This is a genomic window from Cupriavidus sp. JZ107, assembly GCF_053903255.1.
In genome coordinates this window covers 574436-632106 of sequence record NZ_CP096480.1, presented here as the reverse complement: position 1 = coordinate 632106, position 57671 = coordinate 574436, and the positions used below count along the sequence as shown (strand labels likewise).

Genomic DNA, 57671 nt, shown 5'->3' with positions numbered 1-57671 from the left:
AGCGCGATGTCACCAGCATTGTTGGCCACCGCGTTCGGACCGATCGCGACCGAGTCCGTGCCGATGGCCTGGCTGTCCGGCAGCGTCGAGTTGGCGTGGAAGTACTTGATGCCACCACCGTTGTTGATATCGCCAATCACGTTGTTCAGATTGGTGATATCGGTGGTGTTCTGGTTCACCTTCGAGTTTGTCGCGAACAGCTGCGAACCGTTCACCGCGTCGGTCGACGTGTCGCTGAGGCGGCCGGCCGCGACGTTGGTGATGGTCCGCTCCGCGCCCGGCGCGCCCACGCTGACCGTCGAGGTCGGCGTGGCACCCGCGAAGGTGTAGGCCGTTCCACCGATCGTCTCACCCGGCGTGCCCACTGCGGCGGCCGTCACCGAGCCGGCGCCCAGTGCGATGTCGCCCGCGTTGTTGGCCACCGCGTTCGGACCGATCGCGACCGAGTCGGTGCCGATCGCCTGGCTGTCCGGCAGCGTCGAGTTGGCGTGGAAGTACTTGATGCCGCCACCGTTATTGATATTGGAGATAGCGGTGGTGTTCTGCGTCACCTGGGTGTTGGTCGCGTACAGCTGCGAGCCATTCACCGCGTCGGTCGACGTATCGCTGAGGCGACCGGCGGCGACGTTGGTGATCGTGCGCTCCGCGCCCGGGGCGCCCACGCTGACGGTCGACGTCGGCGCAGTGCCGGCGAAGGTGTACGTGTTGCCACCGATCACGGCGTCCGGCGTACCTACGGCCGCAGCCGTCACCGAACCCGAGCCCAGCGCGACATCGCCGGCGTTGTTGGCGACTGCGGCGTTACCCAGCGCTACGGTCGATGCCGACAAGGCCTGCGACCCATCGCCGAACGCAGCGCTGCTTGCGCCCGTTGCGTCGGAGTTCGCGCCAATCGCTGCGGCACCGATGCCCGAGGCATTCGCCATATAACCAATGGCGCTTGCCTGGTCTGCACTCGCAATTGCCGAGCGACCCACTGCCGTCGAACCGAGCGAGCCCGTCGCATTCGCGCTCAAACCGATCGCGACAGCGGCATTGCCGCTCGTATTCGACGAGTTGCCGATCGACACCGAGTTGATGTTCGACGCCCTCGCGTTGTAACCGATGGCAAGCGAAGCTTCCCCAGTGACGCTCGAATTCAAGCCCACGGCGATGGTGTTCACCGCGGCTGCCGTCGCGTTATGGCCGATCGCCGTCCCGTCCGCAGCGCTGGCGATAGCGCCAACGCCAGCAGCGAGAGAGTTCGTGCCGGTTGCACCGTTGTTGTTGTAGTTGCCCCCAATGGTGCCGCCATCGTTGACGCTGTAGTAGTGCGTTGCTGCGCCTGCGATGGCCGACTGGATGGCCTGATTGCTGGCGTACAGCTGCGAACCGTTGATGGCGTCGGTCGACGACTGGGTAATCCGGCCAGCCGCAACATTGGTGATGGTCCGTTCGGCGCCAGGAGCACCGACGCTGACCGTGCTGGACGGAGAACCGCCGGCAAAGTTGTACGTCGTTCCGGCAATGGTGCCGGTCGGCGTGCCGACCGCGGCTGCCGTCACGGAACCCGAGCCGAGTGCGACAGCACGGGCATTATTGGCCGTTGCCCCATCACCAAAGGCCAGCGCGCCAGCCGCACCAGCACGCGAGGCATTACCCAGCGCGACGGAGCCTTGGCCAATCGCGGTATTGGCATTACCGATCGCCACCGCGCCATTGGCCGCGTTGGCCGCCGTTGCGGTTGCCGTGCCGTCCGCATTGGCGATGTTGTTGGCACCGCCAACGAACGCGCCGGTACCGCTGGCGTAGCTGGGATCGCCGATCGCGACCGCGCCATCGCCGTAGGCCACGTTGTTCGCGCCAATGGAGACCGCCTTGCCGCCGGTCGCGCGAGCGTTGGTGCCCATGGCCACGGCGTCTTCGGCATCGGCTACCGCACCGGTACCGACCGCGACGGTATTGATCGCGCTTGCTGCGGAGCTGCTACCCATCGCGATGGCGCCATCCGCCGACGCGTTGGACAGCACACCGGCTGCAACCGCCCCCGTACCCGTCGCCCTACTCGAGCGGCCTAACGCCGTCGAGTTGGTACCTGTAGCAACACTGACACCGCCGATCGCCGTACCGCCCAAGTCCGCCTGGCTGTCCGGGCCCATTGCGACGCTTTGGAACTGATGAGCTTGCGCGCCACGGCCGATCGCAACGGTGCTGTTGCCGTCAGACACCGTGTCCAGGCCCATCGCGATCGTCGCGTAGTTCGACGCGTTGGCGTTCTGGCCAATGGCCATGGTGGTGTTGCCTGCGGCGCTGCTGGCGCTGCCCAGTGCGAGGGCATTGTTGCCTACCGCCGAGGCGTTGTAGCCGAATGCCGAAGACTCCGGACCGGTAACGGTCGCGTTTTGACCGACGGCGAGCGTCTGCACGTTGCTGGCAACCGCGCCGGAGCCGATTGCCATTGCACCCGCATTGCTTGCCGCCGCATTGGCGCCCATGGCGATGCCGCCGGGGGAATTCGCCACCTTCGCAGCAAAACCAACCGCGATACCGTTGGTCGAGGCCGCATCCACGGCAACGCCCATGTTGGCCCCGATGCCAATGCCGCCATCTCCTGCGACATCAACCTGGTTACCCACGGCAGTGGCATTCACTCCAGCGCCGATCGCCCCATAGCCAAGCGCGGTACTCTCCAGGCCACTGGCACTGGCGAGGAAGCCAACGCTGGTACCTTGAATGCCGGTCGCAGAGGCACCGTAGCCGGCGGCCAGCGCGTAACGACCGGTAGCGCCGTCGTTGTTGTAGTTGGCGCCGTCGGTGCCGTTGTTGTTGACGCTGTAGTAGTGAGAGGCCGAACCCGTTACCGCCGATTGCAGCGACTGCTGCACCGCATACAGCTGCGAACCGTTGACCGCGTCGGTCGAGGACTGCAGGATGCGGCCTGCCGCGACGTTCTGGATCTGGCGTTCTGCACCCGCCGCACCGACGGAAACGACGCTCGCCGGATTAGCACCCGCGAAGTTGTACGTCGTGCCGCGAATGACGGTGCTGGCGGTCGGCACAGGAGCCGCGACCGTCGAGGCATTGCCCAGCACGACCGAACCGTCGCGGCCGGTCGGGATCGTCACGCCATTGCCCACCACAAACGCATTGTTCGCGTTGATGGTGTTGTTGTTACCCAGCGAGTAGGAACCCGTACCGGTAATGGTGCTCGGGTCGCCAAAGGCACCAGAATTCGCGCCGCTGACGACGTTGCCCGTACCGATGCTGATGCTGTTCGCGCCGGTCGCCTGCGCACCCGTACCCATCGCGATCGCGTTGAGGCCGTTCGCTTTCGCATTGAGGCCGATCGACGTCGTCGCGTTGGCGCTGACGCCGATACCGGCGTTCGTACCGATCGCGACGTTGTCGTTGCCCGACACCAGGTTACCCGCGGAAGCGTCCAGCGTGGCGTCGTAGTCGACGGTGCCGTCGCCCGTGCCCATTGCCACGTTGCGCGCACCGGTGACGCCCGAACCTGCGCCTCGCATGGCGCTGGGACCGCCGCCGCCAATGGCCGTATTCTGCGCGCCGCTCACCAGCGTGCCGGCTGCGACACCCATCGCGACCGAGCTGGTATTGGCAGTGGTTGAGCCTGCGCCGGCGCCTTGGCCTACGGCGACCGTACTCCCGCCCACTGCCAGCGCTTGCGCGCCGAGCGCAAGCGAACTGTTGCCTAGCGCTCTGGCACCATTGCCTACCGCGGTCGCAGCGGCGCTCGATGCCTCCGAAACGCGGCCCACAGCGGTAGCGGTATCCGCCGTCGCCTGGCTGCTCGTGCCGATTGCCAGTGCGCCGGCCCCGGTCGCTTGCGAGCTGAAACCAAACGCAGATGATGTCAACCCGCTGGCGGTGGAATACGCGCCGATGGCGGTCGCGTTATCCGCGGTTGCATTGGCCACACGACCAAACGCGGTGGTCTGATAGCCAGTCGCCCGCGAGTTGATACCGACCACCACGGCGGACTCGCCAGTTGCCTGGCTTAGCGCGCCCATGGAAATCGCCGACACGCCATTGGCCGTTGTCATCGTGCCGATTGCGATGGCGTTTTGCTGCGTGCTTGCGGCACGATCACCGATTGCGATCGTCGACAGACTGTTCGCGGCAACGGTGCGCCCCATCGCGACGGAGTTCATACCTGCCGCCGTCGCATCGGAGCCGACCGCCGTGCCGTAGTTGGCGGTGGCTCTTGTGCCAGCGCCTGCTGCCAGCGAGCCCGCGGCGGTCGCACCATCGTTGTTGTAGTTGACGCCCTGTACGCCGTTGTCATTGACGCTCCAGTAATGCGGCGTCGCGCCCGTGATGCTGGTGGCCAGCGTATTGAGCGCCTGGTTCGTGGCGTACAGTTGCGAGCCGTTGATAGCGTCGGTCGAGTCGTTCGCGATCCGTCCGGCAGCAACGTTCTGGATCTGACGCTCTGCACCCGAAGCACCGACCGAGACAACGCTCGTCGGCGTGGCACCCGCGAAGGTGTACGTGGTGCCGCGGATAACAGTGCTACCCGTCTGAACAGGCGCTGCAGTGACCGAACCCGAGCCGAGCGCAACATCACCAGCGTTGTTGGCGATAGCGGTATCACCGAAGGCGAGCGAGCCCGCGGCACGCGCCTGGCTGGTGTTACCGATTGCCACACTGCCCTGGCCGACCACGGTGTTCTGATAGCCGATACCAACCGCGCCCTGTGCGGCGGTGCCCGGCGTGCTGACGCCTTGCCCGCCGCCGCCCACCATATTGGTGTTACCCATCGCGACCGAGCCATTGCCGGTCGCGGTGTTGTCCATACCTTGTGCGACCGCGCCGTCGCCGGTGGCGGTGTTCGGGTCGCCGATGGCGACCGCGCCGTTGCCGCTGGCGGTATTGCCCGAGCCGATGGATACGGCCTTGCCGCCGGTTGCCTGTGATCCATTACCGATAGCAACAGCATCCGCAGAGTCGGCGATTGCACCGGTACCCATTGCGATTGCATCCAGCGCGGAGGCCTGCGCTCCAGAACCGATCGCCGTGGCGCGGTCTGCATTGGCCTGGGCGCCGTTGCCTACGGCCGTAGCGGCTACGTTCACTGCTCGTGCACTGCGTCCCACCGCGGCAGCGCTATCTGCAGTGGCTTGAGCATCAAAGCCCAGCGCTGTACCTGCCATGCCAGTTGCCACTGAGCCGACACCGACTGCCGACGAGCCTTGGCCCTCAGCACGGGCCCCCACACCAAGCGCCGATGCATTGGTGTTGCTGGCAACAGAATTCGCTCCGATCGCCACCGCTCCGGTGCTTCCGGAAGTGGCAGCCATATAACCAAGCGCAATACTTTGGCCCGCGCCTGCGCTGGCGCTCACGCCAATGGCCAGCGAGTTGACGGCGGCGGCGCTGGAAAGCCCACCGAATGCGATGGCACTATCGGCCGAGGATGCGCTGTTGGTCCCGATCGCGATGGACTGATTGCCGCTCGCATTGGCATTGACCATCAATCCCAGCGAGTTGGTTCCGGCTGCAGTGGACTGAAAACCGATGGCAACGCCGTTCGTGCCGGTTGCCTGGGCCAGGTTCCCCAGAGCTGTAGTACCGGAGAGGGTCGCTTGCGCGCCCATACCAATTGCGGTTCCGCCCGTCTGCGCAGCAACGGCCCCTTGGCCGACGACCGTGGAGTTGTTGCCCGTCGCTTGCGCTCCATTGCCGACCGCGACCGAGTTCCCCCCAGTCGCCTGGCTCAGACTGCCAAGCGCCGTGGCGCCGACGGTGGTCGCGCTCGAGTCGACACCGATCGCGAGAGCGTTGTTCGCTGTCACCGACGCACGGTTACCCAACGCAATGGCGTTGACGGTTCCCATGGCCGTCGTCGCTTCCGTGCCGATGGCAATGGTGTCGTGCCCGTAAGCTGCGGCGCGCGCACCCAGTGCGACTTGCCGGTTTCCGGTATTGGTACCGGTAGTAGCGCCATTACCGATGGCAATGCCGCCATTGGCGGCTGCGGTTGCTGCATCGGTGTCGTTCGCTGAATCCGCAAATGCACCAGCACCAATAGCGATCGAGCCCGCCCATGCGCGGGCCGGATTGAAACCGGCAACGTTGGACGACACCGCGATGGCTCCGCCGACGCCAGTGTTCACGCCGCTGTCCCCGCCTTGCGGGCCAGCCAGCGCCTGGGACACACCGCCCAGCAGCATCGCCCCAACGGCCAGAGCCACCGCGCTCTTGTTGGGCTTGCCGCGCGCCTTGGTCAGCTCCGAGGCTGCAACCCACGCGCCAAGAGACTCGTTCCAGATCGTGCGATAGGACTTGTTCATGCCGAAGCCCTCCGCCCGACTGCGTTATTGCCAAGGCTGGGCCAAGCACAGGCCAGCCATACCGTAGTGGTTTGATGCATGGCGACTACCCCCAGAAAGTTCGCCAAACTGACATGGGCCATTTGCGAAGACAAAAAGCCCCCCTTCCCCGGCGCCAGCCGGGTTTCGATCCCCAAATCGAATAAGAAAAGACGCCCGGCCTGAACCGGCCGGTGCGTTAGAGAAGCGGTGCGCCCGCTACGTGGATCGCTTCATCGGCGGTCCATGGCGTTTGCTACCGTTACGACGACACAGCTGTTGCCGCTGGGAACCAGCAGCGCTTGCCCCTGGTTGCCGCCGAGGTTGTACAGCGGCGTGCCAGAAAGCGTGGTTGCCAAGGAGCTGCCTTGCGGCAGCTGCTTGACGACATCGGGGCACGATTGCGGGAACGGTGCGACGCGCACCAGTCCGCCTTCGCAACCGGTCCTGGTCGGCGACGTGAAGATGACGCCGGCCGATTGGCCCTTGTAGTTCGGCGTGTCATAGCGCATGCCGACGACGGCCTGCGCGGCGTGATCGTTCGGTGCGTCCTTTTGCGTCGACGCATTGGACGCGTAGGTGGTGCCGCGGGTCAGGCTGTCGCCCAGCGTGGCAAACAAATTCGCGCAGGACTTGATGCCCAGGTCGGCTGCCTGCTTCTGGAACGTTGCGGCGGCACCCTGCGGCGCGTTCGCCGGCGCGGATTGGGCGGCGGCGTTGGACGCGTAAGCGCCAAGGCCGAGCGACGCGGCGACCGCCAGGGCGGCGATAGGCGCACGGACGCAGCTGTGGCCAGCGCCAATGACGTTCTTCAGGGTCGTGTCACAGCCCTGGGACAGGGCTGCGGTGCTTGGCTCGAACATCGCGATTTCTCCATACCAAATTGCCAGGTTCCGTCCCGATTCCGCCGCTGCAGCCCCGTCCGAGTTCCGGTCCGCTACGGGCGGAATTCGGTGGTGGCCTTGTTGTTCTGGTGGCGCAAGCCGTTGTCAAACCGGAACCAATGCACTTCAAATGTATTATTTGTCTTAAAGTAAATACATCGAAGGACTCGTTGCCGATGATAGCGACGGACCGTGAACCCGATTTAAAACGAATGTGAACTGTGGAAAATTTGTCGCACGAATCAAACGGTCGTGCCGAGGCCGCGATCAGGGCAAGGCGCCGGTGGCGGAGCGCAGCAGGAATCGGCGAACGTCGACCGCGATCGCAACGGGACGAAAGGCTCGTCCTCGCGGTCCGATGGACTGCAAAGTGATATGGGCGCAACTTGGCAACATACCCTCGCCGCGACGCGAACGCATGCTGGTCGGGAGCGGGCGTCTGGGTTGACGGCACCGCACCCTATTCGGCTCGTGCATAGCTACTACTCCTACCCGATTCGCCGGTTGTCCCGGTCTAACCGCCCCTTCTTGCTCTACCCGTAGCAGGAAGCATCCCGAAAACCGCACGGGTGCTGCCTTGCCTCGTTCCGACCGCGCGAGCCGAGCGCGTACCGGGAACGATGTCTATTTGTAATTGATGTATCAATGATGTTACATCGACGCACACGGGATCATAGCGACGAATGTTGAACACTGCCTTGAGAAATTTTTACATCAGGTTTAAGTAAATATCTGTTTACAACGTTCCCCATTTCGGTGCAGCCCAAGCCGCTCAAGGTTTGAAGCGCCCAAGCCGTTAATGGTGCGTACCACGAGCGGCCTGGAGCCCTTCCCGGCTTCCACCTCGTGTGACATCGACAAGACACAGCGCCACCGCTCGTGCGGGCGTCGCGAGGAGCAAGAGGAAGTCATGAGCGGCTTGATGAAGGAAATCGACGAGCGGACCAACCTGACCAACAATAACCAGTTCGAATTGTTGTTGTTTCGGTTGGGAAATGCGGAGCGGTCCGGCCAGAACGAGATTTTCGGGATCAATGTATTCAAAGTTCGCGAAATTCTGGTAATGCCGAAAATCACCACCGTCGTCGGCGGCGCCCCGGCGATGCTGGGCATGGCAGACATCCGCGGCCAGGTAATTCCGGTGATCGATCTGGCCAAGATCGTTGGCTGCACGCCACAGGGCGGCAGCTGCGGCATCTTGCTGGTGACCGAGTACGCGCGCTCGACCCAGGGCTTCGCCGTCGAGGGCGTCGAAGAGATCGTGCGGCTGGAGTGGAATGAGGTGGTGTCGGCCGAAGCCAGCACCAAGGGCGGACTGGTGACCAGCATCGCTAAGCTCAATGCCGACACCCCCGATGCTCGGCTGGTGCAGGTGCTCGACGTCGAGCAGATCCTGCGCGACGTGCTGCCGACCAGCCAGCCCGATGTCGATCCGTCGACCGTGGGGCCGAAGCTGGCGCTGCGTCCGGGCACGAAGATCCTCGCGGCCGACGATTCCGCCCTCGCCCGCAGCCTGATCGAGCAAGGTCTCGACGCGATGGGCGTGTCCGTGGTGATGACCAAGACCGGCCAGGAAGCGTGGGACGAACTCAATGACATCGCGGCCCATGCGGCAAAAGCCGGACGCACGGTGCGCGACGAGATTGCCTGCGTGCTGACCGATCTGGAGATGCCGGAGATGGATGGCTTTACGCTGACCCGCAAGATCAAGGCGGACAAGCGCTTCCAGGGCATTCCGGTGGTCATCCACTCGTCGCTGTCGGGCAATGCCAGCGAGGATCATGTGCGCAAGGTCGGTGCGGATGCCTATGTGTCGAAGTTCCTGGCGAAGGACCTGGCGGAGACGATTCGGGGCGTGCTGCATATTTGACGTGCCGGCCCTGGGAGCGGCGCGTTTTCAGGCGTTTCTCGCATAACCAGCGCTGCTGCCGTCTCCCCCGCCCCTCTCCCGCGAGCGGGAGAGGGGAGAACACAGTCGTTACGACAAGGCTCTGGAGAACAGTGGCCCCGACTGCCGTCACACCAATGACTGCGACAGCCGCCGCACCCGCGATAAGCGGCTCCCTCTCCTGCTTGCTCGAGAACGGAAACCCTCGCTACGACAAGGCTTCCGAAAACAGACCGCGACAGCCGTCACACTCGCGGTAAGCGGCTCCCTCTCCCGCTTGCGGGAGAGGGTTGGGGAGAGGGCAACGGGCACCGGCAAACCACGACGGCCATCGAGCAACCCCCTGCCTCCTCCTTGCAGCCAAGAGCGAGCGCAAACCACTGCCCCGCGCTCCATAGGTAACCGTGCTATAGTGTGCTCCTTCGCCCCAAGAGGCGAAAACCCGGACAGATTATTAAGACAAGACACTGTCCGGCTGGCCCCGAGGGCCCCGCCGCCCGACCTGACGTCCGGCATTCACCACCCAAGCGTTCCCAATCAGTCATCGCATCGCGGATGTTCCGCTCACTCCGAGCCGGCATCACGCGCAGTGACCATCGCCGTTTTCGGTAAGTCGCAAGTCGCGCGTGTCACCACGCGCCACGGCGCCCGAAGTCCGCCTGCACGCGTCCTTTCTCACGCTGACGCATTCGCGCGGATCCACCGGACAGGGCAAGGGACCGCCCCATTCCCATCACATGAATCCAAACAATCAATACACCGTCGCCGTCCATCCGATCCAGCAAAGCCCCGGCCAGTGGTTCGCCACTTACATCGTCAGCCGCTATGAAAGCGGCCGCGAGCGGGTGCTCGAGAACGTCGCGGTACGCGACACGCTGCATCGCACGGAAGCGCAGGCCAAGCAGGTCGCCCGGCAAGCGGGCGAACGCGCGATTGCGCGCTTGCGCCGCCATTGAGCGCGCGCATTACCAAGGAGTCCACCATGTACGCCAACCACGCCGTCTACAAGGGCTATCGCCTCTCGGCCCACGTCCATCACACCGCCGAACAGGCCGGCAAGTCGGGCACCGCGCGCGACAGCTTCGAGGCGACGATCAATATCATTGCCTTGGGCGGAGCGCCGTCGACCGGACTGCCCGCGCTGCGTTCGCATCGCGCCGGTAGCCCGCGCGAGGCGATCGAAGCGGCCGTCGCCTACGGGCGCGATGTGATCGACGGCCTGTCGAGCTTCACCAAGGGCAAGCGCAAGGCCGCCGCGACGAAAGCTCGCGCGTCGGAGCTGGACGCGACAGTCTGAGCGTCACCCCGTAGGCGCGTAGGCCCGCGCACCATCGTGACCCGACAGTGGCGGCAAGCCCCGAGCTAGCTCGTCTTGCGCGCCGGCACGTATTGCGCGGGCAATGCGCCCAGCTCGACCATCATCGCCCGCGCGATCGTCAAGCGCTTCGGCGCGAGCTCCTCGCGCTGCAGATCCATATTCAGTGCGAAGGTGAATACGCCGCCGTTGCGCTCGACCCAACCCACCCACCAGCCGTGGTTCAGCCCGGCGTCCATCGCCCAGCCGGTCTTCGCGAATAGCGCGTAGTCGCCGCCCGATTCGACTTTCAGGATCTCCCGCACCCATTGCTGGCTGAGCCGCGAGGCCGGCAGCTGCTGCTGCGCCAGCCGCGCGAGAAAACGGGTCTGCTCCACGGCCGAAATGGCCAGCGGCCCGCGCAGCCAGAACTGATCCACCTGCTTGCCCAATTCGCGATTGCCATAGTCGAGGCGGTCGACCCACGTCTGCATTCGTTGCATGCCGATGCGGCGCGCGACACCCTGGTACACCGGCACATTCGACATCGCGATCGCCTCACGCAGGTTCATGTCGCGCTGCCACTGCGGAAATCGCGTCTTGCCGCCGCCGTACGGCTGAATCTGGTCGGGATCGGCCACGACGCCCGTTTCGAAGGCGATCAGGCTGTTCGGAATCTTGTAGGTCGAGGCCGGCACCATGCGCGTCTTCGCGCGCGGCGCGTTCACCAGCGACAGCCGGTTCGCCTTGACGTCGAGCATGGCGAAGCAGCCGTCGACATCGAGCTCGCGGAAGTGGGACATCAGATCCTCGCGGACGGCTTCGGCTGGCGCCGCGGTCTCGGCCCGCTGCACCACCCGGGCGATGTCGTCGGCCTGCACCAGCCGGGCGGCCGGCAGCAACGCCGCGCCTCCGGCCAATTGCAGCAGACGGCGGCGATACAGACGTTGCCCATGCAGAGGCTGCTCGTTCGTTCGGGACTTCATGGTCTCTCCTTGTACTTGGGAATGGCGCGCCGGTCCGGGCGGCGTGGCGCGACACCGACCGGACAGCCCGCATCGTAGCCACAGGCATGCGCCAGTCCAACGCGGTGCGTGCGACAATCTGCATCCGCTGTCACGGCTGTCACGTCCCTGTGCCCGATTCCGCATCTCTGTGCCCGCCTCCATGCCCGAACCCCTGCTAATCGAGCTGTGCGCCCCGCAAACCGTCAATGGCCTCCGGGCGCCCTACCAGTCGGTATGGCTGCTGGTCCGGCTGCACTACGCGGCCCAACAGGCGCCGCACCGGCCGCTGGTCTACGCCGACGACCTGCGCGAGCGCATGAGCAATGCGCGCACCCTGCGCATGGCGATCACGCGGGCCTTCCAGGACTTCGCGCGCTGGGAGCTGGCGGTCGGATGGGGCGACGACGCCAGCCGCGATCCGCGCTTTCTGAATCTGGAGGGACGCAGCCAGGGGCCGTTCTGGCTTGCCGCGCATGAACGCCAGCGCATCGTCTGCGTGGTCGACGGGGCTCCGGCTGGCGCGGCGGAGATTGCGGCGTTTCTTGGCCTCGATCGCGACGGGCCCGGCCAAGGCAAGGCGCTCATCCCGCAGCGGATGGTCACGCAGACCGACCTGTCGTTCTGGCGCCATTTTGTCGACGGCAAGCAGGCGCTGCGTGAGGGGCGGCTGTTGACGCCGCTGTCGCGCGAGGATGCGGCCAAGACCGGCGGGACAGGTGGAAATGGCGGGCATGACGCCCCCGCTGCGCTGACCGCATTCCGTGCCGCGCGGCGGCTGGCCGCCAGCGAGTTCGAACACGCGTTCGTCGCGCTGAACGAGGCGCTGCTGTGGCGCCGCCTGGGCGATCGCGCACAGACCCGCAAGATGCTGCGCGCACTGAAGCGGCGCCGGCGCGGTCATGCCATCGCCGGCAACGACTATCTCGACGCCATGGAAGGCATCGTCGCCGCCTGGTGCGCCTACGACGAGCGCGACCTGCCCGGCGCGCTGGCCGTGCTGCAGGCGCTGGCGCAGAACCAGCCCAGTGCGACACTGGTGCAGGCCCACCCGCATGTCCGCTTCGAATGGCACAACCTCGCCGCGCTGATCCAGCGGTCCAATGCGCTGGTCGCTGCCCCGCACGACGCCGCGACCGCTGGCGCACTGGCCGAACAGGCCGCCACCCATTTCGATCAGGCGTTGGCCGCGGCGTTCGAATCGAACGTCTCCGATGCCGCGCAGCATGTGGCCGCCAATATCGGCATGGCACTATGGCTGTTCGGCGAGGCCGGCATCGGATGGTCCGGCGCCTTGCGTGATGGAGAAGCGGAGCGCGCGATCCAGTGGATCGGCCTGTCCGAATGGCTGGGCCGCGGCGCCGGCAACCGCCATCCGTCCGCATGGAACGCCATCTACCTGATGCGCATCGCGCGCGGCGCCTGCCATACCGCGCCACGGCCCACACTGGCCGAATTCCAGGCGACCGCACCGATCGGCGTGACGGCCTTGCGCCAATTGGCCGGGCCGTTCGCCGACGCCTTCACCGGCCCCGCCTGGCCGGACAGCTGGCACGAGGTCGCCGCCTGGCGCCTGGCGGAATCGCAGCGCGGCGAGCGCAAGTATCCGCTGCTGCAGCAGAGCAGCCTGTGGTTCGAACTGGCGTGGTATTCCGCGCATGCCGGGCAACTGGAGCCGGCGGCAAAGGCGCTGCGGCTGCTGCGGGAAGGGCTGAAGCAGCTGGCGGTCAGCGATCGCCAGTATTTCGGCAAGCCGCTGCTCGATGCACTGCCGGAGCCGGTGCATCGGCTGGCGCAGGACGACTGACTGAACGCCGGGCAATAAAAAAGGGCCCCCGCCTTCGCGGGGACCCCAACGCACCACCATGGCGCCGGCACGGCGCCGGCGCCCGGCCTTCGGTTACACCGGCTCGTCCGTCGCCGGATTCGGCTTGCGGTCGTCGAACCAGCGATACAGCGTCGGCACCATCACCAGCGTCAGCAGCGTGGACGTGATCAGGCCGCCGATCACCACCACCGCCAGCGGGCGTTGCACCTCGGAGCCCGGGCCCGTCGAGAACAGGAACGGCACCAGGCCCAGCAGCGCGATGGTTGCCGTCATCATCACCGGACGGAACCGCATGGTGGCGCCGTGGATCACCGCCTCGTCGAGGTCCATGCCGTTGTTGCGCAGATTGCGGATGTAGGACACCAGCACCACGCCGTTCAGCACCGCGATACCCCACAGCGCGATAAAGCCCACCGACGCCGGCACCGACAGGTATTCGCCGGTGATGAACAGGCCGATGATGCCGCCGATGGACGCGAACGGCAGCACTGTGATGATCAGCGTGGCGAAGCGCAGCGAGTTGAACAGCAGGAACAGCAGGAAGAAGATCGCGGCGATCGTGATCGGCACGATGATCTTCAGGTGGCCCATCGCGCGTTCCATGTTCTGGAACTGGCCGCCCCACTCGAAGTAATAGCCTTCGGGCAGCTTGACCTTGCTGTCGGCCGCCTGCTGCAGCTCGGCGACGAAGCCGCCGAGGTCGCGGTCCTTGACGTTGATCATCACCACGACGCGGCGCTTGGCCATTTCGCGGCTGATCTGCGCCGGGCCGTCGCTGACCTCGATCTTCGCCACGCTTTGCAGCGGCACCTGGATGCCGTCGGGCGTGGTCACCAGCAGCTGGCGGATCGACTGGACATCGTGGCGGAAGCGCTCCGGCAGACGGACCGCGGCGCTGAAGCGGCGCTCACCCTCGAAGATGTCGGTGGCGCGCTTGCCGCCGATCGAGATCTCGATGATGTCGTGGATGTCCGAGACATTGAGCCCGTAGCGCGCGATCGCCTGGCGGTCGATGTCGATCGACAGGTACTGCTGACCGGTGATGCGCTCGATGCGGATGTCCTGCGAGCCCTGGATGCCGCCCGCCACGCGCGCGACCTCGCCGGCCAGCTCGCGCAGCTTGCCGAGGTCGTCGCCGAAGATCTTGACCGCGATGTCCGAACGCACGCCGCTGACCATCTCGTCGATCCGGTCGGAAATCGGCTGCGCCATCACGATCTGCACGCCCGGAATGGCGCGCAGCTTCTGGCGGATCTGCTCTGCGATGTCATCCTGCGTCCAGCCGTCGGGCCACTCGTCGCGGTCCTTCAGGCTGGCGATCGGGGTCGACTCGTTCTGGCTCTGCGGGTCCGCCGGGCTTTCGCCGCGGCCGACGCCGGAGACCACCGACTTGACGCCCGGTACGCTGAGTACCAGCTTGTTGGCCTCCTTCTCCAGCTTGATCGATTCCTCCAGCGAGATGTTCGGCACGCGGTCGATCGCCGGAACGATCGAGCCTTCCTTCATCTCCGGCATGAACGACGAACCGAGCAGCGGCACGATCGCCAGCGTGCCCAGGAACGCGACGACGGCAGCGACCACGGTCTTGCGGCTGTTTGCCATCGCCACCTTCAGCATCCGCAGATAGTGGCGCTTCAGGAAGGCGATCACGCGGGTATCGTGCTCGGCCCCGCCCTTCAGGATGTAGGACGACAGTACCGGCGACAGCGTCAGCGACAGCACCAGCGAGATGGCCAGCGCGATCGCGATGGTGAAGGCCAGCGGCGCGAACATCTTGCCCTCGGTGCCGGTCAGCGTCATCAGCGGCAGGAACACCAGGATGATGATGCCGACGCCGACGATCACCGGCGTCGCCACTTCCTGCACCGCCTTGACCAGCACCTCGGTCTTCGACAGCCTCAGCTCATCCTTGCGCCCCAATCGCTCGAAGGCGTTCTCGACCACCACCACGGAGCCGTCAACCATCAGGCCGATCGCGATCGCCAGCCCTCCCAGCGACATCAGGTTGGCCGACAGCCCCACCTGGTTCATCACCATGAAGGTCAGCAGCGGCGTCAGCACCAGCGTGGCCAGCACGATCACCGACGAGCGCAGGTCGCCCAGGAACAGGAACAGCACGATCACCACCAGCACCACGCCTTCGAGCAGCACCTTGGTCACCGTCCACAACGCGGCGTCGACCAGTTCGCTGCGGTCGTAGTACGGCACGATCTGCAGCTTGCCGGGCAGCATGCCGCGCTCGTTGATCTCGGCGACGCGCTGCTTGACGCGGCTGACGACTTCCTTGGCGTTGCCGCCGCGCATCATCATCACGATGCCGCCGACCGCCTCGGTCTGGCCGTTCTTGATCAGCGCGCCCTGCCGCACCTCATGCCCGATGGTGACCTCGGCGACGTCGCGCAGGTAGACCGGCGTGCCGTTGATCTCCTTCAGCACGATGCTCTTCAGGTCCTCGACGCCTTGCGCCAGACCCACGCCGCGGATCAGGTACTGCTCGGCGTAGTGCGGCAGCACCCCACCGCCCGAGTTGGCGTTGTTGTTGGCGAGTGCCTGGTAGACCTGCTGCACCGAGATGCCGTAGTGCCGCATGCGGTCCGGATTGATCAGCGCCTGATACTGCTTGACGTAGCCGCCCTGCGAGTTGATTTCGGCGACGCCCGGGATCGAACGCAGCAGCGGGCGCACGACCCAGTCCTGCACGATGCGGCGCTCGGACAGTTCCTGTTGCGTCAGCTCGCGGTCGCCGTCATCGGCGCGGTCCAGCGTGTACTGGTAGACCTCGCCCAGACCGGTCGACACCGGACCGAGCACCGGCGTCACGCCTTCCGGCATGCGGCCGCCGACCTCGATCAGCCGCTCCATCACCAGCTGGCGCGCGAAATAGACATCGGTGGCATCGGTGAACACCAGCGTGATCAGCGACAGTCCCGCCTTGTTCAGCGAGCGCATCTCGACCAGGCCGGGCAGGCCGGTCATCGCGATCTCGATCGGCACCGTGACGAAGCGTTCGACCTCCTCGGGCGAGCGGCCGGCCGCCTCGGTGGCGATCTGCACCTGCACGTTGGTGACATCGGGGAACGCGTCGACCGACAGCTTGCCGGCGGCGCGCAGCCCGAAGAAGAACAGCACGACCGCGATCACGCAGACCACGAGCCGCTGTTTGATGGCAGCTTGGACTAGGGATTCGATCATCGTGGTCAACCTTGCTCGAGGCGCTTGCGCTCGTTATCGAGATGGAAAGCGCCATTGACCACGATGCGGTCGCCAGCCTTGACGCCGCTCTGCACCACGCGCATGCCGTCGCTCTCCGCGCCGAGCTTGACCGGCACGGCGCGATACAGGCCCTCGCCCTGCTCGACGTAGACCTGCTCCTCGTTGCCATCGCGGACCACGGCCGAGCCCGGCACCACCAGCCGCTCGGTCGGCCGGCTGGCGATCACCATGCTGGCCAGCATCGCCGGCTTCAGGCGTCCCTCGCGGTTCTCGAGTTCGGTACGAACGAGCACCGTGCGCGATTCGGGATTGACGGTGCGGCCCACATAGATCAGCTTGCCGGCGATCCGGCTGCGGCCCGTGCCGGCGCCCAGCGACGGCACGTCGATCTCGACCGTCTGCCCTTCGGCGACCAGCGCGGCCTGCTGCTCGGGCACTTCGGCCACGACCCAGACGCGCGACAGGTCGGCCACCGTATAGAGCGAATCGGCGGGCTGTACCACCTGGCCCTGCGCGACCTTGCGCTCGACCACGGTGCCGCTGATGCTCGAATACACCGGCGAATACGAGTTGATGCTGCCGCCCTTGGACAGCTCGGCGATCGCGGCCTTCGACATGCCCAGCACGCGCAGCTGGTCGCGATAAGCGTGCATCTCGGCCTGGGCGATCGCGTATTCGCTCTCCCGGCGCTGCAGCTCGCCACGGCCGATCACGTCGGCGGCGAACAGCTGGCGCGCGCGCTCGGCGTTCTGCGCCTGCAGCTGCGATTGCGCCAATGCCTTCAGGTAGGACATCTGCGCGGCGCCCAGCTCGCTGCTGTGCAGGCGCGCCAGCACCTGGCCGGCCTTCACTTCCTGGCCGGGCATCGCGTAGAGATCGGTCACGCGGCCGGTCACCGAGGCGCCGATGCGGGCCACGCGCTGCTCGTCGAAATCGATGCGGCCGGCCACGTGCAGCATCTCGCTGAACGGGCTGGTGGCCACCGGCGCGACCTTCAGCTGCTGCTGCAGCGATGGCTCGGGCTTGACCACGCCGGGCGGCAGCTTGGGCGCCTCGGCTGCGGGCGGCGGCTCCTCGGAACAGGCCGCGAGCGTCAACATCATGGCGGCAGCCACCGCCAGGGTACGGAGAGAAATGGGGCGCATGGTCAGTCTTTGTTCGATTCGGTGGAGAGGGTCGCGGCGGTCGGGGTCATGGCCGGGGTCGTGGCGGAGGTCACGGCCGGGGTCATAGCCGGGCTGACATCCGGAGTCACGTCCGAGGTCCTGCCCGGGGTCACGCCGGGCGTGGACATGCCGGGCGCCATCGACAGCAGGCGTTCGATCTGGATCACGGCCATCTGCTGGTCGTATTGGGCGGCGATCAGTTCGTTGCGAGCGTTGCGCAGCGTGCGCTGGGCATCGATCACTTCGAGGATGCCGCGCTCGCCGTAGCGGTAGGCCGCCTGCGCGACCTGCAGCGCGTTCTCGGCCTCACGGACGATGCCGGACTCCAGCGCGGTGACCTGGGCCTGCGTGATTTCGAGCTGGCGGTACGCCGACTCGAGTTCCTGCGCCAGTTCGAATTCGCGCAGCTCATAGGCGCTGCGTGCCTGCGTGGCTTGCGCGACCGCCTCGCCCACCGGGCCCTTGCGGCGGTCCCACAACGGGATGGTCAGCACCAGGCCGACCTGGGACACGCTGTTGTCCGGCTCGCGCGTGGTGCTGGCGCGCACCGCCAGCTCGGGCAACCGCAGCGAGCGCTGGTAGTCGACGGCCAGATTGGCGCGCTCCAGCTCCATGCGGCGCTGGACCAGTTCGGCATTGGCCGTGCTCAGGCGCTCCCGCATCACCGCCAGATCGGGCACGTTCGGGATCTGGCCGAGGCTGCCGGCCAGCGCGAACTTCGGCGGCAGCGCGCCGCCGACCTGCTGGCGCAGCGCCGCCTTGGCCTGGTCGACGCGGTATTCGGCGCTCTGCAGCGATTTCTGCGCGGCCAGCAGTTCGGTCTCGGCCCGGATCAGCTCATAGCGCGGCGCCTCGCCGACCTCGACGCGCAGGCGCGCCCGCGAATGGACCTGCTTCATCATCGCCAGGTCTTCCCGCGCCGCCGCCAGTTCGCTCTCCCGGCGCAGCACGCCGAAGTAGCCGGTCTTGACGCGGCCGGCGAGGTCCGCATAGAAGGCCTGCAGACCCGCCTCAGTCGCGTCGAGATTGCGTTCGGCGATCGAGCGGCGCAGGCTGCGCTGCTGGGGGTAGTCGAGGCGCTGCGTGATCGAGAAGCTGGGCGTGTTGCCCTCGGCGACGCCGGCCTGCCGGCCGCGCAGGCGGCCGTACATCATTTCGACCTGCGGATTCGGATAGGCGCCCGCGCTGGTGACGGCGGCGCTGGCGGCGTCCACGCCGGCATGCGCGGCGGCCACGCCCTTGTTCGAGTTCTGGGACAGGGAAAGCAGTTGCTCCAGCGAGAAGGCATCGGCGGCAAAGGCCGACGACACCCCAAGCGAAAGCGACGCTATCAGGGTAAGCGTAGAGATCTTCATGGCAACGAGAAAAAGCCGGACCACTGCATGCCGGCTACGCGCGGACGGCGTTACCGCGACAAGCACACGGCCCACGGCAGCGAACGCCGCGAGCAAGACACGCAGATAGGGGGCGCGACTGGTCCGACGCGGAGCCGGACCGGCGCGTCAGCAATCAGGCGGAGAAGATGGGGGGCTTGAACAGCGCCGCAGGCAGTGGCGGCGCGCGGCCGTGGCGAGGCGGAGAGACATCGCCGGAAGGCAGTTCGAGCGGCGCCGCCGGCAAGGCGAACAGCGCGCTCGATTCCTCGATTTCGTCGAGCACGTCGGGCGGATCGAGCAGGTCCGCCGACCAGATATTGCAGTAGCCCGGGTGGGAGGCGGCTTCGGCGACGTCGTCGTCGGCGTGGATGCCGTCGTCGCCCGGGGCGACGATGCGGCTGCCGTCGTCATCGCTGGAAACCGCCCGAGCAGCCACCGCGGCGACCGCGGCCATGCTGCAGACCAGCGGCCCCACGCGCATCTGTCCTTGCCCGAGCCCCGCCGCCGCGTCCAGACGCGTGCTCGCCTGCGCTCCGAAGGAGAGCAGGAACAGGCAGGCCGCGATCAGAAACGGTAGAAAGGCTCGCATCAAGGGGAAGTTGGCGTCGGTATGCGGGCAGAGGCACTACGCCAAAAATATGACGGTTAGTGCTCTGCGTAATAAGACGCAAGTGCGGCATTGTAACCGAATGCAATCGCATGGACAGGGTTAGCCCTAGGTTGTTCCCGAAAACGTGACGATCTGGATATCGGGCGGGGCACGGCTCCCCTGCCCGTTCGGCGCGATTTGCGACCGAGTTGCGCCCGATTTGTCGCCGCTTTGCGCGATCTGCGCGGGCTCGGCCGGGTCAGGCCACGGTGCCGCCGACGCCCGGCGCCGGCGCCAGCCCGACCTTGCCGGGCGCCGTTTCGTCCCGGTCGGCCTCGTCGCCGCCGGCCTTGTCCAGATCCATGCCGGTGGTCTCCGGCAGCATCAGCGCGGCGAACACGACCAGCGCATAGCCGGCCCCGGCGACGATGGCGATGGCCAGCGGCAACGAGGTCCGGCCCGAGCTGAGCCAGCCGACCGACAGCGGGAAGAACGAGCCGATCACCCGGCCGAGGTTGTACGAGACGCCGTAGCCGGTCGCGCGGATATCGTTCGGATACGACTCCGAGATGGTCGCGCCGATGCCGGAGAACACCCCCTGCATCAGCACGCCTAGCGGAAAGCCGAGGAACAGCATCGACAGGTTGGAGACCGGGATCACCATATAGATCAGCGCCATCACGAAGGCGCCGGCGGCGAACAGCACATAGGTCGGCCGCCGTCCCAGCCGGTCGGTCGCGTAGGCGCCAGCCACATAGCCGACCAGCGAGCCGAGGATGGTCACCGCCAGATAGGAGCTGGTGCCGAACACCGACAGGCCGCGCTCGGTCTTCAGGAAGGTCGGCAGCCAGGTCGCGATCGCGTAGTAGGCGCCCAGCATGCCGCCGGACAGCAGGCTGCACAGCACGGTCTTGCGCAGCAGCGGCCGCCGCACCAGCCGGCCCAGCTCCTGCCAGGCGGAGCCCTGCGAGGCGGCCCGTTCGGCGCGCGTCTTGACGAAGACCTCGGGCTCGTCGAGGTTGCGGCGCAGATAGAAGACCACCAGCGCCGGCACGATGCCGAGGAAGAAGCAGACCCGCCAGGCCGTCTCGGCCGGGAACAGGCTGAAGGTCAGGCCATAGGCCAGCGCCGCCGTGCCCCAGCCGAACGAATAGCTGCTCGCCGTGAAGCCCGAGTATTTGCCGCGGTGCGCCGGATTGCGAATCATCTCGGTCACCAGCACCATGCACAGCGACGATTCGCCGCCGAAGCCGATGCCCTGGATCATGCGGAACAGCATCAGCTGCTCGGGCGAATTGGCCAGCCCGCACAGGAAGCAGGCGACGGTGAAGACCACGATGGTCCAGCGCAGCACGCGCACGCGGCCATAGCGGTCGGCCAGCATGCCGGCGCCGATCGCGCCGACCAGCGACGACACCAGCGTCCACGTGACGATCGCGCCCGCGGTCGATTTGCTCATCTGCCACTGCGTCAGCAGCGTCGAGATCAGGAACGAATAGATCATGAAGTCGAACACGTCGACCGCATGGCCGAGGAAAGCGCCGTAGAACCCCTTGCGCTCCATCCGCGATAGCTCTTTGAACCAGTCCAGCATGATCGTCGCTCCTTGTCAGTGTGGGCATCGCGGCGGCGTGGTGGGCCGCGCGGCGTGCGAATTCGGTGGGGTGTTTGCCTGGTGTTTGCGTGGTGTCAGCGAGGCGTGCTCAGCCCGGCGGCGGCCGGAAGGCGAAGCCCGCCGCTTCGAGCAGATTCGCGAAACGCAGCGCGGTCAGGTCGCGGTAGCGCCCGGCGACGATCTGCACGCCGACCGGCAGACCGTTGCTGGCGGGGCCGATCGGCGCGACGGTCGAGGGCAGTCCGCACAGTCCGGAATGGCCGGCCCAGAACAGCTGGGTCGTCATCGCTTGCGGCTTGCCGTTGACGTCCAGATGGCGCTGCCAGGGCTCGCCGGATTCGTTCAGCGAGAAGGCGGTCGTCGTCGCCGCCGGGCACAGCAGCACGTCGTAGTCGTCGAAGAAGCGCTGCCAGGCCTGCGCGAAGCGCTCGCGCGCGTGTTGCAACAGCAGCCAGTCGCGGTGGTGCAGCGTGGCGCCGACATGCTGGAGGGTCGCGTAGCGGGTATCGTCCGGCGTGGCGGCCGCGGCCTGTTGGATGGCGTCGGCGAACGCGCCGTCCGGCATATGGACCGAGGTGGTCGCGCGCAGCAGCAGCACGTAGACACGCCACAGTTCTTCGGCGTCGAACGACGGGCGTACATGCCAGGCAACGCTGGCGCCCTGCCCTTCGAGCCAGCGGCCCAGCCCTTGGATGCAGTCGCTGACCTCGCGGTCGGCCTCGGCCTGCGGGTGCGAGGGCAGCACCGCGACGCGGAATTGCGCCAGCGAATCCAGTCGGCACGGCGGCAACGCCAGTCGAAAAGCCTGCGCGTCGGCGCCTTCCGGACCAGCGATCGCTTGCAGCACCAGTTCGAGATCGCGCGCGCTGCGGGCGATCGGGCCCGCGACGTTGATGTCCTGGATGCCGAACGACGCCGCGCCGGTGCCATGACCGCTGAGCGGCACGATGCCGTGGCTGCTCTTGTGCGAGAACACGCCGCAGTAGTGCGCGGGATTGCGCAGGGACGAGCCAATGTCCGAGCCGATGTCGAACAGGCTCATGCCGGCGCAGACGGCCGCCGCGCTGCCGCCCGACGAACCGCCCGGCGTGCGCGACGGATCGTGCGGATTGCGCGTGGTGCCGTAGACCGCGTTATAGCTTTGCCAGTCGCGCAGGCCGAGCGGCACATTGGTCTTGCCGACCAGCACCGCACCGGCCTCGCGCAGCCGCTGGACCGCGGTGGCGTCGCGCTGCGCGACGTGCTCGCGCAGCGCCGGATTGCCGCAGGTGGTCGGCCAGCCGGCCACGTCGAACGATTCCTTGACGGAGAACGGCACGCCATCGAGCGGCCCCAGCGCCCTGCCCTGGCGGCGGCGCGCATCGCTGGCGCGCGCCTGCTCCCGGGCGGCATCGAAGTCGGCGAGCACGATGGCGTTCAGCAGCGGATTGCGTTCGGCCCAGGCGGCGTGACAGAGATCGAGCAGTTGCTCGGCGCTGGTGCGGCCCTCGGCGAGATCGTCGACAGCCTGCCATAGCGGGCGATAGCGCGCGCCGGGCGGGGCGGCGGCTGTTTGCTGGCGCAGGGAAGCACCGGCGCGGGCCGGGATGGACGGGGACGTTGGCAGGCTCACGTCGGCTCCTGTTCTTGTTGTTGCCTGTTGTTCTATGCCGCGACCCTGACGGCAGCACGCCTGCCCCTCTGGCGGAGGCGAGGCTAAGTGCTGCGTCGGTATACTATATGCAATAGTTTAGGGCGGACCAAGGCTCGTCGGCATTGGCGGAAACCCTCGCACCGCTGGCGGGCTGTCGGTACGTGGCTGGCGCTGGACGCAAGAATCGGTCCGGGAAGATCGCGGCACGATGCGGTGCCGCGCATTCGAAGCAGTGCCGCACACGAGAGCGGCCGGAAAAGAAAAAACCGCCCCGAAGGGCGGTTCAGATTGCTTGCGCCGTCGTCGTCCCCGCGTAGGCGGGAACCCCGAGGCTTCTGAAGACACTGGATTCCCGCCTGCGCGGGAACGACGTGAGCGCTGTATCGGTCTTCGCCGTTATGCCGGGCGATGCCCGCAGCCGGCGCGGCCGAACAGGCATTGCACGAAGCGCAGCACGTCGGCGATCCGCAGCGGGATCAGCGGCGTCGCGTGGCGGACCGCGTCGCGGGCCGCGTAGTGGCGCAGCAGTTGCTGGCCGACCGGGGTCTTCAGATACGACGCCCGGGCATTGGTGTCGCGGTAAGTCATGGTCTTTCTCTATTGCGTTTACAACAGTCGACAGTATACACATTTTTGTGCATTGCGCCATGACGGTGCGCCGGACGCCCCGGACCCGTGCGCGGCCGATGCCGGGGCACGGCGGCAAGGCGCACCGCGCCCATGGTGCATCGCGACAGAGGAATCGCGACAGAGGAATCGCGAAAGAGGAATCGCGAAAGAGGAATCGGGAAAGAGGAATCGCGAAAGGGAAAAGAGAAAAGGCAGAGAGACCGGAGGACCTGCCGCCGGCGTCAGTCAACAGGCGTCAGGCCGCAACAGCCCTCGGCGGCAACAGGCCTCAGACAACATGCGTCAGGCAACAGGCGTCAGGCGGCGTGCTGCTCGCCGACCGGCAGCTCGGCCGCCTTGGCCGCGCTGTAGACATGCCGCGCGGCCAGCAGGGCCGCAAGATCGGCATCGCCGGCGATCACCGCCTGCAGGATCTGCGCGTGTTCGTCCCAGTTCTGGCGGGCGCGCACCGTGTTGGCCGGCCCGAACAGCACCGCGGTACGCTCACGCAGCGAGCGCATCATTTCCTGCAGCACGCTGTTGGCGGCGATATTGCCGAGCACCTCGTGAAAACGCGAATTCAGCGTCAGCAGTTCGTCGGCCTTGCCCTGGGCCGCCGCTTCCATGCCCTGCTGCAACACCGCCTCGAGCTCCGCGATCAGCGCAGGATCGCGCCGCTGCGCGGCGAGCTTGGCGTTCAGCCCCTCCAGCGTGGCGCGCACCTCCACCATCTCGCGGACGATATCGGGCGACAGCTTGGCCACCGAGGCGCCGCGGCGCGGTTCGATCAGCACCAGCCCTTCGCTGGCTAGCGCCCGCAGCGCCTCGCGCACCGGGATGCGCGACACACCCAGTTCCGCCGACAGCTTGTTCTCGACCAGGCGTTCGCCGGGCTCGTAGTCGCCCTTCAGGATGCGCTCGCGCAGCTTGTCGGTGACCAGCGCGAACAGCGGCGAATGGCTGGCGCCCAGGCTCACGACTTCCTGATCGGGCGCGGCGGAAACGGACGGGCGGAGGGACATGGCGGATGGCGAGGCGATCGGATTGGACAGCGCGCGAATTGGCGGGGACCCAGGCGCTGCGGCGAGGCACCGGGTCGGTGCGAGCCCGCGCCAAAGGCTGGCGTCATTGTATACCAGCTACCGAACGAAGCGGCGCGGTCGCCGCCCCTCCACGGCCGCCGGGCCTCAGTCCCGCTGGAACGTGAAACTGTCGGCGTAGATATGTTCGGTGCTGGCGCCGCGATCGAGGAAGGCCTGCCGCGCGTCGCGGATCATGTCCGGCGAGCCGCACAGGTAGATCGCGTGCTCGGACAGGTCGCCGAGATCGTCGACCGCGGCGTGGTGCACATAACCGCGGCGGCCCTGCCAGCCGGCTGCGCCGCGCGACAGCACCGGGACATAGCGGAAGTCGTACAGGCGCTCGGCCCAGCCCTCGATCTGCTGGTGCAGATACAGATCGCCCTCCTCCCGCATGCCCCAGTACAGCGATACCGGCGGGCAATCGGGATCGTCCATCAGCGATTCGAGAATCGCCTTGATCGGCGCGATGCCGGTGCCTGTCGCCACCATCAGCAGCGGGCGGTAGTCCCGCGCGCGATAGAAGAAGTTGCCGTGCGGCAGCTCGACTTCGACCGCATCGCCGGGCGCCAGGCCCGGCAGGATGCGGTCGGTGACCGCGCCGCCCGGAATGCGGCGCACATGCAGTTCGATGCTGCCGCCCTGCGGCACCGACGCCATCGAGAAACTGCGCGCCTGCCCCTCTGCCGCGATCAGCTTGAGGTACTGGCCCGGCCGATAGTCCAGCGCCGCGTCGAGATCCGGCACCTCCAGCCGGACCTGCAGCACGGTCGGCGTCAGCGGAAGAACCTGCTCGATCCGCGCGCGATGCCGCATCGGCTCGGCGCAGGCTTCGTCCTCGCGCGCGGTGCTGATCACCAGATCCCCAACCGGCTGCGCCTGGCAGGCCAGCGCATAGCCCGCCGCCGCCTCGTCGGGCGCCAGCCCCATCGGCTCCTCCTCGTAGCGGACCTCGCCTTCGACGAGCTTCAGCCTGCAGGTGCCGCAGCCGCCCAGCTGGCAATCGTGCGGCAGCGCGATGCCGGCCTTCAGCGCTGCCTGCAGCAGCGTTTCGCCGCGTTCGACGAAGAAGGCCTGCTGCGTTTCGAGGATCTGGATACGGTGAGACATGATGGCGTTCCGAATAGCCGGTTGAAAGATGCAAGATGCGGCGGGTTTCAGCGCGCCGTTCAGCGCTTGGCTCAGCGCTTGGCTCAGCGCTTCGTTCAGCGCTTCGTTCAGCGCTTGATATCGGCCTGCACCACCACCTTCAGGTCCTGCGGTACGAGCAGTTCCTGCAGCGCCTGCAGCGCGGCGAGGCCCGCCTGCGTGTCCTGTTCGCCGTTGCCGCCACTCAGGCCGATGCCGCCGATCACCTGCTCGTTGACGACGATCGGAAAGCCGCCGACAAAGGCGGCGAACTTGCCCTCGAAGCTCCACTGGATGCCGAAGGCCTCGTTGCCCGGCAGCGCCGGTCCGTTCGGCGGCGTGGTGAACAGATGAGTCGAGCGCTTGTGGCCGGCCGCGGTAAAGGCCTTGTTCCAGGCGATCTGCGGCCCGGTGATGCGGGCGCCGTCCATCCGCTCGAGCACCAGCGGATAGCCGCCCTCGTCCACCACGCAGATGGATTCGAGCACGCCGATCTCCTCGGACTTGGCGATGGCCGCGGCGACCATATGGCGCGCTTCGCGCAGTTCGAGCTTGATGGCTTGTTTCATGCGATGTTCTCCTGGTCGATACGGTGTAGCAATGCTGCGATGCTGCGATGCGTAGTGCTTACAGGCCGCGGTAGACGGTCTTGATCTGGGTATAGAACTCGAGGCCGGTGCGGCCGGACTCGCGGAAGGTCGAGGTGCTGGAGCGCTTCAGCCCGCCGAACGGCGCGTTGACGAGATTGCCGGTGGTGGTGCGGTTGATCTTGACGGTGCCGGCCTCGATGTCGGCGGCGAAGCGATGCATGTAGCGCGGATTGCGCGTGACGATCGCCGCGGCCAGGCCGTACTCGGTGTCGTTGGCCTTGGCGATCGCGTCGGCGTAGTCGCTGAACGCGATGATCGCGATCACCGGCCCGAAGATCTCCTCTTGCGCAATGCGCATGTCCTGCGTGACATCGGTGAAAATGGCGGGCGACACGTAGAAGCCGTTGTCGAACTCGGGGCCGCCGAGCCGCTCGCCGCCGCACAGCAGCGTCGCCTCGGACTTGCCGATGTCGATGTAGCGCAGCACGTTGTCGAGCTGGTTGCGCGTGGCCAGCGGGCCCAGGTCCATGCCGGGCGTCAGCCCGCTGCCGATCTTCAGCGTCTTGACGCGGGCCAGCAGCTTCTCGGTGTAGGCCTCGCGCACGGCCTCGGCGACCAGCACGCGGCTGGTGCCGGTGCAGGCCTGGCCGCTGAGCGAGAAACCGCCCTTGATCGTCAGTTCGACGGCCTGGTCGAGATCCGCGTCCTCCATCACCAGCAGCGGATTCTTGCCGCCCAGCTCCATCTGCGTGCGCGTGGTCAGCGGCACCGAGCGATGGATCTGCTCGCCGGCGCGCGTCGAGCCAGTGAACGAGATCGCACGCACGGCCGGGGCTTGCGTGATCGCGGCTCCCACGTCGGCGGCGCTGCCGGTGATGAAGTTCAGCACGCCCTTGGGCAGGCCCGCGTCGATCAGCGCCTCGGCCAAGCGATAGCCGCTCAGCGGCGCATCGGACGACGGCTTGAACACCACGGTATTGCCGGTGATCAACGCCGGCGCGATCTTGCGCGCCGGGATCGAGATCGGGAAATTCCACGGCGAGATCACCGTCGCCACGCCCAGCGGCTCGCGCTGCGTGTAGACCAGCATGTCGCCGTCGTCGTTGGGGAACGATTCGCCGGTGAAGGTCTGGCCTTCGACGGCATAGAAGCGCAGCGTCTGCGCCGAGCGCAGGACCTCGTCGCGCGCCAGGCTCAACGCCTTGCCCTCTTCGCGCGTCAGTTCGCGCGCGATGCTGTCGGCATTGGCTTCGAGCTGCTGCGCGGCGCGGTTCAGGATGGCCGCGCGGCGGCCGATCGGCGTGTTCTTCCAGCCCTCGAAGGCGGCGGCGGCGGCCGCCACCGCGGCCTGGCCATCTTCGGCGGCGGATGCCTGGAAGCGGCCCACCACGTCGTTCGTATCGGCGGGATTGATGTTGTCGAAGGTTCGGCCGGACTGGCACGCGGTCCATTCGCCATCGATGTAGTTGTAGAACGGTTCCATCTTTGCGGCGCTCATCAGGCGGTCAGGAGAAAGAGCGCGGCGCCGGCAGGCGCCGCGGGCACGGTTCGAGCGTCGCGCTTCAGGCAGCCATTTCCAGCTCGGGCAGCGGCAGCTCATGCGCGACGTAGTCGTAGTACAGCGCGGTCGTATAGAGCAGCCGCATCTGCGCGCCGATCTCACAGATCTTCAGGCAGCGCTGCTGCAGCTCGGGCGTGTTCGCGTGCTCGAGCACGATCTGGTAGCCGCGTTCGCCGTGGATCTCGTCCGAGACGATATGCAGGTCGAAGAACTCGACCTCCTCGTCGGTGAACTGGTACTTCTCGCGCAGCGTCGGCGTCTGCTTGCGGTAGATCGACGGCACCTGCGACTCGAGCCCGACCACCAGGCCGGCCACCGCGACGATCGGATCCTCGCGCATCGCCACCGCATAGCACCACGACTGCAGGCCGCGCGTGGTCGGCGACATGTTGTCGGGATCGATCACGCGCTCACGGGTCGTGCCGCAGGCCTCGGCAAATCGGATCAGCAGGTCGGTGTGGCGGTCGCCGCCGATTTCCTCTTCGTACATATTGGCCAGCAGGAAATCCTTGGCCTCGGTATACCGATCCGGCATCCGGGCGTAGATGTAGCCCAGGTAATCGGCAAACGGCCCGACATAGTGATAGTGGTTCTCGGCCCAGCGGGCCAGATGCGCGCGGCTCAGCTTGCCGGTGGCCCAGGCCTTGCTGAACGGCGCCTGGTTGGCGCTTTTGCCCTTGATCGCTTCTTCCAGCGCGACGCGGAATTCTTCTCGGTTCATCAGTTCGGCCATGTGGGGCTCCTTGTTGGCTGACGGTTCGGGATGGTTGGGTCGGACGGTCGTTCGTCCGATGTTTGTATACTATATACACTTAAGCGGGACGGACAAGGGCCTGGGTGGTTTTATTCGTCGGGGTTTACCTTGGGTTTCTGGCGAGTCGGAGTTCGGCCGCGAAGCAAGTCGCTGGGTCCCCGCGTTCGCGGGGACGACGGAACACTTCCATGTCGTCCCCGCGCAGGCGGGGACCCAGTGGCTTAACGACTCATCGCGCAGCCGCCTGCACCCGCTGCCACGCCAGCCCGGCCAGTGCCACATCCTCCAGGCCGACACCAACGGACTTGTAGATGACGATGTCGTCGTCGCTTCGCCGCGGCTGCGCGCGCTCCAGCACGACGTCGGCCAGCTCGATCAGCTTCGACTCGGGCAGCACGCCCTGCCCCGCCATCACGATGTCGCCGGCTTCGCGCGTGGACTGCGGCTTCCATTCGACGACCACGGCCGAGGCGCGCGACAGCGCCACGTCGTCGAGTTCGCGCGTATGCGGCAGGCTCGAGCCGATCGCCGCGACGAAGGCCCCGGGCTTGATCGATTCGCCGGAAAACAGCGGTGTGGTCGAGCGCGATGCCGTGACGACGACGTCGGCCTCTCGCACCGCAGCCTCGTTCTCCGTCACGAGCACCGGAATGCCGCAGCTCTGGCTCAGCCGCTCCGGCAGATCGGCCGGCGCATATGGGTCGCACAGCAGGATGCGCTCGAGCGGCAACGCGGCGCTCAGCTGCCTCGCGTGCGCGGCGCCCTGCGTGCCGGCACCAAACAGCGCCAGCGTGCGAGCATCGGGCCGCGCGAGATGGCGCGCCGCGACCACCGTGCAAGCCGCGGTGCGCAGCCGCGTGATCGCGCCCGCGTCGAACGACGCCAGCGGCCGTCCATCCTCGGTCGAGAACAGCAGGATCACGAAGGAAAACTGCCCGTCGATGGTCGTGTAGACCTTGGCGCCGGCCACGCCCTGATCCGGTATCACCGCGCCCAGCGTCGACAGCTTGACGCCGCCCGCCTCGGTACGGATGCGCTGCTGCATGGCCGCGTTGCCGTGGCCGAAGCTGCGGAACGCCTCCAGCATGATGCGTTGCACGTCGTCCGGCGCGACGTGGCGATCGACCATTTCGTCTGTGATGTGCTGCATCGGGTCTCCTGCGATGGTGGATGGATGTAGTTGAAGTTGAAGTTGAAGCGAGGTAGAGGGGGCCAGGCAGCTCAGCCCTGCAGCACCACCTTGACCAGCACGGCGATCGCGCCCGTCGCGCACAAGGCCAGCAGCAACCGGCGCACGGCCACCGCCGACACGCGCGCCTTGAGGCGGCTCGACACCGCAAACCCGGCGAGCAGGAACGGCGCCAGCAGCGCGCTCAGCGTCAGGTCCGCGATGCCGAAGCGCCCCGCGCCGGCCAGCATCGCCAGCGACAACACGGCGCCGCCACCGAGAATGCAGCCGACCGTGGCGCGCATCGCCGCCGGACTCATGTGCTGCATCACGATGGCGAACGGCGGCGCGCCCGCCGACGTCAGCGTCGCCATGAAGCCGGACGCGGTGCCGGCAATCGCCAGGTTTCCAGCGGAGGGCCGCACGCGCCAGCCAAGGGCGCTGAGCGCCACCGCCAGCAGGATCGACAACGAAAACACCACCGCCAGCCACTGCGGCCGCAGCCAGGCAATGGCCAGCACGCCGATCAGGCCGCCGAGCGTGCGGCCCAGCAACGCGGTTCCGGTCAAACGCCAGGCAATCGCCTCGCGCTCGCGCAGCGCGGCCAGCAGCGACAGGCAGCCGCCCATCGCCAACAGCGGCCCCGGCACCAGCTGCGGAAAGAACATCGCGGCCAGCGGTGCCGCCAGCATCGCGAAGCCGATGCCGCCCACGCCCTGCAGGCAGGCGCCCGCGAAGATCGTCGCACCCATCCACCCGTATTCGGACAGCGGCACGTCAGGCAGCAAGGACGTCGCCGGCGACAGCGTCGGCGACAGACTGGCAATCAGCGCGGGCAGCGTGGTGGTCATGAGGAAGAGGGGTTGGAGGAGCGGACCGCCTCGAGGCGGCACGTCTCACAAACGGGCAATGGCCGGCTGCAAAATGCCCGGGCCACCCGCATTGGTATACAGTCTACATACCGGGTCCATCAGAACGCAAGCCACCCCGTGACCGGCGCACCGCAACGGTGCTGCTCGAAGGGCATCAATCCCAGTGCTGGTGCGCCTTTCCGGCGATCTACCCCACCCCGGTATCAGCGTATATCCGTATACGATTTCGCTTGTCGGCGTGGCCGCGCGGAATATAGTATACCGTTCAGACCCCCACCCGAAGGACGGTCGAGCTAGACGAATCACCTCTCGCCCCACGGAGCTTTCATGCAACACGAAGTCGTGATCGGTGCCGCGCACTGGATATATCTCATGGGGGTCGCGGTCATCGTGCTGACGATGATCCTGCGCGCCAATGTCGTCGTGCCCTCCATCGTGGGGACCGCGCTGGTCGTGTTCGCGCTGACCGGCAGCCCGGTGTCCGCGCTGGCGGGCGTGTTCTCGGCCAGCCTGGTCGCCGCCAAGGAGCTGTTCAATATCTTCCTGGTCATCGCCTTCATGACCGCGCTGCTCAACGCGCTGAAGACGCTGCGCTCGGATATCCGCATGGTCGAGCCGTTTCGCGTGGTGATGAAGAACGGCCACAGCGCCTTCTTCATCCTGGCCGGCGTGACCTATGTGATTTCGCTGTTCTTCTGGCCCACGCCCGCGGTGCCGCTGGTCTCCGCGATCCTGCTGCCGGCGGCGATCGCGGCCGGACTGCCGCCGCTGGCGGGCGCGATGGCGATCGCGATCGCCGGCCAGGGTATGGCGCTGTCGTCGGACTATGTGATCGGCGTCGCCCCGGGCATCAGCGCCAAGGCGGCCGGCGCCGCGGTCAGCGCGGCCGTGGTCGCAGACCGCGCGCTGACGCTGTCGATCATCACCGGCGCGATCGCTCTGTGCCTGGCCTACCTGTCGATGCGCAAGCACATCGTCCCGGCCAGCGGCACGCTGCTGGACCGCTGGCAACAGCGCGCCAGCGGGGCCGCGCTCGGCTTAGGTGACGACGGCGGCGGCGGCACCTTCGACAAGGCGGAGATCGCCCGCGCCACCGCGCATGAGGAGCCGCTGGCCACCGAATCGAATATCGAGGCCAGCCTGTCGATGGTCGAGCGCAAGCGGATCAAATGGTCGAAGTGCTTTGCCATCGTGACGCCGATCGCCTTCCTGGCCGTGGTCACCGTGATGGTGCTGCCCAAGCTCGGCACCGGCGTGCAGGACCTCAAGGGGGGCGAGGCCGCGGCGCTGGTCGGCGGCGTAGCGGCGGTGCTGATGATGCTGGCCACGCTGGCCGCCGAAGGCCCGCGCCGGATGCTGGATGTCTGCCCCGAGCACATCACCGACGGTTTCGTGTTCGCCTTCAAGGCGATGGGTTCGGTGCTGCCGATCGCGGGCTTCTTCTTCGTCGGCGCCGGCGAGACCGCCGCGCAGATCCTCGGCTTGCCGCCGGGCAAGGCGCCCAGCCTGCTGTTCGAACTGATCCAGTCGTATCAGCACCTGATTCCCGACAACCACATGCTGGTCGCGTTCGGCGTGCTGCTGGTCGGCATGATCACCGGCATCGACGGCTCCGGCTTCGCCGGCCTGCCGCTGACCGGCACGCTGGCCGGCGCACTGGGCCCGGTGGTGGGCTTCGATCCGGCCACGCTGGCGGCGGTCGGCCAGATGGGCGCGGTCTGGACCGGTGGCGGCACGCTGATCGCCTGGTCCTCGCTGATCGCGGTGGCCGGCTTCGCCCGGGTGCCGGTGCTCGACGCGGTGCGCGCGCTGCTGATTCCGGTGGTGATCGGGCTGGCGTGTTCGACCGTGGCGGCGATGCTGCTGTGGTCCTGAGCGGCCGCCGCCCTCGCCTCCCATCCGCAGATAGCTAGACAGATAGCCAAGTAGACAGCAACAAGCAGGACGACATCATGCCCAAGGTTCTTCTTCACCGGCACGGCCAGGTTCACAGCGACGAGGTCGCACCTCGTACCAATCTGGTCGTGCGCGCCGGGATCCGGCAGTTTCCCTATCCGAACCTGCGCTACGAGTGCGGCATGGGCAAGTGCTCGAAATGCGCCTGCCGCGTGCTCGCCGGCGCCGAACATTTGCCGCCGCCGAACTGGAAAGAGAAAAAGCAGCTGGGCGAGCGGCTCGAGCAGGGATACCGGCTGATCTGCCAGCTCTGGATCGAGCACGACATCGAGCTGGCGCAGGACGAACTGTCGCCGGCCGAGGAAGCCGCCGGCGCCGCGGGCCGCGCACCGGCCGGCATCAAGGCCTGATGGCCTGCATCGTGCGCCGCAAGCCATGTACGTGATCCTGACCAGCCGCCCTGGCCAGTTCCGCACCGAGCCGGTCGACGGCGTCACGCCGGTGGAACGCTACGAGTACCGCTTCTACGGCAAACCCACCGTGCGCTTCGTCATCGCCCGGCTCGAGCACGAGGCCAAGGTCCGCGTGGTCGAGGAAACGCCGCCCGGCATCGTCAACCACGTCCCGACCAAGTTCCTGGACAAGTACGCCACCGTCGAAGCGGCGCGCGAGGAACTGCGCCGGCTCGCCTCGTTCGGCAGCATGGAACTGACGCTGGTCGCCATCTGATCCGACATCCCGAAATCCCGAAATCCCGAACACGCTCTCTCGCAGCGCATCGCCATGATCCAGATCACCTTCGTCAGCAACAACGGCAAGACCGCCACCGCCCCGCCCAACAGCAACCTGCTGCGCGTCTCGCTGCGCGAACAGGGCGGCATCCCGTTCAAGTGCGGCGGCGGCCTTTGCGGGACCTGCAAGTGCCACATCGACAGCGGCCTCGAGCACACCGACGAGGTCAAGGCCAAGGAGAGAAAACTGCTGACCGAGCAGGAGCTGGCGAGCGGGCACCGGCTCGCCTGCCAGACCTTCGTCAACGGCGACATCAGCGTGTCGTGGCAGCCGCGTCCCGCCGCGGCGGCGGTGAGCCGCCCCGCCCCGGTCCTTGCACGCGCGGAAGCGGCCGCCGGCGACGGTACGAACGGAACGCCGAACGAATCGGAAAGCAGCCCACGCTGATCGGCCGAACAAAAAACCGGCCCGGCATCGGTCCCGCAGCGCATTGCTGCGAGGCCGATACCGGGCCGGTTTTTGATTGGCTGACCCTACTGCTTACTGCAGCGCGACAGCGGGGGACTATCGCGATGCAGGGGTCGAACCGGCTGCTTAGCCGTTCGCGAAGACGATCTTGGCCTTGCGGGCGTCCGACTGCAGGCGGGCCAGCACGCCTTGCACGGCGGCGATGGCGCGCTTGACGTCGTAGGCGAAGCCCAGGCGCGGAGCGTCGAGTTCACGCTCGATCAGGTCACGTTCCAGTTGATCGGTCAGCTTGATATCGGATTGGGTGTTCATGGCGTCCTTCCTTTTAGGGATAACCCTTATGGGGTTTTCCCGAATTGTAGGCAAAGGATTGACGCAATGCAACATTAGGTAGAAATGCGTATGCCGGAAAGCAACAGCTAAAGCAAAACCGCGGGCATCACTTGCCGAAAAGGCCACCCGGGCGACCGATAGCTGCCTTGTTCACGGCTTGGCGCGCGGGCCACCGCCACCCAGTTTCGCTTCGGCTTGCGCCGCTTTCACACGCCGGCGCCGGATCCGGCGCGTGCGCAGCGCCCACACCCACGACACGCCGAAATAGAACAACACGCTGGTCACGGTGGCCATCAGCGCCAGGCCCAGCAGCAGCGGCTTGCCGACGCCCAGCAGGCGGCGGCGGGTTTCCGTCCACCAGCTCTCCTTTTCCACTTGGGCCGGCTGTGCCGCCGGCGCGGCTCCTCCCGGAACGAGATTGACCATCGCGCCCGGTTCCGCGACCGCCGCCAGCGCTTCCGGCGCCGGAGGCGGGCCGCCTTCTCCCAGCACCGCGCTGCCCAGCCGCCACGCGGCGTAGTAGATCGGGCCGAAGGTCAATGGATTGCTGACGAAGGTGCTGGCCACCGCGGCCGGTACGTTGGCACGCAACGCGACCGCCACCGCGCCGCTCATCGGGATTTGCGCGATCGGCAGCAGCAGGCCGAAGAACAGGCCTAGCGCGACACCAAGCGCGATGCCGCGTCGGCTGACATGCCATAGACGGGGGTGCTGCAGGATCGGCCCCATCCAGCACAGCCACCGGTGCTGTTGCAACCGTTCGGGATCGGGCAAGAAGCGGCGGAAATGGCGAAACGGCGAGGAACTGCGCGGATCACGGGAAGTGGAAGACTGGCGGGGCGAGCGAAGCGGTGACATGGGTGACAGGGACGGCTGACTACCGTGCAAGCATACGCCCGCCGCGTGTTCCTGAACGGTGCTGGCCGTGAATTCTTCGCCGCTCCACGCGCCGTTCATCGGCCTCCACCGTGATCCCGGAGTACCGAAAGAGACACTCACCCCCGGTTGCTGCGTTGGCCGCACCCCACGAATGGGTGATTAGGCAGTTGACCGCATATCTTGTAATGATAATAATTCGCATTCCGTCAAAATATTACAGTTCATTACAAAATGCGAGCCAAGCATCACCCGATCACCGCCGCCCTGTTGGCGGCGTCCGTTCTTTCCCCTGCCGCCGTCCGGGCCCAGGCCACTGAAACGCTGCCGGAAGTGAAGGTCAAGGCCAGCGCCAGCCGGGAGCTCGGCGAGGGCTACAACCCGCCCGATACCGTCACCGCCACCAAGATGGATGTTCCGCTGCGCGACGTGCCTCAGACGGTCAACGTGGTGACCGCCGAAGTCATGCGCGACCAGCACGCGACCTCGATCCAGGACACGCTGAAGAATGTGCCGGGGGTGGGCTTCTCGCATGGGGATGGACAGCGCGACCAGGTGACGATCCGCGGCTTCACCGCGATCGCCGACCAGTTTGTCGACGGCATCCGCGACGACGCGCTGTATTTCCGCGACCTGTCGAACGTCGAGCGGATCGAGGTGATCAAGGGACCGGCCGCCGTGCTGTACGGCCGCGGCTCGTCGGGCGGCCTGATCAACCGCGTGACGAAGAAGCCGGGCCTGGACATCACCGATCTGAGCCTCAGTTACGGCTCGTGGGCGGACCGGCGCGGCGAGGTCGACGTCGGCCGGGTGTTCGGCGATGGCGCGGCCGCATTCCGTATCACCGGCGCCGTGCAGCGCGCCGACAGCTACCGCTCGCAGCAGTTTCTGGACCGCACCGCGATCGCACCGTCGCTGGACCTGAAGCTCGCGCCGGATACCAAGCTGCTGCTGCAGGCCGACTATCTGGAAGACCGGCGCGTGACCGACTTCGGCATCCCGGCCTTCAACGGCCGTCCGGTCGAGGTGCCGGCGTCCACCTACTACGGCGCGGCCAATGCGCGCGACGCCGACTACAGCCAGTCGCGCGTGTACTCGGGCACCGCCACGCTGACGCATCGCTTCAACGACAACTGGTCGATCCGCAACGCGACGCGCTACTACCACTATTCGCTGGACCGGAACAACACGCTGCCGGGCACCGTCAACGCGGCGCGGCGCACGGTGTCGCTGAACCGCTCTAACGTCTACCGCGAGGAGCATGGCTGGTTCAACCAGACCGACCTGACGCAGAAGGCCACGCTGTTCGGCATGAAGCACGAACTGCTGTACGGCGTCGAGGTCGGCCAGCAGAACAAGGACCTGGTCAACTATTCGCGCACTAACTTCACGGAGGTGGACCTGTTCAATCCGGTGCTGCCGACTGTGCCGCGCTTGATCGGCGGCACGCCGGGCACCACCAACCGCGGCACCTTCAAGACGCTGGGCCTCTACACCCAGGACATGATCACGCTCAGCGAACAATGGAAGGCGCTGGTCGGCATCCGCTACGACCGCTTCGAGCAGGAGACCGTCGACCGCCGCCCGAACCAGCGCGGCCTGGCGCGTACCGACAACGCGTGGAGCCCGCGCGCCGGCCTGGTGTGGCAGCCGTCGAAGACCCAGTCGTACTACCTGTCATGGAGCCGTTCGTTCCAGCCGTCGGGCGAAGCCTTCTCGCTGGCCGCCAATAACGCCGAACTGGCCCCGGAAAAAACCAGCAATACCGAGATCGGCGCCAAATACGATTTCCTCGACGGCCGCCTCAGCACCACGGTGTCGGTATTCCGTCTGGAACGGACCAATATCAAGGTCGCGAACGCCACCGGCACCGCGCTGATGCCGATCGGCGAACAGCGGACCGACGGCGCCGAGCTGACCGTCGCCGGCGATCTGGGCCGGGGCCTGAAGGTGTTGGCCGGCTACGCCTTCCTCGACGCGCAGGTCACCCGCTCGACCAGCGCGCTCGAAGGCAAGCGTGCCACGCTGACGCCCCGCCATAGCGGCAATGTCTGGGTCACCAAGGAGCTGGGGCACGGCTTTGGCATCGGCGGCGGCCTGAACCTGGTCGGCGCGCGCATGGCCGATCCGCAGAACACGGTGACGCTGCCCGGCTATGTCACGGCCGACATGATGGCGTGGTACCGGCGCGGACCGATGGAGCTGCAGCTGAACCTGTACAACCTGTTCGACAAGGGCTATATCGTCTCGGGCCACGGTTCGAGCCCGAACCTGAACCTGCCGGGCGCGCCGCGCAGCGTCATGGCGACGTTGCGGTACCGGATGTAGAGACTGGCAGCACCAGCGTCGGCGTGGGTCCGATCGGTTTCGCGGACCCGCCCGTCGCCGGGATGTCGGATGGGCCGGATTGGCGCTGCGCAACGGCCCGGGCGCTGCGCCGCATGTTCAGATCATCGACGTACTGCATGCAGCCGGCGCGAAAGTCCGGCTGTACCGCTTCGCAGGACCGGGCATGGCGCACGTCGTGCATCAACGCCCACGCATAGCCCTGGAACAACTCGGCGCACGGCTCGGCGCAGGGCCTGCCGCCAAAATGATCGCCATCGGCGTGAAAACCCGGGGCCAGCGCGGCGATCGGCGCGTTCGTCAGCGTGCCCTTGACCTGTGCCGCGCCCATCAGCATTACGGCGATGGTTCCGGCTCCGAGCAGAAAGACAGAGAATTTCATCGTATCGGCATTGGCGCTGGCTCGCGCCGACCTTGTATTTATGCAGCCCGTTTTGGCCAATACAAATACAACAACAAACGGCTTGCCGATATGAAATCTTTTTAAATCTCTGTGTCCGTTGTATTTTTGCTCGGACGGCGAAAACGCGGGACTGGAATCCCCTACGTTTTCGCGGCAATCGCGCCGGCGCAGCCGGCCATCATCGCCGCCGCGGTGCGGTCGACGATCCGTACGCGTTGCGCGGACGAAATGAAGGTCCGGGTCTGCCGCGCCAGCATCAGATAGAACAATTGCACGAGGAAATCGACGGCCACGCCAAGGGTCACGATCAGCACGATCTGCCCCGCCGTCAACGCCGTCATATCGAATGCCTGCGGCAATACCGCGCCGAAAAACACCATGGCCTTGGGATTGCCAAGCGTCAGGAAGGCGCCCGCCAGAAAACCGCTGCCCGAACGCGCCGGCTGCTGCGCCGCGCGGTGGCCATCGGACTTCCACAGCCGCCATGCCATATAGAGCAGGAACAGCACGCCAAGCCATTTGACCACCACGAACACGGTGGCAAAACGGACCGCGAGCGCCGAAAGCCCGAAGACGGCCGCCAGCAGCCAGACGGCATTGCCCGCCACCATGCCCACGATAAATGACCAGGCAGCCGCGGTGCCCAGGCTGACGACCCTGGCAAACATGGCGCCTTGCGCGGGTCCCGGCAATGCGGCGGCAATGGCAAAGGGAACGAGAAATAGCCAGATATTCATGGTGCTGTCGTCCACAAATGGTCGGTGCAACGGTGCCTCAGTATAGCGGCGGGCGGGCGTGCCATTTCTCTTCCCTTTTCTCTTCGCTTTTCTCTTCCCTTTTTCCTTCCCTTCGCTGCCCAAGAGACGGCATGCCGACGCACTGTCCTATATCGCCCTCGCCTGCAGGATCGCCACCATCCGCTGCGCCAGCGGCGACAGATAGGCCCCGGCGCGCGCGATCACGCCGACCCGCCGCCGCAAATCCAGCTCCTCGCTGCTGAGTCGCAACGCACGAAAACCCGCCAGCGGCCGGGCCATCTGCGCACCGGCAATGCTCAGCATGCGCGTGCCCCGCATCAGATAGAACAGCGAGGCGCTGCCGAAGTCCGATTCGACGCGCAGGTTCGGCGGCGGCAGGCCGCGCTGCTGAAAGGCCGCTTCGAGCTGCTGGCGCAGCAGGATATGCGCACCGGGGAGCAGCCATTCCTGCTCGACCAGGTCGGCAAGCCGCAGCCCGCGCTTGCCATGCAATGGATGCGACTCGTCGGCGACCACCGCCAGCGTGTCGTCGAACAGATCGTGGACGACAAACTCGTCGGTCCGCTGGCGCGGCACCGGCGCGATGGCCAGATCGAGTTCACCGGACAGCAGCGGATCCATCAGGTCGCGCGCCATCCGCCGTGTCAGCCGCAGCCGCGCGACGGGCCGCTCCTGCATCAGCTGGCGGCACGAGTCCAGCACCACCGGGTTTGGGATCGACGGCGAATAGCCGAGCCGCAGCACGCCCTGCTCGCCGGTGCGGATGCCGCGCATCTCGGCCAGCGCGTCCTCGTATTCCAGCCGGATGCGCCGGGCGCGCTCGATAAAGGCCGCGCCGGCCTGGGTCGGCCGCATGCCAAGCGCGGTGCGCTCGAACAGCGGCAGGCCGATCTGCCCTTCCACCCGCTGCACCGCCTTGGTCAATGCCGGCTGGCTCATGCCGAGCGCCTCGGCGGCCCGGCCGATGCCGCCATGGGCGGCCACCTCCAGCACGTACTCCAGATCGCGTGTCTCCATGCCGCTTCCCTCGCATTCCCGTCGGTTATGGCTTTATTTCCAATGCAGCATTGTAGTGATGTCTCGCGTCTTCCAAACTGCCGCCAAAGCAGATCAAGGAGACATCGATGACCTTCGCCTATTTCCTGCGGCGTGCCGCGCGCTATTGGGGCGACCGCCCCGCGGTGCTGTATCGCGACCGCGCGCTCAGCTATCGCCAGCTGGACGAGCGCTCGACCCGGCTGGCCAATGCGCTGCTGGGACTGGGCCTGGCCAAGGGCGACCGCGTCGCGGTGCAGTCGCGCAATTGCACCGAGCTGGTCGAGATCGAATGCGCGCTGTTCAAGGCGGGGCTGGTCAAGGCGGCGCTCAATCCGCGCTTTACCGCCGCCGAGGCGACCCAGGTGGTCGAGAACTGCGGGCCGCGCGTGATGATCGCGGGCCGGGGCTACACGGGCTACAACCCGCAGACGGCCGGCTTCGGCTCGGTCGAGACCTTTATCGCGATCGGGGAAGCGGCGCCCGGCTATCTGGACTACGAAGATGTCGTCAGCCGTGGCGACACCCGAGCGCCCGACTACACGCCGCAGGCGTCCGATCTCGCGGTGCTGCACTTCTCGTCCGGCTCGACCGGCAAGATCAAGGCCGCGATGCAGAGCTACGGCAATCGCATCGCCTCGCTGCGCAAGATCGTGGTCGGCATGGACCGCCCCGCCCGCTCCGGCGACCGGCTGGCGCTGATCGGCCCGGTCACGCACGCGTCGGGCATGCTGATGCAGCCCTATCTGTATTGCGGCGCGACGCTGGTGCTGTTCGACAAGTTCGAGCCGGCGCATTTCCTCGCCGAGATCGCGCGCCTGCGCATCACCCATGTGTTCATGGTGCCGGCGATGATCAATATGGTGCTGGCCGAGCCGTCGCTGGTCACTGCCGACCTGTCCAGCCTGAAGACGTTGGCCTATGGCGCCGCGCCGATGGCCCCCGCCCGCATCCGCGAGGCGTGGGAGCGCATCGGCCCGATCCTGTCGCAGGGCTATGGCGCCAGCGAATCGACCTCCGGTGTCACGCGGCTGTCCACCGCCGATCATGCCGATGCGCTGGCCAATCGTCCGGAGCGCCTGGCCTCGTGCGGCCGCGCGATGGGCGAGACCGAGGTGCGCGTGGTCAACGAGCGCGGCGAGGAAGTCAGCGGCGACGAGATCGGCGAACTGGTGATCCGCGGCGAGGACGTGTTCCAGGGCTACTGGGGCGAACCGGAGCTGACCCGCGAGGTGCTGGTCGACGGCTGGCTGCATACCGGCGACCTGGCCCGTGTCGACGAGGAAGGCTTCATCTACCTGGTCGATCGCAAGAAGGACATGATCATCTCGGGCGGCTTCAACGTCTATCCGACCGAGGTCGAAGCGACGCTGTACCAGCATCCCGACGTGATGGAAGCCTGCGTGATCAGCGTGCCCGATGCGACCTGGGGCGAGAGCGTCAAGGCCGTGGTCACGCTGTGGCCGGGGCGCGAACTGAACGCGGCGGACCTGATCGCACATTGCCGCGCGCGCATCGCCGATTACAAGACGCCGCGCTCGATCGACTTCGTCAGCGAGCTGCCGAAGAACGCCAGCGGCAAACTCGCCCGCAAGCTGGTGCGCGAGCGCTATTGGCAGGGTCAGGAACGGCGCGTGAACTGAGGCGTGAACTGACGCTTGAACTGACACTGAGTTGAAACCCGAGCCGACACGCGACCCACCGCCCACGACACCAAGGAGCGACACCATGTTCGAATACCTGACCAATCCCGTGCTGGTCGAGACGCGGGCCGCCATCCGGCGCTTTATCGACGAGGAACTGCGGCCGATGGAGCGCGAGCTCGGCCTGGGCTCGGAAGACCCGTGGCCGAAGGAGGTGCTGCGCCGCGTGTGGCGCCGCTCCAGCGAGCTGGGTCTGTACGCCGCCTGCCTGCCGGTCGAACTGGGCGGCAAGGGCCTGAATATCGCCGAGCAATGCGCGCTGAAGGCCGACATCGCCGCCAGCGGCTGCTCGCTGGCGCCACATGTGCTGGGCGACCTCGGCGGACCGCCGCGCGTGGGCAATATGCTGAAGTACGCCACGCCCGAGCAGATCGAGCGCTATTTCGGTCCGGTGATCCGCGGCGAGCGCTCGACCTGCTTCGCGATGACCGAGCCGCATTCGGGGTCGGACGCGATGAGCATCTCGACGACCGCGGTCGCCGACGGCGACGAGCTGGTCATCAATGGCCACAAGCACTACATCAGCGGCGCGCCGTTCGCCGACTTCGCGATCGTGCTGTGCGTGACCGACGCCAGCACCACGCCACCGTCGATCAGCGCGGTGCTGGTCGATCTCGATCTGCCGGGCGTCACCGTCGATACCGAATACACGCCGATGTCGGGCCAGCATATCGACGCCGATATCCGCATGGTCGATGTGCGGGTGCCGCGCAGCAATATCCTTGGCGGCGAGGGCAACGGCTTCAAGCTGAGCATGTCGCGGATCAACGTCAACCGCCTGCTGCATTGCCCGAGCATGCTGGGTCTTGCCACCAGCGTGTATCGCGCTTCGGTCGAGTACGCGGGCAAGCGCCGGCAGTTCGGCGGCCCGATCGCGCGGTTCCAGGCGATCCAGCATATGCTCGCCGATATGGCGGCGGCGCTGTGGGCGTGCGAGGCGATGATCGCGCAGACCGCCGCGCTGGCCGACAGCGGCGCCGATCTGCGGATGAAGGCCGCGGCCTGCAAGCTGTTCGTGTCCGAGCGCTGCTTCGAGATCGCCGACAAGGCAGTGCAGATCCACGGCAATGTGGGCGTCACGCGAGGCCATCCGGTCGAGCAGACCTTCCGCAAGCTGCGCATGTTCCGCATCTTCACGGGCACCAGCGAGATCCAGCGCAATACCATTGCGCGGGCGATTCTGGAGCCGCTGATGGAGCAGGCGGGGAAAGGGCCTGCGGGCGAGAAGGCTCGATAGGTAGCGCAGGGGTTTGTTGGGTGGCGGTTGCCATCCCACCACGATCCCCAACCAGGCAACGATCGACGCAGCCCCAGACTGCGCCATCAGTACAGGAGACAGCAAATGCATCGCAGAACATGGCTGGCCGCCGCGGGCGCCGCGGCACTGGGCGGCATCCTGCCGCGCGCGTACGCCGCCAACGACTATCCGAACCGGCCGATCCGGCTGATCGTGCCGTTCCTCGCCGGCACCTCGCCCGACAACATGGCCCGCGCGCTGTCGGCCGAACTCGCGCCCAAGCTCGGCCAGCCGCTGGTCGTCGAGAACATGCCCGGCGCGGGCGGCATCATCGGCGGCCGTGCGCTCAAGCGCGCCGCGGCGGACGGCTACACACTCGGCGTGCTCGCCAACACGCACGTGATCAACATCCATATGTACAAGCAGATGCCGTACGACCCGGCGCGCGACTTCACCTGCATCGCGCCGCTGTCGGGCGGCCCGACAGCGCTGGTGGTGCCCGCCAGTTCGCCATACCGCACCGCGGCCGAGCTGGTCGCGGCGATGAAGCGCGCACCGGGCAAATTGAACTACGGCTCCGGCGGCAAGGGCAGCATCGCCCATCTGGCCGTCGAATCGATGCTGCACCAGACCGGTACCGAAGCGGTCCACGTGCCGTACAAGGGCGCGCCCGAGATCCTGACGGCGATGCTGACCGGGCAGACGCAGTTCGGCATGCCGGTGCTCAGCACCGCGACCTCGTACCTGCGCAACGGCCAGGTTCGCGCCCTTGCGGTGACCACGGCCGAGCGCTCGCGCTACTTCCCCGATGTGCCGACACTGGCCGAGGCGCTGCCGCCCGGCTTCGTGCTCGACAACTGGAGCGGTCTGTTCGCGCCGGCCAACCTGCCGCCGGCGCTGACCCAGCGCCTGTTCACCGCGATCAACGAGGTCCAGGCCAGCGGCAGGCTCGACGCGCTGCTAGAGGCCAGCGCGGGCGAGCTGCGCCGCAGCGCGTCGCCGGCGCAGTTCCGCGAGATGGTCTCCGCCGAGACCAAGCGCTATGCATCGCTGATGCGCGATATCGGCATGACGGCCGATATCGGCTGATCGAGCCCCGGCAATGACACCGGCCAAGCCATCGAACGAGCCATCGGCCAAGCCGGACTGGTCCTGCCTGAAAGACGTCCGGATCATCGATCTGAGCCAGCTGCTGCCCGGCCCGCACGCGACGCTGCAGTTGCAGCAACTGGGCGCCGAGGTGATCAAGGTCGAGCGGCCCGGCGTCGGCGATACCTCGCGCGCGTTGAGCGCCTCGGTGTTCGCGCAGTTCAATCGCGGCAAGCGCTCGGTCGCGCTCGATCTGCAGCAGGCCGAGGGACGGGCGGCCTTTCTCGAGCTCGTGCGCGATGCCGACGCGGTGGTCGAGGGCTTTCGTCCCGGCGTGATGCAGCGACTCGGCCTGGACTACGCCGAGCTGGCCAAGGCCAATCCGGCCGTCGTGCTGTGCTCGATCTCCGGCTTCGGCCAGACCGGGCCCTATGCCGAGCACGCCGGCCACGACCTGAACTATCTGGCGCTGGCCGGCTACTGGGCCGCGCCGGTACAGGTGCGCGACAAGGTCGCGCGGCCGCGCGTGCGGGTGTCCGACTATGCGGCCTCCAGCTACGCGGCGCTGGCACTGACCGTCGCCATCCTCAGCGCGCGCCAGCACGGGCGCGGCCAGCATCTCGATGTCTCGATCCACGATGCGATGCTGTCGTGGACCGCCCACGGCGCCTGGGCCGCGCAACAGCATGCCGACGCCCCGCTGCGCTCTCCCACAGTGATGCCGGAGAACGACCTGTTCGAGACGCGCGACGGCCGCCATCTGGCGCTCGGCATTCTGGAGAACAAGTTCTGGCTGAACCTGCGCGACGCGTTGGGCGACAAATTTCCGTCGCTGAAGGACCCGCGCTTCGCCGAGCGCCCCGGACGCCAGCGCCACAAGGTCGAGGTCAACGCGCTGCTGGCGCAGATCTTCGTCAGCCGCACGCTGGCGCAATGGCTCGACCTGCTGGCCGGCGTCGATCTGCCGATCTCGCCGGTGCTGAATGCCGAAGAGCTGCTGCAGGACCCGCACGTGCAGGCACGCGGCACCATTCGTGCGGTGTCGGACCCGGACCAGGATCGCATCGCGGTCCGTTTTCCGGTGCGCTTCTCGCTCGGCCTGCCCGATGGCGACGACCATGTCGCCGATCTGGGCGAGCATCGCCCCAGCTGGACCGACTAAACCACTAAACGACTGAACGATTAAAAGAACAAGGCCGGCGCCGCGTTTGCGCGGCGGCCGGCCTTGTGAACATCCGAAGCCCGGTCAGGGCGATACGCAAGCTAGTACGTCTCCAGATGCAGCCGCCCTTCGCGCTTCAGCGAAGCGGCCACCGCTTCCCAATCGAGACCGGCCTGTTCGGCGATATCGCGCAGCGCCAGCACTACGCCCTCCTCCATGCTCTTGAGCCCGCAGACATAGAAATAGCTGTCCGGATCGGCGAGCAGCTGCGCCAGGTCGGCGGCGCGTTCGCGCATCAGGTCCTGCACATAGCGCTTGGGCTGGCCCGGCGTGCGCGAGAACGCCAGGTTGATATCGATGAAGTCCTTCGGCAGGTTCTGCAACGGACCGAAGTACGGCAATTCCTCCTGCGTGCGCGCGCCGAAGAACAGCATCAGCTTGCCGCCGTCGAACTTGCCCGACTTGCGTAGCCGGCGGCGCCATTCGGTCATCGCCCGCATCGGCGCGCTGCCGGTGCCAGTGCAGATCATCACGATATTCGAGCGCGGATGGTTCGGCATCAGGAAGCTGTTGCCGAACGGGCCGATCACCTCGACGGTGTCGCCGACCTGCAGGTCGCACAGGTAATTCGAGGCCACGCCGCGCACCGGATTGCCCTGATGGTCCTCGAGCACGCGCTTGATCGTCAGCGACAGGTTGTTGTAGCCCGGCCGCTCGCCATTGCGGGGGCTGGCCACCGAATACTGCCGCGCATGATGCGGGCGGCCCTGCTCGTCGACGCCCGGCGGCACGATGCCGATCGACTGCCCCTCCAGCACCGGGAACGGCATCGCGCCGAAGTCCAATACCAGATGGTGGGTGTCGTAGTCGCGGCCGACCTCGGTCACGCGCACATTGCCGACCACGGTGGCCGTGACCGACTTGATCGCCGACTTCGGCCCGTACAGATTGGTGTAGCAATGCGCGGCCGACCACGGCGGCAGCGTGGCGCCGTATTGCGCGCTGTTGAACGGCGCGATCTGCGCGAGGGCCGGATCGACCGGCTCTTCCACCGCCTCCAGCGCCTGCGCTTCGGCGATCGCCTCGGCGCCCACGCCGCTGGCGGCCAGCTGCTCGCTGCTCAGTTCTTCGGGCAGCGTGTCCCAGCCGAGCTGTTCGTCCAACGTATAGGGCCGCGAGCGCGGCACCATCCGCCAGTTGTCGATCGAGCCGGTCGGGCACGGCGATACGCAGGCCATGCATAGATTGCACTTGTCGGCGTCGACCACGTAGTTGCGCGAATCGTGCGTGATCGCGCCGACCGGGCAGGTCATCTCGCAGGTATTGCAGCGAATGCAGATCTCGGGGTCGATCAGATGCTGCTTGATGATTTGCATGTCTGCCATATCCATGGCCGTCTCCAGATGCTGCCGCGGCTCGGCGCTGCGTTCGGTCACGCGCGGTCGCTGTCGTTGTTGCTGGCGCTGTTGCGCCGATATTGCCGTTGCTCTCGCCGTCGCTCAGTTGAACCGCACGTATTCGAAATCCACCGGCTGGCGATTGACACCGATCGCCGGCGGCGCGATCCAGTTGGCGAACTTGCCGGGCTCGACCACGCGGCCCATCAGGCTGGCGACAAACGCCCGATCGTCTTCGGTCGGCAGCCACTGGCCGACATTGGCCTGCCATTCGGCGTCCGAAATCACGCGGCCGTCCGGCGACACCTTGACGCCGGCCAGCGCGCCGATATTGCGATGGAAGGCCTTGTGCGGGACCTTCAGCCGGAACGGAATGCCTGCCTTGTCGATCACGCGGTTCCAGCGCTCGACGCCGGCCACGCTGTCCTTGATGTAGTCGTCGCGCAGCACCTCGTTCAGCGCGTTCAGCATCGGCACTTCCTTCTCCACCAGCTGGCCGCCGGCGGCCTGCAGCACGCGATAGGTGCTGTCCTTGAGCAGATGGTCGTCGTTGCGCTTGCCTTCCTCGAAACGGCCCTTCAGGCCGGTGCTGTAGAAGGTCGCGGCATTGCTGGACTCGTCGGCGCCGAACAGGTCGATGGTCACGCTGTAGTGGAAGTTCAGGTAGCGCTGGATCGTCGGCAGGTCGATCACGCCGGCGGCGCGCAGCTTGCCCGGATCGTCGGTCTTCAGTTCGTTCATCACCTGGCAGGTGCGCTGGATCACGCGCGACACGCCCGATTCGCCGACGAACATATGGTGCGCTTCCTCGGTCAGCATGAACTTGGTGGTGCGGGCCAGCGGATCGAACGCGCTCTCGGCCAGCGCGCACAGCTGGAACTTGCCGTCGCGGTCGGTGAAGTAGGTGAACATGAAGAACGACAGCCAGTCCGGCGTGCGCTCGTTGAATGCCTGCAGGATGCGCGGGTTGTCCTCCTCGCCGCTGCGGCGCTCGAGCAGCGCCTCGCCTTCCTCGCGGCCGTCGCGGCCGAAGTACTTGTGCAGCAGGTAGACCATTGCCCACAGGTGGCGGCCTTCCTCGACGTTGACCTGGAACAGGTTGCGCAGGTCGTACATGCTGGGCGCGGTCAGCCCAAGATGGCGCTGCTGCTCGACCGAGGCCGGCTCGGTATCGCCCTGCGTCACGATGATGCGGCGCAGATTGGCGCGATATTCGCCGGGCACGTCCTGCCACGCGTCCTCGCCCTTGTGGTCGCCGAAATGGATCTTGCGGCCCTGCTCCCCCGGGTTCAGGAAGATGCCCCAGCGATAGTCCGGCATCTTGACGTAGCCGAACTGCGCCCAGCCCTGCGGGTCCACGCTGATCGCGGTGCGCAGATAGACGTCGAAGCCCTGCGAGCCTTCCGGGCCCATGTCGTTCCACCAGCTCAGGTAGTTCGGCTGCCACTGCTCCAGCGCGCGCTGCAGCGTGCGGTCCTCGCTGAGGTTGACGTTGTTGGGGATCTTCTCGCTGTAGTTGATACCGGACATCGTTGGTCTCCCGGTGATATGTCGCTGTGTCGTTGCCATCCCTGTCGCCCCCGCGAACGCGGGGGCCCAGTGGCTTGCTTTCTGCGTCGCTGAAAGCCGCTGGGTCCCCGCTTTCGCGGGGACGACATCCAGTCAGACGCGGTTCCAGTCGAATGCCGCCTTGTCGCCCTTGCCGTAGACCTTCAGCGCGCCCTTGTCGCCGGCGGCATTGGGCCGCTGGAAGATCCAGTTCTGCCAGGCGGTCAGCCGCCCGAAGATGCGCGTGAACATGGTCTCCTGGCCGTTGAAGCGCAGGTTCGCCTCCATGCCGGTCAGCGCGTCGGGCGACATCGCCACGCGTTCCTCGATCGCGATGCGCAGCTCGTCGGCCCAGTCGATGTCGTCCGGGTTCGAGGTCGCCAGGCCCAGCGCGAAGGCCGCGTCCGCATCGAGCGGCTGGCCGGCCTTGGCGCGCACCGCTTCCAGCGCCGGCGCTTCGTCGTAGAAGCGGCGGCCCAGACGGCTCTGGCCGGTGGCCATCGGATAGAGGCCGAAGTTGGTTTCGCCGACGGTGATCTTTGGCGCGCGGGCCTCGTCGTCAGGCAGCGCCAGGTGGTAGATGCGATCGCAGGCCAGCGCCAGCTCCAGCAGCGAGCCGGCGAAGCAGGTGCCCTCGTCGACCAGCGCGAACAGGCTGCGCGATGACACATCGAGCCGGCTGAACGTGCGGCGCAGCAGCCCGATGGTCTCGCGCACCAGCCAGTGGTCGCGGTGCGCCAGCAGCGTGGCGTCCATCCGCAGCACCGCGTCGGCATCGCCGGCGGTCTTGATCAGCCAGGTACCGATCTCCAGCTCGTTGGTGCGCATCGACAGGATCGCGTCCTCGAGCTCGCGCGCCAGCTGCAGCGGATACCAGGCCGCACCGGCCTCGGCGATCGCGGCCGGGCTCTCCGGCTGCGGGCCGCGCGGCGCGTGGATCGTGAAGGTCGCGGTACGCGCGGCGCGATCGATCTGCACGTCGACGTAGCCATAGCGCAGCGCGTCGGCCTCGACGATGCGCTCCAGCGGCGTCAGCGCGATGCCTTGCGCGTCGGCGGGACGGTCGCTCTGCGCGGCCAGCGCCAGCGCACGCTCCTGCACCTTCTGCGCGAACACCGCGGGCTTGGCGATGTCGTCGACCAGGCGCCATTCCTTGGCACGCTGGCCGCGCACGCCTTCGGTGGTGGTGCAGAAGATATCGGCCAGGTCGTGGCGCACATGGCGCTTGTCGGTGACGCGGGTCAGGCCGCCGGTGCCGGGCAGCACGCCGAGCAGCGGCACTTCGGGCAGGCTGACGGCCGACGAGCGGTCGTCGACCAGCAGGATCTCGTCGCAGGCCAGTGCCAGCTCGTAGCCGCCGCCGGCGCAGGCGCCGTTGACGGCGGCGAGGAATTTCAGGCCGCTGTGTTTCGACGAATCCTCGATGCCGTTGCGCGTTTCGTTGGTGAACTTGCAGAAGTTGACCTTCCACGCGTGGCTGCTGACGCCGAGCATGAAGATATTGGCGCCGGAGCAGAACACCTTGTCCTTGCCGCTGGTGACCACCACGCTGCGCACTTCGGGATGTTCGAAGCGGATACGGTTCAGCGCGTCGTTCAGTTCGATGTCGACGCCGAGGTCGTAGCTGTTCAGCTTGAGCTTGTAGCCGGGACGCAGGCCGGCATTCTCGTCGATATCGAGCACCAGCGTGGCGACCGGTCCATCGAACCGCAGCTTCAGGTGCTTGTATTGGGAAGGGTCGGTCTGGTAGTCGACGCGGGGGACCTGGGTCACGGCATTGTCTCCTGTTCTCTGTGCTGACATCGCTGTCTGTTCAGCCTGCGCGCCTCGTGCGGTAAAGCACGATAGTGCATGGATTGGACTCCGATGTCACGCATCATAGTGCATCCCTTCGAGCGGCGTCAAGAATTATTGTGCATGCACTCGGATAGCGGCCATGCTGCGCTTTACTTCATATAGCGCACGCAGGCGGCGTGGCCAGAGGCCCACAACAACATCAGCTTTCCTTCGCGCGCGCAGCCTTTGCCTAGCGCATCCGCCGACACTCCTGCAATATAGTTCTTGACAGCGCCGGCGTCGACCTCTATGGTTCGCCCATGCACAATAATGCATCAAAAGCAGACGTGCAAACCGGTTAGGTTTTCCCCGACGTGACGGAGCACTTGCCGATGTCCCCCACCCTCCCACCGGCCGCCCAGGCCTTCCGCCAGCAATTGGGCGAACTGACCGCCCGCCTGGCCGGCCGTCCGCTCGACGCCGCGCTCGATGCCTGGCTCAACGCCGAATACGGCCCCGATACCGAGCCCTACCGCGCGCTGAAGGCTGCCTGCGAAACCGGCGTCGCCGAAGGCTGGCTGTGCGATCGCGAAGGCGGCGGTATCCGCTATGGCCGCATCTTCAAACCCGCGGACGACCTGCACGGTTTTTCCGTCGACGTGGTCGATATGAACGATATCGCCGGTCCGCATCACACCCATCCCAATGGCGAGATCGACCTGATCATGCCGATCGAGGGCGAGGCCCGCTTCGACGGACGGCCCGCCGGCTGGCTGGTCTGCCCGCCCGGCAGCGCGCATCGCCCCACGGTGTCGAACGGGCGCGCATTGGTCCTTTATCTGCTGCCCGAAGGGCGCATCGAGTTCACCCGACAGGAGGCAGCATGAGCGAGTCGCTACCGAGCTACCTGGCGGGCCGCTGGCAGCATGGCAGCGGCACGGGCGCGGCGCTGTTCGACCCGGTGCTCGGCGATGAACTGGCGCGCGTCGATGCTACCGGGCTCGATCTGGCCGAGGGCTTTGCCTTCGCACGCGAGCAAGGCGGCGCCGCGCTGCGGGCGCTGACGTATCGGGAGCGCGCGCAACTGCTGGGCGCGATCGTGCAGGTGCTGCAGCAACACCGCGACGCCTACTACGAGATCGCGACCGCCAACAGCGGCACGGTCAAGCGCGATTCCGCGGTCGATATCGATGGCGCGATCTTCACGCTGGGCAGCTATGCGAAGCTGGGCGAGACGCTCGGCGACCGGCGCTATCTGCTCGATGGCGAGGCGGCGCGGCTCGGCAAGGACCCGTTGTTCCAGTCGCAACACGTGCTGGTGCCCACGCGCGGCGTCGCGCTGTGCATCAACGCCTTCAACTTCCCTTCGTGGGGCCTGTGGGAGAAGGCCGCGCCGGCGCTGCTGTCCGGCGTGCCGGTGATCGTCAAGCCGGCCACGTCGACCGCCTGGCTGACGCACCGGATGGTCCACGATGTGGTCGAGGCCGGCATCCTGCCGCCGGGCGCGCTGTCGATCGTCTGCGGCAGTGCCGACGGCTTGCTCGATGCGCTGGAGCCCTTCGACGTGGTGTCGTTCACCGGCTCGGCGCAGACCGCCGCGCAGATCCGCTCGCATCCGGCGATCGCCCAGCGCTCGGTGCGCGTCAATATCGAGGCCGACAGCGTCAATTCGGCGCTGCTGTTGCCGCCCGAGGCCGGCGGCGACGATGCGCTGCCGCTGCTGGCCGCCGAAGTCGTGCGCGAGATGACCGTCAAGTCGGGACAGAAATGCACGGCAATCCGCAGAGTGCTGGTGCCCGAGTCGCTGTACGACGCGACTGCGGAAGCAATCGCGGCCAAGCTGCGCGAGATCACCGTCGGCAATCCGCGCAATCCTGACGTACGCATGGGGGCGCTGGTCAGCCGCGCGCAGCTGGCCACGGTACGCGAGGGCCTGGCGCAATTGCAGGCGCAAACGCAGACCCTGCACGATGGGGCCAGCCAGCGGTTGATCGATGCCGACCCGGCCGTGGCCTGCTGCATCGGCCCCACGCTGCTGGGCACCCGCGATCCCGACGGCAATGCGCTGGTGCATCAGGTCGAAGTATTCGGCCCGGTCGCCACGCTGATGCCCTATCGCGAGCGGCAAGGCGAGGATGGCATCGACGCCGGCCATGCGTTCGAGCTGGCACGCCGCGGCGAAGGCTCGCTGGTTGCGTCGCTCTATGGCAGCGACCCCGCGGCACTGGCCGCCGCGGCGCTTCAGCTGGCCGACAGCCACGGCCGTGTTCACGTGATCTCGCCCGATGTCGCGCAACTGCAGACCGGCCACGGCAACGTCATGCCGCAATCGCTGCATGGCGGCCCCGGCCGCGCCGGTGGCGGCGAAGAGCTGGGCGGTCTGCGCGCACTGAACTTCTACCATCGCCGCAGCGCCGTGCAGGCCAGCACGGCGCTGCTGGATCGGCTGTAAGGAGACACGCAGTACCAGTACCAGTATTTGCCGTATCGCAAGCATTCGTAGAACAGATGGGGAGACAACGCATGGCAGCCGCGACGACGACTACCGCGACCACGATCACGACAGGCGCACCGGGCTCCGACCCGCCGCCGGTGGTGGCGCCCACCACGCCCTTCAACTTCGCCCAGTACCTGCTGGACGCCAACAAGCATCGCGGTGACAGGATCGCCTATATCGACGACCACGGCCGGCTGCGCTACGACGAACTCGCCGAACGCATACGGCGCTTCGCGACCGCGCTGCAAACCCTCGGCGTGCGGCGCGAGGAACGCGTGCTGCTGCTGATGCACGACTGCAGCGACTGGCCGGTCTGCTTCCTCGGGGCGATCTACGCCGGCATCGTGCCGGTCGCGGTCAACACGCTGCTGACGCCGGATGACTACGCCTACATGCTGCGGCACAGCCGCGCCCGCGCGGCGCTGGTGTCGGCGGCGCTGCTGCCGGTGCTGGAGCAGGCGATGGCGAAGGCGATGGCGGAAGGCGGCCATGAGGTCGATCACGTGATCGTGTCGCGCCCGGAGGGTGCGCTGCCCGCCGGCACGGGCTCGCTCGATGCGCTGATCGCCGAGCACGCACCGCAGCCCTCGGCGGCGGCCACCGGCCCCGATGACCCCGGCTTCTGGCTGTATTCCTCCGGCTCGACCGGCCGGCCCAAGGGCGTGCTGCACAGTCAGGCCAATCCGTACTGGACAGCCGAGCTCTATGCCAAACCCATTCTCGGCCTGACCGAGCACGACATCTGCTTCTCGGCGGCCAAGCTGTATTTCGCCTATGGCCTGGGCAACGGCCTGACCTTCCCGCTCAGCGTCGGTGCCACCGTGGTGCTGATGGCCGAGCGCCCCACGCCCGAGGCAATCTTCCGGCGCTGGCTCGACCACCGCGCCACGGTGTTCTTCGGCGCGCCGACCGGCTATGCCGGCATGCTGGCCTCCCCCGCGCTGCCCGCGCGTGAACAGGTGGCGCTGCGGCTGTGCTCCTCGGCCGGCGAGGCGCTGCCCGCGGACCTGGGCCAGCGCTTCACCGCGCATTTCGGCTGCGAGATCATCGACGGCATCGGTTCGACCGAGATGCTGCATATCTATCTGTCGAACCGCCCGGGCCAGGTCCGCTACGGCACCACCGGCTGGCCGGTGCCCGGCTACACCGTCGAACTGCGCGACGAGGAAGGCCGGCCGGTACCCGATGGCGAGGTCGGCGACCTCTATATCCAGGGACCGAGCGCGGCGCTGATGTATTGGGGCAACCGCGACAAGTCGCGCGAGACCTTCCAGGGCAGCTGGACCAAGAGCGGCGACAAGTACGTGCGCAACGCCGATGGCACCTACTGCTATGCGGGCCGCAGCGACGACATGCTGAAAGTCAGCGGCATCTATGTGTCGCCGTTCGAGGTCGAGGCCACGCTGATGCAGCATCCCGCGGTGCTGGAGGCCGCGGTGATCGGCGTCAACGACTCGCAGGGGCTGACGCGTACCAAGGCCTTCGTCGTGCTCAAGCCCGGCACGCAATGCGGCGACGACGAACTGAAGGCCTTCGTCAAGGAACGGCTGGCGCCCTACAAGTACCCGAGGCTCATCGAGTTCGTCGACAGCCTGCCGAAGACTGCAACCGGCAAGATCCAGCGCTTCCGGCTGCGCGAGCGGGAACAAGAGCAAGGACATGGGCAAGATCGGCGGCAAGGCCAGTGCGGCGCCGACGCGGTCGGATCGAACGTGCTGATTGCTTCCGACGGGCAACTGGCCCTGGCGGGGCTGCAATGAGCGCGCCGGTCGAATTCGCCGACATCGACTGGGCCGGCCGCCCGGTGCGGATCGAGTACCAGCGGCTGGGCGAGCGGAACGCCGGCGCTCCGCTGCTGATCTTCCTGCACGAGGGCCTGGGCTCGGTGGCGATGTGGCGGGACTTTCCGCAGCGCGTCTGCGAGGCGCTGGGCTGCCGCGGCCTGGCCTATTCGCGGCCGGGCTATGGGCGCTCGACGCCGCGGGCCGCCGACGAGGTGTGGCACCCGGATTTCATGCACCGCCAGGCGCACGAGGTATTGCCTGCCCTGCTGACGGCGCTCGGCATCGATGCCGAGGCCGAGCCACCCTGGCTGCTGGGACACAGCGATGGCGGCTCCATCGCGCTGCTGTACGCCGCCCGCTTTCCGTCGCGCGTGGCCGGGACCATCGTGCTGGCGCCGCATATCCTGGTCGAGGACCTGTCGGTCTCCAGCATCGAGAAGGCGCGCGAAGCCTATCTGAACACCGATCTGCGCCAGCGGCTGGCGCGCTATCACGACGACCCGGACTCGGCATTCTGGGGATGGAACGGCATCTGGCTGCATCCGCCGTTCCGCCACTGGTCGATCGAGGCCGAGATCGCCGGCATAACCTGCCCGCTGCTGGCGGTGCAGGGGCTCGACGACGAGTACGGCACGCTCGAGCAGATCCGCGGCATCGCGCGCCGCGTACCGCAGACGCGCCTGCTCGAGCTGCCTGACTGCGGCCATTCGCCCCATCGCGATCAGCCGGACGCGCTGATCGCGGCGATCGTCGATTTCGTCGGCGAGACGGTGCAGTAGGGCCCATTACATCTGTCGCCCCCGCGATTCCCACTGTCGCCCCCGCGAAAGCGGGGGCCCAGCGACTTCAACCACGGCCGAAGCAGAGCCGCTGGGTCCCCGCCTTCGCGGGGACGACGAATGGGTGCATCAACGACTTTGACTGTCGCCCCCGCGAAAGCGGGGGCCCAGCGACTTCAACCACGGCCGAAGCAGAGCCGCTGGGTCCCCGCCTTCGCGGGGACGACGAATGGGTGCATCAACGACTTTGACTGTCGCCCCCGCGAAAGCGGGGGCCCAGTGGCTTCAACCACGGCCGAAGCAGAGCCGCTGATTCCCCGCCTGCGCGGGGACGACGGCGTATTCAGATCCACGATGACAAGCGAGCCGTCCGAGCTCGGCAAAGGAGACAACCATGCGTCAAATCGACGTCCACCAGCTGGCCGACGAGGCCCGCTTCAACCGCTTTCATGGGCTCGTGCTGTTCTGGTGCGCGCTGATCATCATCTTCGACGGCTATGACCTGGCTGTGGCCGGCATCGCGCTGCCGTCGATCATGCAGTCGATGGGCGTCGATGCGACGCAGGCCGGCTTCATGGTCAGCTCCGCGCTGTTCGGCATGATGTTCGGCGCGATCTTCCTCGGCACCATCGCCGATCGGATCGGCCGGCGCTGGGCCATCGCCATCTGCATCCTGCTGTTCTCCGTATTTACCGCGGCCGCCGGCTTCACCAGCGATCCGGTGACGTTCAGCGTCACGCGCTTCCTGGCCGGCCTTGGCATCGGCGGCGTGATGCCCAACGTCGTCGCGCAGATGACCGAGTACTCGCCGCGCAAGATCCGCGGCACCATGGTCACGCTGATGTTCAGCGGCTATTCGGTCGGCGGCATGCTGGCCGCGGTGGTCGGCAAGGGCCTGATCGAGAGCTACGGCTGGCAATCGGTGTTTATCGCCGCCGGGCTTCCGGTGCTGCTGATCCCGATGGTGATGAAGTCGCTGCCGGAATCGATGCCCTTCCTGATCCGCGCCGGACGCCTGGACGAGGTCAAGAACGTATTGAGCCGCCTCGAACCGGCGTATCGCCCGCAAACCGACGACCGCTTCGCGCTGCCCGAACTGAAGGCCGGCGAGGCGCCGATCGGCAAGCTGTTCCAGGATGGCCGCGGCTTCAGCACCGTGATGTTCTGGGTCGCGTTCTTCATGTGCCTGTTCATGGTCTACGCGCTGAGCTCGTGGCTGGCCAAGCTGATGGCCAGCGCCGGCTACAGCCTGGGCTCGGCACTGACCTTCGTGCTGGTGCTCAATTTCGGCGCGATGATCGGCGCGGTCGGCGGCGGCTGGCTGGCGGACCGCTTCAACATCAAGCACGTGCTGGTCGGCATGTATGCGCTGGCGGCGGTATCGATCACGCTGCTCGGCTATCCTGTGCCGACGCCGGTGCTGTTCGTGCTGGTCGGCCTGGCCGGCGCATCGACGATCGGCACGCAGATCGTGACCTACGCCTATGCCGGGCAGTTCTATCCGATGGCCGCACGCGGCACCGGCATCGGCTGGGCCTCGGGCGTGGGCCGCAGCGGCGCGATCCTCGCGCCGATCGTGATCGGCATGCTGGTCGGCATGGCGCTGCCGCTGCAGCAGAACTTCGTCGCCATCGCGATTCCCGCCGTGATCGCCGCGCTCGCGGTCTCGATGATCGACCACCGGCGTTCGGCCTCGGCCAGCCACCAGACGACGCTGGGCACGCCGGCGCCGGCGGTGCAGAAGTAGGACGGCGCGGCAAGCTCAAACTGGCAATCCCCAGGGACCTCCCGCCCTGGGGATTTTTTTATGAGGCGGCTTTGTCGATCGCACGAGGGGCGACTACTCTGGAGTTTTGTCGCGAAAAACGGCGGCCGACATGGCGCCGTTTCGCATTTTGAAACGCCTGAAAAAAGGAGCTTGGGGACATGACCACGCCCGTCACCGCGCCTGTCACTCTTATTCCGCACCTCTGGTACGACCGCGAGGCAGTGGAAGCGGCGCGCTTCTATGTATCGGTATTTCCGGATTCGGCCGTCGATTTCGTCACGCAGATCCACAATACGCCCTCAGGAGACTGCGATATCGTGCGGTTCACGCTGTGCGGCCAGCCATTCATGGCGATCTCCGCGGGGCCGATGTTCCGCTTCAATCCGTCGATTTCCTTCTTTGTCTACTTCGATCCGGGCCGCGACCCGCAGGCCCGCGAGCGCCTCGACGCCATGTGGGACAAGCTGACCGACGGCGGCCAGGCGCTGATGCCGCTCGACGCCTATCCGTTCAGCGAACGATTCGGCTGGGTGCAGGACCGCTATGGCCTGTCCTGGCAGCTGATGCTGACCGATCCCTCCGGCGAATCCCGTCCGCCGATCGTGCCGGCGCTGATGTTTTCCGGCGAAGCCTGCGGCAAGGCCGAGGCGGCAGGCGAGTTCTGGCGCGAGATCTTCCCCGGCTCGCAGGGGGGGCAACTGGTCCGCTACGGTCCCGGCATGGAGCCCAATCCGGCGGGAACGGTGATGTTCTCGGATTTCCGGCTCGGCAATACCTGGATGGCAGCCATGGACAGCGGCTTTCCGCATGACTTCAGCTTCAATGAGGCCATCTCGTTCATGGTGCACTGCGAAGACCAGGCGACCATCGACCGCTACTGGTCCAAGCTATCCGCGGTACCGGAAGCCGAGGCGTGCGGCTGGTGCAAGGATCCGTTCGGGGTCTCCTGGCAAATCGTGCCGGCCGACATGGAGACGCTGATGCGCTCCGGCGACCAGGCGGCCATCGATCGGCTGGTGCAGACGATGCTGCCGATGAAGAAGCTCGATGTCGCGGCGCTGCGCTCGGCCTTCGAGGGAAGCACCGGCGGCAGGGCTTGAGACATGGGACGCGAATCGCCGAGGCCAGAATTCCCGCGTCCTTAAAGATATAACAATAAGTCATTTGGATCACCGATCGTGCTGGCGTAGCATTCGCCGCGCCGCCGCCCTGCCGGTGCGGCGCATGCTCCCATCACGATTCCCATGTCCGTCGACCTCACCCTCTCCCCCGCCGAAGCGCAACAGGCGACCGCCAGTGCTGCCACACCGAACAAAGCCGTCATCCGTTCCGCCGCCGATGTCTCGCAACTGGTCAACCAGGGCGGCGCCCAAGCCAGCAACGCGCGCATGGTGGTCGCGATCGCGCTGGGCGGCGTGTTTCTCGACGCGTACGACCTCGGCGCGCTGGCCTTCGGCCTGAAGGACGTCACCCGCGAGTTCAACCTGACGCCGGCCGGCACCGGCATGGTCGCGTCCGCGAT

The 57671-nt window shown here is 66.8% G+C and carries 45 protein-coding genes (2 of these 45 running past the window's edge); 20 read left to right on the top strand and 25 right to left on the bottom strand.

Features of this window, described 5'->3' with window-relative positions; genetic code table 11:
* Both M1D55_RS02645 and M1D55_RS02640 read right to left on the bottom strand, forming a co-directional pair.
* Positions 1-6293 carry the 5' portion of an ESPR-type extended signal peptide-containing protein gene (locus M1D55_RS02645; RefSeq protein ID WP_456281032.1) on the bottom strand. The gene continues 2476 nt to the left of window position 1, outside the view, so only the first 6293 of its 8769 coding nucleotides appear in the window; the start codon lies at positions 6291-6293; its stop codon lies off the left edge, out of view.
* Positions 6294-6544: 251 nt separating this feature from the next.
* Positions 6545-7174 carry a hypothetical protein gene (locus M1D55_RS02640; RefSeq protein ID WP_456281031.1) on the bottom strand — a complete coding sequence of 210 codons (630 nt, stop codon included), beginning with the start codon at positions 7172-7174 and terminating at the stop codon, positions 6545-6547.
* A 931-nt stretch (positions 7175-8105) separates the two neighbouring features.
* Here M1D55_RS02640 and M1D55_RS02635 point away from each other — a divergent pair.
* From M1D55_RS02635 to M1D55_RS02625, 3 genes are all read left to right on the top strand, one after another.
* Positions 8106-9065 carry a chemotaxis protein gene (locus tag M1D55_RS02635; RefSeq protein ID WP_456281030.1) on the top strand — a complete coding sequence of 320 codons (960 nt, stop codon included), beginning with the start codon at positions 8106-8108 and terminating at the stop codon, positions 9063-9065.
* Between the two features lie 755 nt (positions 9066-9820).
* Positions 9821-10039: an isochorismatase gene (locus M1D55_RS02630; protein WP_456281029.1), complete on the top strand. Its 219-nt coding sequence runs from the start codon at positions 9821-9823 to the stop codon at positions 10037-10039.
* A 26-nt stretch (positions 10040-10065) separates the two neighbouring features.
* Entirely contained in the window at positions 10066-10380 is a 315-nt protein-coding gene (locus M1D55_RS02625; protein ID WP_064573984.1) for a hypothetical protein, read from the top strand.
* A gap of 65 nt (positions 10381-10445) precedes the next feature.
* On the opposite strand, the gene blaOXA is transcribed toward M1D55_RS02625, so the two are convergent.
* On the bottom strand, positions 10446-11363 hold the full coding sequence (gene blaOXA / locus M1D55_RS02620; protein ID WP_456281028.1) for an OXA-837 family class D beta-lactamase: 918 nt from the start codon (positions 11361-11363) through the stop codon (positions 10446-10448).
* 181 nt (positions 11364-11544) lie between these two features.
* Between blaOXA and M1D55_RS02615 the strand changes: the two genes are divergently transcribed.
* Positions 11545-13188, top strand: coding sequence for a hypothetical protein (locus tag M1D55_RS02615; RefSeq protein ID WP_456281027.1), 1644 nt, complete (start codon positions 11545-11547; stop codon positions 13186-13188).
* Between the two features lie 93 nt (positions 13189-13281).
* Here the strand turns inward: M1D55_RS02615 and M1D55_RS02610 are convergent, their stop codons facing one another.
* From M1D55_RS02610 to M1D55_RS02545, 14 genes are all read right to left on the bottom strand, one after another.
* On the bottom strand, positions 13282-16401 hold the full coding sequence (locus tag M1D55_RS02610) for an efflux RND transporter permease subunit (protein ID WP_043440510.1): 3120 nt from the start codon (positions 16399-16401) through the stop codon (positions 13282-13284).
* 5 nt (positions 16402-16406) lie between these two features.
* Positions 16407-17567 (bottom strand): efflux RND transporter periplasmic adaptor subunit, encoded by a 1161-nt coding sequence (locus tag M1D55_RS02605; protein ID WP_456281026.1) that lies wholly within the window; start codon positions 17565-17567, stop codon positions 16407-16409.
* Positions 17568-17569: 2 nt separating this feature from the next.
* A complete protein-coding gene (locus tag M1D55_RS02600; RefSeq protein WP_043440507.1) occupies positions 17570-18943 on the bottom strand; it encodes a TolC family protein in 1374 nt (457 codons plus the stop codon).
* A 154-nt stretch (positions 18944-19097) separates the two neighbouring features.
* A complete protein-coding gene (locus M1D55_RS02595; RefSeq protein WP_006575723.1) occupies positions 19098-19553 on the bottom strand; it encodes a hypothetical protein in 456 nt (151 codons plus the stop codon).
* A gap of 259 nt (positions 19554-19812) precedes the next feature.
* A complete protein-coding gene (locus tag M1D55_RS02590) occupies positions 19813-21147 on the bottom strand; it encodes an MFS transporter (protein WP_456281025.1) in 1335 nt (444 codons plus the stop codon).
* Between the two features lie 109 nt (positions 21148-21256).
* Positions 21257-22732, bottom strand: coding sequence for an amidase (locus M1D55_RS02585; protein ID WP_456281362.1), 1476 nt, complete (start codon positions 22730-22732; stop codon positions 21257-21259).
* Between the two features lie 465 nt (positions 22733-23197).
* A complete protein-coding gene (locus M1D55_RS02580) occupies positions 23198-23389 on the bottom strand; it encodes a hypothetical protein (protein ID WP_006575725.1) in 192 nt (63 codons plus the stop codon).
* A 338-nt stretch (positions 23390-23727) separates the two neighbouring features.
* A complete protein-coding gene (locus M1D55_RS02575; RefSeq protein WP_023264630.1) occupies positions 23728-24432 on the bottom strand; it encodes a GntR family transcriptional regulator in 705 nt (234 codons plus the stop codon).
* Between the two features lie 165 nt (positions 24433-24597).
* Positions 24598-25599, bottom strand: a complete 1002-nt coding sequence (locus M1D55_RS02570) for a 2Fe-2S iron-sulfur cluster-binding protein (protein ID WP_456281024.1) — start codon at positions 25597-25599, stop codon at positions 24598-24600.
* A 107-nt stretch (positions 25600-25706) separates the two neighbouring features.
* Entirely contained in the window at positions 25707-26186 is a 480-nt protein-coding gene (locus M1D55_RS02565) for a GlcG/HbpS family heme-binding protein (protein WP_456281023.1), read from the bottom strand.
* A gap of 58 nt (positions 26187-26244) precedes the next feature.
* Entirely contained in the window at positions 26245-27690 is a 1446-nt protein-coding gene (locus tag M1D55_RS02560; protein ID WP_456281361.1) for an aldehyde dehydrogenase family protein, read from the bottom strand.
* Between the two features lie 79 nt (positions 27691-27769).
* Positions 27770-28501, bottom strand: coding sequence for a TenA family transcriptional regulator (locus M1D55_RS02555; RefSeq protein WP_456281022.1), 732 nt, complete (start codon positions 28499-28501; stop codon positions 27770-27772).
* 250 nt (positions 28502-28751) lie between these two features.
* On the bottom strand, positions 28752-29672 hold the full coding sequence (locus M1D55_RS02550; RefSeq protein WP_456281021.1) for an ornithine cyclodeaminase family protein: 921 nt from the start codon (positions 29670-29672) through the stop codon (positions 28752-28754).
* Positions 29673-29743: 71 nt separating this feature from the next.
* Complete coding sequence (locus M1D55_RS02545; protein WP_456281020.1) at positions 29744-30541, bottom strand: TSUP family transporter; 798 nt, start codon at positions 30539-30541, stop codon at positions 29744-29746.
* 348 nt (positions 30542-30889) lie between these two features.
* Here M1D55_RS02545 and M1D55_RS02540 point away from each other — a divergent pair, with 348 nt between their 5' ends.
* From M1D55_RS02540 to M1D55_RS02525, 4 genes are all read left to right on the top strand, one after another.
* A complete protein-coding gene (locus tag M1D55_RS02540; RefSeq protein WP_456281019.1) occupies positions 30890-32437 on the top strand; it encodes a hypothetical protein in 1548 nt (515 codons plus the stop codon).
* A 77-nt stretch (positions 32438-32514) separates the two neighbouring features.
* Complete coding sequence (locus M1D55_RS02535; RefSeq protein ID WP_456281018.1) at positions 32515-32868, top strand: 2Fe-2S iron-sulfur cluster-binding protein; 354 nt, start codon at positions 32515-32517, stop codon at positions 32866-32868.
* 25 nt (positions 32869-32893) lie between these two features.
* Positions 32894-33187: a hypothetical protein gene (locus tag M1D55_RS02530; RefSeq protein WP_006575735.1), complete on the top strand. Its 294-nt coding sequence runs from the start codon at positions 32894-32896 to the stop codon at positions 33185-33187.
* Between the two features lie 54 nt (positions 33188-33241).
* A complete protein-coding gene (locus M1D55_RS02525; RefSeq protein WP_456281017.1) occupies positions 33242-33637 on the top strand; it encodes a 2Fe-2S iron-sulfur cluster-binding protein in 396 nt (131 codons plus the stop codon).
* A 147-nt stretch (positions 33638-33784) separates the two neighbouring features.
* Here the strand turns inward: M1D55_RS02525 and M1D55_RS02520 are convergent, their stop codons facing one another.
* Positions 33785-33970, bottom strand: a complete 186-nt coding sequence (locus M1D55_RS02520) for a hypothetical protein (RefSeq protein ID WP_006575737.1) — start codon at positions 33968-33970, stop codon at positions 33785-33787.
* Positions 33971-34141: 171 nt separating this feature from the next.
* On the bottom strand, positions 34142-34747 hold the full coding sequence (locus M1D55_RS02515; protein ID WP_456281016.1) for a DUF2062 domain-containing protein: 606 nt from the start codon (positions 34745-34747) through the stop codon (positions 34142-34144).
* A 354-nt stretch (positions 34748-35101) separates the two neighbouring features.
* Here M1D55_RS02515 and M1D55_RS02510 point away from each other — a divergent pair, with 354 nt between their 5' ends.
* A complete protein-coding gene (locus tag M1D55_RS02510) occupies positions 35102-37195 on the top strand; it encodes a TonB-dependent receptor (protein WP_456281015.1) in 2094 nt (697 codons plus the stop codon).
* On the opposite strand, the gene M1D55_RS02505 is transcribed toward M1D55_RS02510, so the two are convergent.
* The 3 genes from M1D55_RS02505 to M1D55_RS02495 all read right to left on the bottom strand — a co-directional run bounded on the left by M1D55_RS02505 (position 37167) and on the right by M1D55_RS02495 (position 39391).
* Positions 37167-37595, bottom strand: a complete 429-nt coding sequence (locus M1D55_RS02505; protein WP_006575740.1) for a hypothetical protein — start codon at positions 37593-37595, stop codon at positions 37167-37169. The two genes, M1D55_RS02510 and M1D55_RS02505, sit on opposite strands and share 29 nt — an antisense overlap.
* 161 nt (positions 37596-37756) lie before the next feature.
* Positions 37757-38476, bottom strand: a complete 720-nt coding sequence (locus M1D55_RS02500; RefSeq protein WP_456281014.1) for a LysE family translocator — start codon at positions 38474-38476, stop codon at positions 37757-37759.
* Positions 38477-38500: 24 nt separating this feature from the next.
* Positions 38501-39391 carry a LysR family transcriptional regulator gene (locus tag M1D55_RS02495; RefSeq protein WP_456281013.1) on the bottom strand — a complete coding sequence of 297 codons (891 nt, stop codon included), beginning with the start codon at positions 39389-39391 and terminating at the stop codon, positions 38501-38503.
* Positions 39392-39498: 107 nt separating this feature from the next.
* On the opposite strand from M1D55_RS02495, the gene M1D55_RS02490 reads away from it, so the two are divergent.
* The 4 genes from M1D55_RS02490 (at position 39499) to M1D55_RS02475 (ending at position 44600) form a co-directional block, all read left to right on the top strand.
* The gene (locus M1D55_RS02490) at positions 39499-41052 is read left to right on the top strand and encodes an AMP-binding protein (protein ID WP_456281012.1); all 1554 of its coding nucleotides are present in this window, start codon (positions 39499-39501) and stop codon (positions 41050-41052) included.
* 85 nt (positions 41053-41137) lie between these two features.
* Positions 41138-42349: an acyl-CoA dehydrogenase family protein gene (locus M1D55_RS02485; RefSeq protein ID WP_023264625.1), complete on the top strand. Its 1212-nt coding sequence runs from the start codon at positions 41138-41140 to the stop codon at positions 42347-42349.
* 105 nt (positions 42350-42454) lie between these two features.
* Entirely contained in the window at positions 42455-43438 is a 984-nt protein-coding gene (locus tag M1D55_RS02480; protein ID WP_456281011.1) for a tripartite tricarboxylate transporter substrate binding protein, read from the top strand.
* 13 nt (positions 43439-43451) lie between these two features.
* Positions 43452-44600 (top strand): CaiB/BaiF CoA transferase family protein, encoded by a 1149-nt coding sequence (locus M1D55_RS02475; protein WP_456281010.1) that lies wholly within the window; start codon positions 43452-43454, stop codon positions 44598-44600.
* A 101-nt stretch (positions 44601-44701) separates the two neighbouring features.
* Here M1D55_RS02475 and boxA read toward each other — a convergent pair whose 3' ends face one another.
* The 3 genes from boxA to boxC form a co-directional block, all read right to left on the bottom strand.
* Positions 44702-45991: a benzoyl-CoA 2,3-epoxidase subunit BoxA gene (gene boxA / locus M1D55_RS02470; RefSeq protein WP_456281009.1), complete on the bottom strand. Its 1290-nt coding sequence runs from the start codon at positions 45989-45991 to the stop codon at positions 44702-44704.
* Positions 45992-46099: 108 nt separating this feature from the next.
* Complete coding sequence (gene boxB, locus M1D55_RS02465; protein WP_456281008.1) at positions 46100-47527, bottom strand: benzoyl-CoA 2,3-epoxidase subunit BoxB; 1428 nt, start codon at positions 47525-47527, stop codon at positions 46100-46102.
* Between the two features lie 132 nt (positions 47528-47659).
* On the bottom strand, positions 47660-49318 hold the full coding sequence (gene boxC, locus M1D55_RS02460; RefSeq protein WP_456281007.1) for a 2,3-epoxybenzoyl-CoA dihydrolase: 1659 nt from the start codon (positions 49316-49318) through the stop codon (positions 47660-47662).
* A gap of 395 nt (positions 49319-49713) precedes the next feature.
* On the opposite strand from boxC, the gene M1D55_RS02455 reads away from it, so the two are divergent.
* The 7 genes from M1D55_RS02455 to M1D55_RS02425 form a co-directional block, all read left to right on the top strand.
* Positions 49714-50208 carry a DUF4863 family protein gene (locus M1D55_RS02455; RefSeq protein WP_456281006.1) on the top strand — a complete coding sequence of 165 codons (495 nt, stop codon included), beginning with the start codon at positions 49714-49716 and terminating at the stop codon, positions 50206-50208.
* Positions 50205-51773 (top strand): 3,4-dehydroadipyl-CoA semialdehyde dehydrogenase, encoded by a 1569-nt coding sequence (locus M1D55_RS02450; RefSeq protein WP_456281005.1) that lies wholly within the window; start codon positions 50205-50207, stop codon positions 51771-51773. The genes M1D55_RS02455 and M1D55_RS02450 overlap by 4 nt, the downstream gene beginning before the upstream one ends.
* A gap of 71 nt (positions 51774-51844) precedes the next feature.
* The gene (locus M1D55_RS02445) at positions 51845-53578 is read left to right on the top strand and encodes a benzoate-CoA ligase family protein (protein WP_456281004.1); all 1734 of its coding nucleotides are present in this window, start codon (positions 51845-51847) and stop codon (positions 53576-53578) included.
* Positions 53575-54381: an alpha/beta fold hydrolase gene (locus M1D55_RS02440; RefSeq protein ID WP_064574031.1), complete on the top strand. Its 807-nt coding sequence runs from the start codon at positions 53575-53577 to the stop codon at positions 54379-54381. Before M1D55_RS02445 ends, M1D55_RS02440 begins: the two co-directional genes overlap by 4 nt.
* A 394-nt stretch (positions 54382-54775) precedes the next feature.
* Positions 54776-56128, top strand: coding sequence for an MFS transporter (locus M1D55_RS02435; protein ID WP_456281003.1), 1353 nt, complete (start codon positions 54776-54778; stop codon positions 56126-56128).
* Positions 56129-56307: 179 nt separating this feature from the next.
* Positions 56308-57249, top strand: coding sequence for a VOC family protein (locus M1D55_RS02430; protein WP_456281002.1), 942 nt, complete (start codon positions 56308-56310; stop codon positions 57247-57249).
* 144 nt (positions 57250-57393) lie between these two features.
* On the top strand, positions 57394-57671 hold the 5' end (the start) of the coding sequence (locus M1D55_RS02425) for an MFS transporter (RefSeq protein WP_456281001.1). It continues 1189 nt past the right edge of the window; only the first 278 of its 1467 coding nucleotides appear in the window; the start codon lies at positions 57394-57396; its stop codon lies off the right edge, out of view.

What these genes read in the sequence shown, in the direction of transcription:
- M1D55_RS02540 (WP_456281019.1), top strand. Translation starts at nt 30,890, where the DNA reads ATGCAACACGAAGTCGTGATCGGTGCCGCGCACTGGATATATCTCATG.
- M1D55_RS02605 (WP_456281026.1), bottom strand. Translation starts at nt 17,567, where the DNA reads ATGCGCCCCATTTCTCTCCGTACCCTGGCGGTGGCTGCCGCCATGATG.
- M1D55_RS02480 (WP_456281011.1), top strand. Translation starts at nt 42,455, where the DNA reads ATGCATCGCAGAACATGGCTGGCCGCCGCGGGCGCCGCGGCACTGGGC.
- M1D55_RS02525 (WP_456281017.1), top strand. Translation starts at nt 33,242, where the DNA reads ATGATCCAGATCACCTTCGTCAGCAACAACGGCAAGACCGCCACCGCC.
- M1D55_RS02625 (WP_064573984.1), top strand. Translation starts at nt 10,066, where the DNA reads ATGTACGCCAACCACGCCGTCTACAAGGGCTATCGCCTCTCGGCCCAC.
- M1D55_RS02550 (WP_456281021.1), bottom strand. Translation starts at nt 29,672, where the DNA reads ATGCAGCACATCACAGACGAAATGGTCGATCGCCACGTCGCGCCGGAC.
- M1D55_RS02495 (WP_456281013.1), bottom strand. Translation starts at nt 39,391, where the DNA reads ATGGAGACACGCGATCTGGAGTACGTGCTGGAGGTGGCCGCCCATGGC.
- M1D55_RS02475 (WP_456281010.1), top strand. Translation starts at nt 43,452, where the DNA reads ATGACACCGGCCAAGCCATCGAACGAGCCATCGGCCAAGCCGGACTGG.
- M1D55_RS02610 (WP_043440510.1), bottom strand. Translation starts at nt 16,401, where the DNA reads ATGATCGAATCCCTAGTCCAAGCTGCCATCAAACAGCGGCTCGTGGTC.
- M1D55_RS02455 (WP_456281006.1), top strand. Translation starts at nt 49,714, where the DNA reads ATGTCCCCCACCCTCCCACCGGCCGCCCAGGCCTTCCGCCAGCAATTG.
- M1D55_RS02575 (WP_023264630.1), bottom strand. Translation starts at nt 24,432, where the DNA reads ATGTCCCTCCGCCCGTCCGTTTCCGCCGCGCCCGATCAGGAAGTCGTG.
- blaOXA (WP_456281028.1), bottom strand. Translation starts at nt 11,363, where the DNA reads ATGAAGTCCCGAACGAACGAGCAGCCTCTGCATGGGCAACGTCTGTAT.
- M1D55_RS02635 (WP_456281030.1), top strand. Translation starts at nt 8,106, where the DNA reads ATGAGCGGCTTGATGAAGGAAATCGACGAGCGGACCAACCTGACCAAC.
- M1D55_RS02435 (WP_456281003.1), top strand. Translation starts at nt 54,776, where the DNA reads ATGCGTCAAATCGACGTCCACCAGCTGGCCGACGAGGCCCGCTTCAAC.
- M1D55_RS02450 (WP_456281005.1), top strand. Translation starts at nt 50,205, where the DNA reads ATGAGCGAGTCGCTACCGAGCTACCTGGCGGGCCGCTGGCAGCATGGC.
- M1D55_RS02445 (WP_456281004.1), top strand. Translation starts at nt 51,845, where the DNA reads ATGGCAGCCGCGACGACGACTACCGCGACCACGATCACGACAGGCGCA.
- M1D55_RS02570 (WP_456281024.1), bottom strand. Translation starts at nt 25,599, where the DNA reads ATGTCTCACCGTATCCAGATCCTCGAAACGCAGCAGGCCTTCTTCGTC.
- M1D55_RS02615 (WP_456281027.1), top strand. Translation starts at nt 11,545, where the DNA reads ATGCCCGAACCCCTGCTAATCGAGCTGTGCGCCCCGCAAACCGTCAAT.
- M1D55_RS02520 (WP_006575737.1), bottom strand. Translation starts at nt 33,970, where the DNA reads ATGAACACCCAATCCGATATCAAGCTGACCGATCAACTGGAACGTGAC.
- M1D55_RS02530 (WP_006575735.1), top strand. Translation starts at nt 32,894, where the DNA reads ATGTACGTGATCCTGACCAGCCGCCCTGGCCAGTTCCGCACCGAGCCG.
- M1D55_RS02535 (WP_456281018.1), top strand. Translation starts at nt 32,515, where the DNA reads ATGCCCAAGGTTCTTCTTCACCGGCACGGCCAGGTTCACAGCGACGAG.
- M1D55_RS02430 (WP_456281002.1), top strand. Translation starts at nt 56,308, where the DNA reads ATGACCACGCCCGTCACCGCGCCTGTCACTCTTATTCCGCACCTCTGG.
- M1D55_RS02510 (WP_456281015.1), top strand. Translation starts at nt 35,102, where the DNA reads ATGCGAGCCAAGCATCACCCGATCACCGCCGCCCTGTTGGCGGCGTCC.
- M1D55_RS02545 (WP_456281020.1), bottom strand. Translation starts at nt 30,541, where the DNA reads ATGACCACCACGCTGCCCGCGCTGATTGCCAGTCTGTCGCCGACGCTG.
- M1D55_RS02600 (WP_043440507.1), bottom strand. Translation starts at nt 18,943, where the DNA reads ATGAAGATCTCTACGCTTACCCTGATAGCGTCGCTTTCGCTTGGGGTG.
- boxA (WP_456281009.1), bottom strand. Translation starts at nt 45,991, where the DNA reads ATGGATATGGCAGACATGCAAATCATCAAGCAGCATCTGATCGACCCC.
- M1D55_RS02590 (WP_456281025.1), bottom strand. Translation starts at nt 21,147, where the DNA reads ATGCTGGACTGGTTCAAAGAGCTATCGCGGATGGAGCGCAAGGGGTTC.
- M1D55_RS02440 (WP_064574031.1), top strand. Translation starts at nt 53,575, where the DNA reads ATGAGCGCGCCGGTCGAATTCGCCGACATCGACTGGGCCGGCCGCCCG.
- M1D55_RS02565 (WP_456281023.1), bottom strand. Translation starts at nt 26,186, where the DNA reads ATGAAACAAGCCATCAAGCTCGAACTGCGCGAAGCGCGCCATATGGTC.
- M1D55_RS02490 (WP_456281012.1), top strand. Translation starts at nt 39,499, where the DNA reads ATGACCTTCGCCTATTTCCTGCGGCGTGCCGCGCGCTATTGGGGCGAC.
- M1D55_RS02555 (WP_456281022.1), bottom strand. Translation starts at nt 28,501, where the DNA reads ATGGCCGAACTGATGAACCGAGAAGAATTCCGCGTCGCGCTGGAAGAA.
- M1D55_RS02560 (WP_456281361.1), bottom strand. Translation starts at nt 27,690, where the DNA reads ATGGAACCGTTCTACAACTACATCGATGGCGAATGGACCGCGTGCCAG.
- M1D55_RS02505 (WP_006575740.1), bottom strand. Translation starts at nt 37,595, where the DNA reads ATGAAATTCTCTGTCTTTCTGCTCGGAGCCGGAACCATCGCCGTAATG.
- M1D55_RS02595 (WP_006575723.1), bottom strand. Translation starts at nt 19,553, where the DNA reads ATGCGAGCCTTTCTACCGTTTCTGATCGCGGCCTGCCTGTTCCTGCTC.
- M1D55_RS02640 (WP_456281031.1), bottom strand. Translation starts at nt 7,174, where the DNA reads ATGTTCGAGCCAAGCACCGCAGCCCTGTCCCAGGGCTGTGACACGACC.
- boxB (WP_456281008.1), bottom strand. Translation starts at nt 47,527, where the DNA reads ATGTCCGGTATCAACTACAGCGAGAAGATCCCCAACAACGTCAACCTC.
- M1D55_RS02580 (WP_006575725.1), bottom strand. Translation starts at nt 23,389, where the DNA reads ATGACTTACCGCGACACCAATGCCCGGGCGTCGTATCTGAAGACCCCG.
- M1D55_RS02485 (WP_023264625.1), top strand. Translation starts at nt 41,138, where the DNA reads ATGTTCGAATACCTGACCAATCCCGTGCTGGTCGAGACGCGGGCCGCC.
- M1D55_RS02630 (WP_456281029.1), top strand. Translation starts at nt 9,821, where the DNA reads ATGAATCCAAACAATCAATACACCGTCGCCGTCCATCCGATCCAGCAA.